At 65.3% G+C, this 54131-nt stretch carries 57 protein-coding genes (1 of these 57 running past the window's edge); 42 read left to right on the top strand and 15 right to left on the bottom strand.

What is annotated here, in order from left to right; all coding sequences use genetic code 11:
* Positions 1 to 470 precede the first annotated feature (470 nt).
* The 10 genes from AXA74_RS16875 (at position 471) to AXA74_RS16915 (ending at position 8954) form a co-directional block, all read left to right on the top strand.
* On the top strand, positions 471 to 1043 hold the full coding sequence (locus AXA74_RS16875; RefSeq protein ID WP_051593923.1) for a hypothetical protein: 573 nt from the start codon (positions 471 to 473) through the stop codon (positions 1041 to 1043).
* Positions 1044 to 1045: 2 nt separating this feature from the next.
* Entirely contained in the window at positions 1046 to 1789 is a 744-nt protein-coding gene (locus AXA74_RS16880; protein WP_032978376.1) for a phage minor tail protein L, read from the top strand.
* A complete protein-coding gene (locus tag AXA74_RS23965; protein WP_080700927.1) occupies positions 1789 to 2613 on the top strand; it encodes a C40 family peptidase in 825 nt (274 codons plus the stop codon). Before AXA74_RS16880 ends, AXA74_RS23965 begins: the two co-directional genes overlap by 1 nt.
* Positions 2601 to 3203, top strand: coding sequence for a tail assembly protein (locus AXA74_RS16890; RefSeq protein ID WP_032978371.1), 603 nt, complete (start codon positions 2601 to 2603; stop codon positions 3201 to 3203). The genes AXA74_RS23965 and AXA74_RS16890 overlap by 13 nt, the downstream gene beginning before the upstream one ends.
* A complete protein-coding gene (locus AXA74_RS16895; RefSeq protein ID WP_080700926.1) occupies positions 3200 to 6925 on the top strand; it encodes a host specificity protein J in 3726 nt (1241 codons plus the stop codon). Before AXA74_RS16890 ends, AXA74_RS16895 begins: the two co-directional genes overlap by 4 nt.
* Positions 6922 to 7299 (top strand): hypothetical protein, encoded by a 378-nt coding sequence (locus AXA74_RS24265; RefSeq protein ID WP_032978369.1) that lies wholly within the window; start codon positions 6922 to 6924, stop codon positions 7297 to 7299. Before AXA74_RS16895 ends, AXA74_RS24265 begins: the two co-directional genes overlap by 4 nt.
* A complete protein-coding gene (locus AXA74_RS16900) occupies positions 7277 to 7465 on the top strand; it encodes a hypothetical protein (RefSeq protein ID WP_060833232.1) in 189 nt (62 codons plus the stop codon). Before AXA74_RS24265 ends, AXA74_RS16900 begins: the two co-directional genes overlap by 23 nt.
* A 116-nt stretch (positions 7466 to 7581) precedes the next feature.
* On the top strand, positions 7582 to 7980 hold the full coding sequence (locus tag AXA74_RS16905) for a hypothetical protein (RefSeq protein ID WP_312026036.1): 399 nt from the start codon (positions 7582 to 7584) through the stop codon (positions 7978 to 7980).
* 3 nt (positions 7981 to 7983) lie between these two features.
* Entirely contained in the window at positions 7984 to 8388 is a 405-nt protein-coding gene (locus tag AXA74_RS16910) for a M15 family metallopeptidase (protein ID WP_032978359.1), read from the top strand.
* Between the two features lie 11 nt (positions 8389 to 8399).
* Positions 8400 to 8954, top strand: a complete 555-nt coding sequence (locus tag AXA74_RS16915; RefSeq protein ID WP_230588814.1) for a DUF2514 family protein — start codon at positions 8400 to 8402, stop codon at positions 8952 to 8954.
* On the opposite strand, the gene AXA74_RS16920 is transcribed toward AXA74_RS16915, so the two are convergent.
* Entirely contained in the window at positions 8951 to 9757 is an 807-nt protein-coding gene (locus AXA74_RS16920) for an AraC family transcriptional regulator (RefSeq protein ID WP_197723104.1), read from the bottom strand. The two genes, AXA74_RS16915 and AXA74_RS16920, sit on opposite strands and share 4 nt — an antisense overlap.
* A 306-nt stretch (positions 9758 to 10063) precedes the next feature.
* On the opposite strand from AXA74_RS16920, the gene AXA74_RS16925 reads away from it, so the two are divergent.
* Entirely contained in the window at positions 10064 to 11818 is a 1755-nt protein-coding gene (locus AXA74_RS16925; RefSeq protein WP_029578815.1) for a monovalent cation:proton antiporter-2 (CPA2) family protein, read from the top strand.
* A gap of 18 nt (positions 11819 to 11836) precedes the next feature.
* On the opposite strand, the gene AXA74_RS16930 is transcribed toward AXA74_RS16925, so the two are convergent.
* Positions 11837 to 12097, bottom strand: a complete 261-nt coding sequence (locus AXA74_RS16930) for a hypothetical protein (RefSeq protein ID WP_032964051.1) — start codon at positions 12095 to 12097, stop codon at positions 11837 to 11839.
* 218 nt (positions 12098 to 12315) lie between these two features.
* On the opposite strand from AXA74_RS16930, the gene AXA74_RS16935 reads away from it, so the two are divergent.
* Entirely contained in the window at positions 12316 to 12939 is a 624-nt protein-coding gene (locus AXA74_RS16935) for an HD-GYP domain-containing protein (protein ID WP_230588813.1), read from the top strand.
* On the opposite strand, the gene AXA74_RS16940 is transcribed toward AXA74_RS16935, so the two are convergent.
* From AXA74_RS16940 to AXA74_RS16955, 4 genes are all read right to left on the bottom strand, one after another.
* On the bottom strand, positions 12918 to 13394 hold the full coding sequence (locus AXA74_RS16940) for a PaaI family thioesterase (protein WP_032955339.1): 477 nt from the start codon (positions 13392 to 13394) through the stop codon (positions 12918 to 12920). The genes AXA74_RS16935 and AXA74_RS16940 overlap by 22 nt on opposite strands.
* 61 nt (positions 13395 to 13455) lie before the next feature.
* Positions 13456 to 14271 (bottom strand): prohibitin family protein, encoded by an 816-nt coding sequence (locus tag AXA74_RS16945; protein ID WP_223850570.1) that lies wholly within the window; start codon positions 14269 to 14271, stop codon positions 13456 to 13458.
* 476 nt (positions 14272 to 14747) lie between these two features.
* The gene (locus AXA74_RS16950) at positions 14748 to 15395 is read right to left on the bottom strand and encodes a LysE family translocator (protein WP_029578810.1); all 648 of its coding nucleotides are present in this window, start codon (positions 15393 to 15395) and stop codon (positions 14748 to 14750) included.
* Between the two features lie 48 nt (positions 15396 to 15443).
* Positions 15444 to 16676: an autotransporter outer membrane beta-barrel domain-containing protein gene (locus tag AXA74_RS16955; protein WP_032978351.1), complete on the bottom strand. Its 1233-nt coding sequence runs from the start codon at positions 16674 to 16676 to the stop codon at positions 15444 to 15446.
* 573 nt (positions 16677 to 17249) lie between these two features.
* Between AXA74_RS16955 and AXA74_RS16960 the strand changes: the two genes are divergently transcribed.
* The 8 genes from AXA74_RS16960 to AXA74_RS16995 all read left to right on the top strand — a co-directional run bounded on the left by AXA74_RS16960 (position 17250) and on the right by AXA74_RS16995 (position 26396).
* Complete coding sequence (locus AXA74_RS16960) at positions 17250 to 18869, top strand: methyl-accepting chemotaxis protein (RefSeq protein ID WP_060833233.1); 1620 nt, start codon at positions 17250 to 17252, stop codon at positions 18867 to 18869.
* A gap of 5 nt (positions 18870 to 18874) precedes the next feature.
* The gene (locus tag AXA74_RS16965) at positions 18875 to 19378 is read left to right on the top strand and encodes a chemotaxis protein CheW (protein WP_029578807.1); all 504 of its coding nucleotides are present in this window, start codon (positions 18875 to 18877) and stop codon (positions 19376 to 19378) included.
* The gene (locus tag AXA74_RS16970) at positions 19375 to 20619 is read left to right on the top strand and encodes a CheR family methyltransferase (RefSeq protein WP_032978348.1); all 1245 of its coding nucleotides are present in this window, start codon (positions 19375 to 19377) and stop codon (positions 20617 to 20619) included. The genes AXA74_RS16965 and AXA74_RS16970 overlap by 4 nt, the downstream gene beginning before the upstream one ends.
* Positions 20612 to 21238: a chemotaxis protein CheW gene (locus AXA74_RS16975; protein ID WP_029578805.1), complete on the top strand. Its 627-nt coding sequence runs from the start codon at positions 20612 to 20614 to the stop codon at positions 21236 to 21238. Before AXA74_RS16970 ends, AXA74_RS16975 begins: the two co-directional genes overlap by 8 nt.
* A complete protein-coding gene (locus tag AXA74_RS16980) occupies positions 21235 to 23463 on the top strand; it encodes a hybrid sensor histidine kinase/response regulator (RefSeq protein ID WP_032978345.1) in 2229 nt (742 codons plus the stop codon). The genes AXA74_RS16975 and AXA74_RS16980 overlap by 4 nt, the downstream gene beginning before the upstream one ends.
* Positions 23460 to 24491 (top strand): chemotaxis response regulator protein-glutamate methylesterase, encoded by a 1032-nt coding sequence (gene cheB / locus AXA74_RS16985; protein ID WP_032978342.1) that lies wholly within the window; start codon positions 23460 to 23462, stop codon positions 24489 to 24491. Before AXA74_RS16980 ends, cheB begins: the two co-directional genes overlap by 4 nt.
* A gap of 11 nt (positions 24492 to 24502) precedes the next feature.
* Positions 24503 to 25525: a diguanylate cyclase gene (locus AXA74_RS16990; protein ID WP_029578802.1), complete on the top strand. Its 1023-nt coding sequence runs from the start codon at positions 24503 to 24505 to the stop codon at positions 25523 to 25525.
* 163 nt (positions 25526 to 25688) lie between these two features.
* Complete coding sequence (locus AXA74_RS16995) at positions 25689 to 26396, top strand: flagellar brake protein (protein WP_029578801.1); 708 nt, start codon at positions 25689 to 25691, stop codon at positions 26394 to 26396.
* Positions 26397 to 26424: 28 nt separating this feature from the next.
* Here the strand turns inward: AXA74_RS16995 and AXA74_RS17000 are convergent, their stop codons facing one another.
* Both AXA74_RS17000 and AXA74_RS17005 read right to left on the bottom strand, forming a co-directional pair.
* Positions 26425 to 27969: an ABC transporter substrate-binding protein gene (locus AXA74_RS17000; RefSeq protein WP_032978339.1), complete on the bottom strand. Its 1545-nt coding sequence runs from the start codon at positions 27967 to 27969 to the stop codon at positions 26425 to 26427.
* A gap of 25 nt (positions 27970 to 27994) precedes the next feature.
* Positions 27995 to 29125 (bottom strand): C45 family autoproteolytic acyltransferase/hydolase, encoded by a 1131-nt coding sequence (locus AXA74_RS17005; protein WP_032978336.1) that lies wholly within the window; start codon positions 29123 to 29125, stop codon positions 27995 to 27997.
* A 237-nt stretch (positions 29126 to 29362) separates the two neighbouring features.
* On the opposite strand from AXA74_RS17005, the gene AXA74_RS17010 reads away from it, so the two are divergent.
* From AXA74_RS17010 to AXA74_RS17020, 3 genes are read left to right on the top strand one after another with little or no spacing between them, the layout of a single operon-like run.
* The gene (locus tag AXA74_RS17010; RefSeq protein ID WP_032978333.1) at positions 29363 to 30043 is read left to right on the top strand and encodes a FadR/GntR family transcriptional regulator; all 681 of its coding nucleotides are present in this window, start codon (positions 29363 to 29365) and stop codon (positions 30041 to 30043) included.
* Positions 30030 to 30767: an ABC transporter substrate-binding protein gene (locus AXA74_RS17015; protein ID WP_029578797.1), complete on the top strand. Its 738-nt coding sequence runs from the start codon at positions 30030 to 30032 to the stop codon at positions 30765 to 30767. Before AXA74_RS17010 ends, AXA74_RS17015 begins: the two co-directional genes overlap by 14 nt.
* On the top strand, positions 30767 to 31054 hold the full coding sequence (locus AXA74_RS17020) for a SelT/SelW/SelH family protein (protein WP_029578796.1): 288 nt from the start codon (positions 30767 to 30769) through the stop codon (positions 31052 to 31054). Before AXA74_RS17015 ends, AXA74_RS17020 begins: the two co-directional genes overlap by 1 nt.
* Before the next feature lie 12 nt (positions 31055 to 31066).
* On the opposite strand, the gene AXA74_RS23970 is transcribed toward AXA74_RS17020, so the two are convergent.
* The gene (locus tag AXA74_RS23970) at positions 31067 to 31663 is read right to left on the bottom strand and encodes a winged helix-turn-helix transcriptional regulator (protein WP_029578795.1); all 597 of its coding nucleotides are present in this window, start codon (positions 31661 to 31663) and stop codon (positions 31067 to 31069) included.
* Between the two features lie 72 nt (positions 31664 to 31735).
* On the opposite strand from AXA74_RS23970, the gene AXA74_RS17030 reads away from it, so the two are divergent.
* Positions 31736 to 32632 carry a LysR family transcriptional regulator gene (locus tag AXA74_RS17030; RefSeq protein WP_029578794.1) on the top strand — a complete coding sequence of 299 codons (897 nt, stop codon included), beginning with the start codon at positions 31736 to 31738 and terminating at the stop codon, positions 32630 to 32632.
* 7 nt (positions 32633 to 32639) lie between these two features.
* On the opposite strand, the gene AXA74_RS17035 is transcribed toward AXA74_RS17030, so the two are convergent.
* From AXA74_RS17035 to AXA74_RS17045, 3 genes are read right to left on the bottom strand one after another with little or no spacing between them, the layout of a single operon-like run.
* Positions 32640 to 33218 carry an amino acid synthesis family protein gene (locus tag AXA74_RS17035; RefSeq protein ID WP_029578793.1) on the bottom strand — a complete coding sequence of 193 codons (579 nt, stop codon included), beginning with the start codon at positions 33216 to 33218 and terminating at the stop codon, positions 32640 to 32642.
* Between the two features lie 21 nt (positions 33219 to 33239).
* A complete protein-coding gene (locus AXA74_RS17040) occupies positions 33240 to 34193 on the bottom strand; it encodes a Bug family tripartite tricarboxylate transporter substrate binding protein (protein ID WP_032955334.1) in 954 nt (317 codons plus the stop codon).
* Between the two features lie 36 nt (positions 34194 to 34229).
* Entirely contained in the window at positions 34230 to 35138 is a 909-nt protein-coding gene (locus AXA74_RS17045) for an NAD(P)-dependent oxidoreductase (RefSeq protein WP_032978331.1), read from the bottom strand.
* Between the two features lie 138 nt (positions 35139 to 35276).
* Between AXA74_RS17045 and AXA74_RS17050 the strand changes: the two genes are divergently transcribed.
* The 4 genes from AXA74_RS17050 to AXA74_RS17065 are packed head-to-tail and all read left to right on the top strand — an operon-like array spanning position 35277 to position 38724.
* The gene (locus AXA74_RS17050; protein WP_029578790.1) at positions 35277 to 36173 is read left to right on the top strand and encodes a LysR family transcriptional regulator; all 897 of its coding nucleotides are present in this window, start codon (positions 35277 to 35279) and stop codon (positions 36171 to 36173) included.
* Between the two features lie 39 nt (positions 36174 to 36212).
* Positions 36213 to 37154, top strand: a complete 942-nt coding sequence (locus AXA74_RS17055; protein ID WP_029578789.1) for a diacylglycerol/lipid kinase family protein — start codon at positions 36213 to 36215, stop codon at positions 37152 to 37154.
* Positions 37151 to 37981 (top strand): metallophosphoesterase family protein, encoded by an 831-nt coding sequence (locus tag AXA74_RS17060; protein WP_029578788.1) that lies wholly within the window; start codon positions 37151 to 37153, stop codon positions 37979 to 37981. The genes AXA74_RS17055 and AXA74_RS17060 overlap by 4 nt, the downstream gene beginning before the upstream one ends.
* Positions 37978 to 38724 carry a phosphatase PAP2 family protein gene (locus AXA74_RS17065; protein ID WP_029578787.1) on the top strand — a complete coding sequence of 249 codons (747 nt, stop codon included), beginning with the start codon at positions 37978 to 37980 and terminating at the stop codon, positions 38722 to 38724. The genes AXA74_RS17060 and AXA74_RS17065 overlap by 4 nt, the downstream gene beginning before the upstream one ends.
* On the opposite strand, the gene AXA74_RS17070 is transcribed toward AXA74_RS17065, so the two are convergent.
* The 3 genes from AXA74_RS17070 to AXA74_RS17080 are packed head-to-tail and all read right to left on the bottom strand — an operon-like array spanning position 38690 to position 40139.
* Positions 38690 to 39106 (bottom strand): NAD(P)-binding domain-containing protein, encoded by a 417-nt coding sequence (locus tag AXA74_RS17070; protein ID WP_126623596.1) that lies wholly within the window; start codon positions 39104 to 39106, stop codon positions 38690 to 38692. The two genes, AXA74_RS17065 and AXA74_RS17070, sit on opposite strands and share 35 nt — an antisense overlap.
* Positions 39103 to 39531: a PaaI family thioesterase gene (locus AXA74_RS17075; protein ID WP_029578785.1), complete on the bottom strand. Its 429-nt coding sequence runs from the start codon at positions 39529 to 39531 to the stop codon at positions 39103 to 39105. The genes AXA74_RS17070 and AXA74_RS17075 overlap by 4 nt, the downstream gene beginning before the upstream one ends.
* A complete protein-coding gene (locus tag AXA74_RS17080; protein ID WP_032978328.1) occupies positions 39531 to 40139 on the bottom strand; it encodes a TetR/AcrR family transcriptional regulator in 609 nt (202 codons plus the stop codon). Before AXA74_RS17080 ends, AXA74_RS17075 begins: the two co-directional genes overlap by 1 nt.
* 325 nt (positions 40140 to 40464) lie before the next feature.
* On the opposite strand from AXA74_RS17080, the gene AXA74_RS17085 reads away from it, so the two are divergent.
* From AXA74_RS17085 to AXA74_RS17150, 14 genes are all read left to right on the top strand, one after another.
* Positions 40465 to 41622, top strand: coding sequence for a porin (locus AXA74_RS17085; protein WP_029578783.1), 1158 nt, complete (start codon positions 40465 to 40467; stop codon positions 41620 to 41622).
* Positions 41623 to 41815: 193 nt separating this feature from the next.
* Complete coding sequence (locus AXA74_RS17090; protein ID WP_029578782.1) at positions 41816 to 42175, top strand: NADH-quinone oxidoreductase subunit A; 360 nt, start codon at positions 41816 to 41818, stop codon at positions 42173 to 42175.
* Between the two features lie 30 nt (positions 42176 to 42205).
* On the top strand, positions 42206 to 42682 hold the full coding sequence (locus AXA74_RS17095) for a NuoB/complex I 20 kDa subunit family protein (protein ID WP_005012021.1): 477 nt from the start codon (positions 42206 to 42208) through the stop codon (positions 42680 to 42682).
* A 70-nt stretch (positions 42683 to 42752) separates the two neighbouring features.
* Complete coding sequence (locus tag AXA74_RS17100; RefSeq protein ID WP_032955328.1) at positions 42753 to 43379, top strand: NADH-quinone oxidoreductase subunit C; 627 nt, start codon at positions 42753 to 42755, stop codon at positions 43377 to 43379.
* Positions 43380 to 43381: 2 nt separating this feature from the next.
* Positions 43382 to 44638 carry an NADH-quinone oxidoreductase subunit D gene (locus tag AXA74_RS17105; RefSeq protein ID WP_029578780.1) on the top strand — a complete coding sequence of 419 codons (1257 nt, stop codon included), beginning with the start codon at positions 43382 to 43384 and terminating at the stop codon, positions 44636 to 44638.
* Positions 44639 to 44679: 41 nt separating this feature from the next.
* Positions 44680 to 45174 (top strand): NADH-quinone oxidoreductase subunit NuoE, encoded by a 495-nt coding sequence (nuoE, locus tag AXA74_RS17110; RefSeq protein ID WP_029578779.1) that lies wholly within the window; start codon positions 44680 to 44682, stop codon positions 45172 to 45174.
* Positions 45171 to 46538 carry an NADH-quinone oxidoreductase subunit NuoF gene (gene nuoF / locus AXA74_RS17115; protein WP_029578778.1) on the top strand — a complete coding sequence of 456 codons (1368 nt, stop codon included), beginning with the start codon at positions 45171 to 45173 and terminating at the stop codon, positions 46536 to 46538. The genes nuoE and nuoF overlap by 4 nt, the downstream gene beginning before the upstream one ends.
* 15 nt (positions 46539 to 46553) lie before the next feature.
* The gene (nuoG, locus tag AXA74_RS17120; RefSeq protein ID WP_032963989.1) at positions 46554 to 48881 is read left to right on the top strand and encodes an NADH-quinone oxidoreductase subunit NuoG; all 2328 of its coding nucleotides are present in this window, start codon (positions 46554 to 46556) and stop codon (positions 48879 to 48881) included.
* Positions 48881 to 49954 (top strand): NADH-quinone oxidoreductase subunit NuoH, encoded by a 1074-nt coding sequence (gene nuoH, locus AXA74_RS17125; protein WP_029578776.1) that lies wholly within the window; start codon positions 48881 to 48883, stop codon positions 49952 to 49954. Before nuoG ends, nuoH begins: the two co-directional genes overlap by 1 nt.
* 21 nt (positions 49955 to 49975) lie before the next feature.
* Positions 49976 to 50464, top strand: a complete 489-nt coding sequence (nuoI, locus tag AXA74_RS17130; RefSeq protein WP_029578775.1) for an NADH-quinone oxidoreductase subunit NuoI — start codon at positions 49976 to 49978, stop codon at positions 50462 to 50464.
* A 17-nt stretch (positions 50465 to 50481) separates the two neighbouring features.
* A complete protein-coding gene (locus tag AXA74_RS17135) occupies positions 50482 to 51117 on the top strand; it encodes an NADH-quinone oxidoreductase subunit J (protein WP_029578774.1) in 636 nt (211 codons plus the stop codon).
* On the top strand, positions 51114 to 51422 hold the full coding sequence (gene nuoK / locus AXA74_RS17140; protein WP_029578773.1) for an NADH-quinone oxidoreductase subunit NuoK: 309 nt from the start codon (positions 51114 to 51116) through the stop codon (positions 51420 to 51422). The genes AXA74_RS17135 and nuoK overlap by 4 nt, the downstream gene beginning before the upstream one ends.
* A gap of 17 nt (positions 51423 to 51439) precedes the next feature.
* Complete coding sequence (gene nuoL, locus AXA74_RS17145) at positions 51440 to 53455, top strand: NADH-quinone oxidoreductase subunit L (RefSeq protein WP_029578772.1); 2016 nt, start codon at positions 51440 to 51442, stop codon at positions 53453 to 53455.
* Positions 53452 to 54131 carry the 5' portion of an NADH-quinone oxidoreductase subunit M gene (locus tag AXA74_RS17150; protein WP_060833234.1) on the top strand. 823 nt of this gene lie beyond the right edge of the window, so the window shows 680 of its 1503 coding nt (coding positions 1-680); its start codon is at positions 53452 to 53454; the stop codon falls past the right edge of the window. Before nuoL ends, AXA74_RS17150 begins: the two co-directional genes overlap by 4 nt.

Genomic DNA, 54131 nt, shown 5'->3' on the forward strand with positions numbered 1-54131 from the left:
GGCGGTGGCGGCGGGGGAGGCGCCGGGCAGTACCTGGCGCCGAAGCAGTTTAGCGTGACGCCGGGCGTAGCCCTCACCGCGACCATCGGGGCTGGGGGTGCCAACACCTCCAATGCCGGTGGCAATACCGCATTGGGAGGGCTTTTCCCGGCACTTACCGGTGGTACCGGAGGGCTGAACGCCACGAATGACTTTGGCGGCGGCGGCGGGATTCCCGGCGGTTCCCATGGCGTCTCTGGCTCAGTCAATGTCGTCACTGGTGGCGGGGGCACGGGGGCCGGAACTCGATTCGGGCCTGGTGGACGCGGAGGAGCCAGAAGCGGTGCTGTCGGCACGTCTGGCTATAGCGGCGATAGTCCCCCGAGCACGTCGTACGGTGCGGGCGGAGGCGGCGGCGGCGGCGGATACAACGGCGCGAACAGCTCTTCGGGCGGTGCCGGCGCGCCCGGCGTAATCATTGTGAGGTGGTAATGAGCGAAGCGATCAACCATATTGTGGTCGATGACGAGAGTAATGAAGTCGTTAACGTCATCCTACTGGAGCCGGAGATGGTGTTTGCCGTGCCGGGGCATAGTGTGACGCCGCAACCCGAAGGGGTGGGCATAGGCTGGCGGCGGGTGCCCGGAGAGACCGTCAGCTACGTCAAGTCCAACGAGCCGGTGGCGGACCTTGCCCAACTCAAGGCGATGCGCCGAATCTTGATCAATCAGTCCTTTGCTGCGCGCTACCAGGTCTTGACCGAGGGCTATCCGCAAGGGGAGAAGGAGACTTGGCCGGATCAGAAGAGTGAGGTTCTGGCCTGGGCCGCCGATCCGGCGGCGGCTACGCCTTATCTGGATGGCATCGCGGCGCAACGCCAGATGGATGTCCAGGAGTTCCGGCAGCGCACGCTTGCCAAAGTGCGGCTTTTCACGGCGGTCAGTCAAGTGCTGGTGGGTCGGCGTCAGCGCTATGAAGACCAGATCGACGCGGCGCAGTCAGCCGAAGCGCTGGATCTTATTGTCTGGGAGGACGATGAGCCGCCGGTTCACGGGGAGGCCTGACCATGGGCGTGACAGCCGATATACAAAAACTGGAGCCCGGGGTGCTGGTCCGGCTCTTCGAACTGGACTGCAGCCGGATCGGCGGGGATGTTCTGCATTTTCATGGCTATCCGCAGGCGGGGTCCTTGTTCTGGAAGGGCGTGGAATACCGTCCTTGGGCGATCGAGGCGCGCGACTTCGAGCGCACGGGCGATGCCCGCCAGCCGGCACCCACGTTGGCCGTGGGGAATATTGGCGAAACCGAGAGCGGGCAGCGCACGGGCGTCATTTCCTCGCTTTGCCTGGCCCTGGACGACCTGGTTGGCGCCACGCTGACCGTGCGGGAGACCCTGGGGCAATACCTGGACCCAGCCAATTTTGCCGGGGGCAACCCAAGCGCCGATCCCAGCCAGGAGTTGCCTACTGAGGTCTGGATCGTCGAACAGAAGACCTCCGAGACACCGGAGGTGGTCGAGTTCGAGTTGTCCAATGCCTTGAGTTTTGATGGTCGCAAGCTGCCAGGACGGCAGATCACTGCGAGTATCTGTCATTGGCTGTGGATAGGGGGCTATCGAGGACCGTATTGTGGTTATAGCCACAACGCCTATTTCGATGCGCAGAACACGCCGACCCGGGACCCGGCACTGGATCGTTGCCCGGGCCTGGTGAGCGCCTGCCAATTGCGCTTCGGGGCGCAACAGGGCGTGCTCCCCGTCGAGGCCGTGATCAACTTTGGCGGCGCGCCATCAGCAGACAGGATTCGATGATGCTAAAACGAACCGTGAAAGCCATCGCGGCCCAGGCCGTGGCGGAATACCCGCGTGAAGCTTGCGGGCTCATCGTCATGGTCGGCCGCTTGGAGCGTTATGTGCCCTGCCGCAATACCGCCCATGGCATAGATCATTTCAGCATGGCGCCGCAGGATTATGCGGCTGCCGAAGAAATGGGCCGTATCGTCGCCGTCGTCCACAGCCATCCGGACGCATCTGCCACGCCATCGGCGGCCGACCGAGTGGCTTGCGAGGCGTCCGGTTTGCCGTGGTTCATCGTCGCGGTCCGCAAGGACGAAGATGGAAAAGTGGTGGCCGGTGAGGTTCGCGGATTTCGTCCGGAAGGTTATCGGGCACCGCTGCTGGGCCGTCCTTTCGAGCACGGAGTGCTGGATTGCTATTCCATCATTCGCGATTGGTACGCGCGTGAGCGCGATATTCCTCTGCCAGATTTTGAGCGTCAGGACGGCTGGTGGAAGGGCGAGCAGGAGCTTTACCTTGCGCACTTTTCCGAAGCGGGATTCCGCGCGCTCGATGACGGCGAGCCCTTGGCTACGGGAGACGTCATCCTGATGCAGCATCACAGCGAGCGTACCAATCATGGCGGCGTTTTCCTGGGCAGCGAAGGCTTGGCGGAGGCGCCGTGTTTGCATCCCTTGCCGGACGCTATGTTGCACCATCTTTATGGCCGACCTTCCGAGCGAGTGGTGTATGGCGGTTATTGGCGAGAAATCACGCGGCTCAGGTTGCGCTATCAAAGCGATGAGCCATCGGGCCTTCGGGCCCATTCTTTTTTGGAAGCCGAGCAATGCAAGAGTTGAGAACAGTGCGCATCTACGGCAGGCTGGGTGCCAGGTTCGGGCGGGTGCACCGGCTTGCCGTCTCTTCCGTAGCGGAGGCGGCGGCGGCCTTGTGCGCGATTATTCCGGGCTTCGAGAGGGAGTTTCTTGGCGCGGCGGGGGGCGGCGCGCGCTACGCGTGCTTCATTGGACGGCGCAATGTCGGCGAACAGGAAATCCACGACCCCTCGGGATCGGGAGATATCCGGATCGCGCCGATCCTGGCGGGCGCCAAGCAGGGCGGTTTGTTCCAGGTGGTGTTGGGCGCGGCGCTTATCGCTGCGTCGTTTATTCCAGGAATGCAGGGGTTCACGATTACGGCGGGGCTTACGGCAAAATCCATGGCCCTGAGCATGGGTGTTTCGATGTTATTGGGAGGGGTGCTGCAGATGATTTCGCCCCAGCCTCGGGGCCTGTCGGCCAAGGACAACCAAGGCAATGGCGCCAGCTATAACTTCAACGGGCCCGTGAACACGGCGGCACAGGGCAATTGCTATCCCGTCCTTTACGGGGAGATGTTCGTCGGCAGTCAAGTGCTGTCGGCCGGCATTTTTTCGGAGGACAAGGCATGAACATGAGCACAATAGAACACACTGGGGCGCAAGCCCCTTTTTCTTTGGCGCCCGGTCTGGCGGGAGGCTTATGCCGCGGTGGCGTGCGCATCGTCGGTCATAAAGGCGGCAAAGGGGGAGGCAGTGCGCGGGCGCCGGTGGAGGTCCCAGATAACCTGCACAGCGTGGCCTATGCCAAGGTCTTGGACGCGGTATCCGAGGGGCCGATCTATGGGCCGTTGGGCGGCCTGTCCAATCTGCTGCAGCACGTGTATCTCGACGGCACGCCTGTCCAAAATGCCGACGGCAGCCTGAACTTCCAGGGAGTGATGGCGGATTTCCGTAGCGGCACTCAGGATCAGGACTATATTGCGGGATTTCCAGCTTCGGAGAATGTGATCGGCGTGGACGTGGAGCTGCGTTCCGACCAGCCCTTCGTGCGCCAAATCATGAATACGCAGCTATCGGCCCTGCGGGTGACTTTGCAGTTTGACGGCCTGTCCAAGGCGAACACCTCCAACGGCGACATCAACGGTTATCGCATTGAGTACGCGGTTGACATCCAGACGGACGACGGCGCTTTCGTGACAGTGCTCCAGGCCGCCGCCGACGGCAAGACGACTTCCAGCTATGCCCGTACTCACCGGATCGATCTGCCCAAGGCGAATAGTCATTGGAACGTCCGGATCCGGCGATTGACTCCCAATGCCAATAGCAGCACCATCGCCGATGCCACGCGCATCCAGTCGATGACCGAAGTCGTAGACGTCAAGTTGCGACATCCGATGACGGCCTTGGTTGGCATCCAAGTTGACGCCAGCCAGTTCCAGTCGGTGCCGCAGCGCGCCTATCACTTCAAGGGCCGTATCCTGGCAGTACCGGCCAATTACGATCCGGAGTCGGGCCTGTATTCGGGCACTTGGGATGGCGCTTTCAAGCAGGCCTATTCCAATAACCCGGCCTGGGTGTTTTACGACCTGGTCGCCAACGAGCGCTATGGCCTGGGAGCGTTCGTGCCGGCTGCCGGCCTGTCGATGCTGAAGTGGGCGCTCTATCCCATCGCGCGCTATTGCGACGAGCGGGTGCCCGATGGCCTGGGCGGCCAGGAACGGCGCTTCAGCTGCAACACCTATTTGCAAAGCCAGGCGGATGCCTACCGTGTCTTGGCCGACTTGGCCAGTATTTTTCGTGGCATGGTGTATGAATCCAGCGGCGCAGTCATGGCCGCGGCGGATATCCCCGCCGATCCCAGCTATACCTTCTCGGCAGCCAACATCATCGATGGCCGGGTCAGTTATACCGGCTCTCCGCTACGCAAGCGCCATACCCTGGCGCAGGTAAGCTGGAATGATCTCAGTGATATGGGGCGCGCCAAGGTCGAGGTGGTCAACGATCCGGAAGGCCAGGCACGGCTGGGTATCCGGCCCATCGAGCTGACGGCTTTCGGGTGTACTTCCCGCGCACAGGCCGTACGCGCGGGCAAATGGGCGCTGCTGACCTCGCAGCGCGAGACGCAGGCGGCGACCTGGCAAGTCGGCTTAGACCAGGCGTTGGTCGCGCCGGGCAAGGTGGTGCGCCTGGCCGATCCCAATCGCGCCGGGCGCCGTATCGGGGGGCGAGTCCGCAGTGCGACGGACACGGTGCTGACAGTGGATGTGGAACTGGGCGTGCGGCCGGGCGACCGGTTGGTGGTGAATCTCCCCAGCGGCGTGAGCGAATCGCGTGTCATCTCCGAGGCCGTGGGGCATTTCGTCACAATCGACAACACGACCTACACCGTCGATAGCACGGCCCTCACTGCCGATATGGTGGGGATGCCGGGCTCCACCTTGTCCATCACGGTAACGCAGCCGTTCTCCGAAAGCCCGGCGCCGGAGGCGATCTGGTCGGTGGAGTCCGAACAGTTGTCCACGCAGTTGATGCGCGTGATTTCCGTGGCGCGCAAGGATGGCATGACAGCGGAAATCGCGGCTGTGCAACATGAACCGGGCAAATTCGCGGCAGTCGACTACGGCACCAAGCTCGATCCTCTGCCCATCACAGTGATCCCGCCGTCGGTTCAACCGGCGCCCAGCCAATTGGCGTGGTCCTCCTATTCGGTCATCAACCAGGGCATCGCACAACACAACGCGGTCATCTCCTGGAAGCCGGCGGATGCGGCTATTGCCTATCAGGTGCAATGGCGGCGCGACAATTCGGATTGGATAGAAGCCGGGCGCAACGGCAGCTGCGAGTTGACGCTGGAGAATATCAGGGCGGGCAGCTATGTCGCGCGGGTCAGGGCAATCAATGCAGCGAATATTCCCTCCGTCTGGGCGACGTCCATGGAGACCCAGCTCGAGGGGGATCTGAGCGCACCGCCGGCTTTCAAGGTGTTTACGGCAAAAAGCCTGGTGTTTGGTATCCAGCTGGACTGGGGATTTCCGGAAGGGGCGGCGGTGATCGAGCATACCGAGCTGCGTTACGCCGAGACGCCCGACTTCAATGATGCGATCCTGCTGGGAACCTTCCCCTATCCCCAGAAATCGCACACCCTGATGGGCCTGGCCGCGGGCCGGCGGCTCTGGTTTTGGGCACGTCTGGTGGATAAGCTGGGTTTGCCCGGGCCCTGGTATCCGAACGGGCAGGGCGTGGCGGGCGCGGCCAGCAGCGACGCTAGCGAGATCCTCGGGTATCTCGAGGGCAAGATCGGGCGCGACGAGATGGCCCAGGGCCTTTTGGGAGAAATCGATGGCTTGAGCGGCAGTGTGGGCGCCTTGGACGCCAGACTGACCGAGGAGCATATCGCCAGGGTAAGCGAGGATGGGGCGCTCTCGGAGCGCATTGATACGGTGATCGCCTCGACCGAGGAAGCCGCCGCCGCGGTCCAGGAGACCAAGACGGCCTTCGCCGATGTGGATGGCAAACTCAAGGCGGAATGGCGGGTGCAGACGCAGGCGACCGTCAACGGCACCAAGTACGTAGCCGGCATGGCGGCCGGGGTCTACACCACGGAAAACGGGGATGTGCAGTCTTCCTGCTATTTCCTTGCCGACCGCTTTGCGCTCCTGACGCCGGGAAAGGACGGCAGCGAGCCTGATACGGTCGCCGTGCCTTTCGTCGTCGAGAATGGGCAGACCTTCATCAACCAGGCTTTCATCGGGCAGGCAAGCATCACCGATGCCCAGATCCAGAGCCTGAACGCTGCCAAGATCACGGCCGGCACGATGAGCGCCGACCGCATCGAGACAAACAGTTTGACTGCCAAGCTGGCCAATGTCGACACGGCCTATATCAAGACGGCCAACATCGGCGTTGGCAATGTCGACCGCTTGCGTATTGCAGCCGGCGCGGTGACGGGAGCGGTGAGCAGCGTGAATACCAACACGGCGTCGGCGACTTCCTATGACGTCTGGAATGACGTGATGACAATTCCGCTCGGTATCACAGAGAACACCAGCGGTATTCTGGGCTTGCGCCTGGACCAGTCCAAGCGTCTTGGAAGCGACGCCGTTGCCCGCTATCGGATCTTGCTCAACGGCAACGTGCTGGCCGTCGGCGATGGCAACGTCAAGGATACGGGCGTTTGGTACAACGTCATTTCGGGGCCCAACGGGACCTTGGCCATGTCTTACAACCCATTGCCGGCAGGTTCTTCTTTGAAAGTCCAGATTTCCTTGGCGACCTTCCCTGAGGGCGGGGGCTCGAACGCTGCCTATACCTACGCCAGGCTTTCCGTTGACATGATCACCTACTACCGATGACAGCAAATAGACATTACTTTCTGGCCGACGACAACGGCAAAGTGGTCGGTTCCTACTACGTTGACGAAGCGACCCATGCGGAGTTGCTCAGGTCGGGTCTGGCGCTTCGCGAAGGCCATGCCGACCTTGAGCGCCATTACGTGGTGGATGGCCGGCTGACCGAACGCCCGGCATTTCCTTGCGAGCTCGATGGCAAGCGCATCGTCAACCTTGTCGAATCCTGCGTCATATCAATAAATGGCGTGGACTATGACTGCGATGAAACCGAGGTGGAACTTGCATTCGCCTGGCCAGGGTATTACCACTTGCGGGTGATCCCACCTTGGCCCTATCTGATGAAGGAGTACACCATTGAAGAAAATTCTGCACCGTGACCCCTATGCGGCGGCACGTCGCGCAGCGTATCCCCCGATCGGCGACCAGCTTGATGCCATCATGAAGCTGGCCACTCAGCTCTGGGAGCAGGGTGTGCCTATGTCAGATGATGTGACGCAGTGGATATCTGCTTGCCAGAAGGTCAAGGACCATTACCCGAAGTGAACACCGTTCTGGTCTGCCCGCCTTGCGCGGGCTTTTTTTTATCCATGGGGGCCGCAATGCGAACCCGGGAAAGGAGCGTGTCCATGGAGCCGGGAACTACGGGAGCAGGGGGCTGGTTGGCCCTCAAGCTGGGGCTGGCCTTCGGGCTGCCGGCGGCATGCGCGGCCATTTTGGGCATGTTGATCATGCCGCCCAGATCGGCGCGGGAGTTTGTCACACGCACGGTCTGCACGGTGGTGAGTTCTTTTGTTTTTGGTCCGATGCTGGCGATTGCTGTGCTGTCCTGGCGGCCTACGCTGGCCGATGCCGCATTGTGGCTGGCGCAACGCAGCGGGTCAGGCGATGAGCCCTTGCTCTCGCTGTTCTATGTCCTTGGCCCGTGCATGCTTCTGGCCGGCTTGCCGGCTTGGTGGGTGTTGGGGGCCTACATGCGATGGATGGCTCGCATGCGCGAGCAAGGCGTCATGGCCTGGTTTGACGAATTGATCGGACGCAGGCGCGGCAAAGAGGAGTGAACGATGTTTCAGTTGACGGATCGGGATCGGTCCCGCCTGGCCGGCGTGCATCCGAACCTGGTGGCGGTGGTCGAAATGGCGGCGCGCCGCTATGAGCCGCGCTTCATGGTGGTCGAGGGGGTGCGCGCGCCCGAGCGGCAGCGCGAGCTGGTCGCCAAAGGCGCGAGCCAAACCCAAGACAGCCTGCATTTGCGCCAGCTTGACGGCTGGGGCCGAGCCGTGGACCTGGCGCCGCTGGTGGAAGGAAGTGTCCCCTGGAATGAATGGGGGCGGTTCGCCGCGCTCGCCAACGTCATGAAGGACGCTGCCGCCGAGTTGGGCGTACCAGTGGAGTGGGGCGGCGATTGGAGGACGCTCAGGGATGGGCCGCATTTCCAGATTCCACGCGATTGGAAGGGGAGGCGGTGATGGGGGTAACGATGGGAGTGATACAGGCCGTGGGAGGCTGGAAGGGCTATGCCGCGACCGCCCTATTGGCCGCGGTGACCGCGGGCGTGTTCGCATGGCGGATACAGGCTGCCCGCGCCGACCGCGCGCAGGCGCGTATAGCGGTGCAGCTGGCCCTGGCGGAAAGCCGCTACGCACAGGAGCGGGAAGCCCAGACACAGGCAGTGTTGAGCGCGGTCGAGGCCGCGCGCCAGGAGAGCGGGCGGCGTCTGGCCGCCGTGGAGAAAGAGCGTGAACATGCCCGGAAACAGGCTGCTGCTGCGGCCGCTGATGCTGCTGGCCTGCGTGCCGATCTTGAGCGCATGCGCGCCCGCGCCGACGCGCTGGTTGGAGCCGCAAGCGGCGCAGATCCCGCCCTTGCCGGGAGAGGCGCGCCAAGAGACGCTTCCGCCGATATGCTCGCCTACCTGCTCGGCAGGGTTGTCGATCGAGCTGCGGCGCTTGCAGGCGTTGCCGACCGTGCCCGTATCGCCGGATTGAGCTGTGAGCGCAGCTACGACGCCTTGGGGCCTGAAAAGAATCCCTAGGGCCGCGTGGCGAGGTATTTGCCCGGCGTGAAGCCGAAGGTCTGCCGGAAGGCGTTGATATAGGCGCTGACGCTTTCGAAGCCGACGTCCCAGGCGACCTGCTGGACGTCCCGTCCTTTGGCCAGGCCATCCAGTGAGTTGAGGATACGGGCGACCTGGCGGTACTTGGCGATGCTCATGCCGACGGCTTGCGTCCAATGGCGGCTCAGGCTGCGTGGGCTGAGGCCGGCCCAGAGCGCGAGCTCGGCACCGCTGCGCGGGTCAGCGGGGTTTTGCATCAGGACCCGGGCGATGGCGCGCAGGCGCCGGTCCTCGGGCAGCGGAAGCGAGAGCTTCTGCTGCGTGGCCGCATGGAGTTCGTCGAGCAAGACCTGGCTCATGCGCTGATAGGGCGCGGCATGCCAGTCCGCCGGGCCGCTTTCGGCCAGGCGTTCGACCAGGGGTTCGAGCAGCCGCGAGCAGGCCAGCAGGGCCGGCCCTTCGGGCAGGCCGGCGACCTGGTCGGGCCGGACGAAGACGGTCCAGCCTTTGACCGGGCCGGGGCCGACGATGGCGTGTTCGAAGCGGGGCGGTATCCAACCTACGCAGCGGGGCAGGCTGGCAAACAGCCCTTTGCCGGTCCTGACCGTCATCATGCCTTGCGAGAGGCAGTAGAGCTGGCCGGAGTCATGGCGGTGCTTCCGGGCACCGGCCTGGTCGAATTCATGCGAGAGGGAGAGCGCCAGCACACCAGGTGCCTGCGGCGAGTCCACCCATTGGCGCATGTCCGGGGCAGGCCCGGGGTCTTGACTGGGCGGCGGCATGGGCGCTTGCATCCTCCTATTGTCGGGATGATGGCATTGTGCAGCGCGGATTGCTGGCGCAGTTGGCTTATTTTGCCACGTGATAGTGATTATTCGCCACTATCGCTGCATGGATAGCGGATGCCCCCAGTGGCTGTTTCAAGACATTGGGGGTGGGCGCGCAATACCGATGTCGGCGCCATCGCCAACATGGAATCCCGGACGATCGCCGAGTTCGGCCTTGGCGGCCGGAGGGCTGTTGTATAACTCCAGAACGCTCTGGCCCTGGCGGTGGCGTCCGGGCAGCGGGGCATCGATGGAGTGACCATGGCGGCGGATATGGGTGGCAGTGGTTTGGTGCAGGTTCTGACCCTGTTGGGCGCCGCGGTGGTCGCGGTTCCGCTGTTTCGCAAGCTGGGCCTGGGGTCGGTGCTGGGGTATCTGGCCGCGGGCCTGGCCATCGGTCCCTTCGGCCTGGGGTTGATCCGGGATGACGGCACCTTGCTGCATGTTGCCGAACTGGGCGTGGTGATGTTCCTGTTCGTGATCGGGCTGGAAATGCGCCCTTCGCATCTGTGGGGGCTCAGGCGCCAGATATTCGGGCTGGGCAGCGCGCAGATCCTGGTTTGCGGTTTCCTGCTGACCGGCGTGGGCCTGGCCTTTGGTTTTTCGCTGCCGGTGTCTTTTGTGTCGGCCATGGGTTTCGTGCTGACGTCGACGGCCGTGGTGGTGCAGATCCTGGGCGAGCGCGGCGATATCGCCCAGCCGGGCGGGCAGAAGGTGGTGTCCGTGCTGTTGTTCGAGGATTTGATGATCGTGCCGCTTTTGCTGATCGTGGCGTTCCTGGCGCCGGCAGGGGCGGCGCCGCGCGAGGCCGGCGAGGTCTTGAAGGGCATAGGTATCGCCGCCGGCGCGCTGGCCGCGCTGATCGCGGCCGGCTTGTGGCTGCTCAATCCCTTGTTCCGCATCCTGGCTCGTGCCAAGGCGCGCGAGGTCATGACCGCGGCCGCCTTGCTGGTGGTGCTGGGGGCGGCGGTCCTGATGGAAAAAAGCCATCTATCCATGGCCATGGGCGCCTTCATGGCCGGTGTGTTGTTGTCGGAGTCCAGTTTTCGCCATCAGCTCGAGGCCGATATCGAGCCGTTTCGGGGGCTGTTGCTGGGGCTTTTCTTTTTGGCCGTGGGCTTGTCGCTGCGCCTGGACGTGGTCTTGGCCAACTGGCCGCTGATCTGCGCTGGCGTGGTCGCGATGATGGTGGTCAAAGGCCTGTGCATTTACGCGGTGGCGCGCGTCTTGCGTAGCTCGCGTGCCGAGGCCCTGGACCGCGCGATCCTCATGGCCCAGGGGGGCGAGTTCGCGTTTGTGCTGTATCAGGCCGCCAACCAGGGGCAGGTGATCAATGATCAGGTCAACGCCAATATGACGGCCATCATTGTGCTGTCCATGGTGTTGACGCCGCTGGTGGTGCTGGCTCATGCGCGCCTGGCGCGCAAGCCGCAACCCTCGCTGGAAGGCGTGGAGCCGGCGCGTGATCTCAAGGGCTGCGTGCTCATCGTGGGGTTCGGCCGCGTGGGGCAGATCGCCAGTCAGGGTCTGCTGGCCAGCGGCGCCGAGATTTCGCTCATCGACAATGATCCCGAGGTCATCCGCAACGCGGAAAAGTACGGCTTCAAGGTGTATTACGGCGATGGCGCAAGAAGTGATGTGTTGCGCGCGGCGGGCCTGGACCATATGCAGGTGGTGCTGGTCTGCGTCGACGACAAGGACGCCGCCACGCGCATTGTCGAAAACGTGCATGACATCAGCCCGCAGACCAAGGTGCTGGTGCGTGCCTGGGACCGCGAGCATGCCGTGGCGCTGGTCAAGCAGGACGCCGACTATGTGGTGCGCGAGACCTTCGAGTCGGCCATGCTGCTGGGCCGCGAGGCGGTGCGCGCGCTGGGCGCTTCGGATCTGGAGGCGGACGAGTACATGCAGGAGGTGCGCCGCCGCGATGCCGAGCGTTTTGCCCTGGAGACCACGGGCGGGATTTTTGCGGGGCGGGATCTGATACTCGGCAATATGGCCAGGAAACACCCCTGATGGCGCGCCGGGCCGGCGTCAGTACCGTGTGTGCCGCCCAAAAGGGACTTCGCCGGCATCGGGCGGGTTGAATTCGGGCGCCTCGCCATTGAGGTCGGCGACCTGGATCTGGGCCAGCCGGGTGGCTTCGGCGATGGCTGTCTGGGCGGCAGGGTAGTGTTGTTCGATGTCGATGCGCTGCTCGCCGCCGTCGGGTGCCAGCAAGATGTAGGCGATCCGCCAGTCGCCATCGTGTCCGGTCGGCCGTTCAACGCGGAAATCCCATTTGCTTGCGGTCATAGTGCCTCCTTGTCGACACAGTCATCTTATCCCGGGCGCCGCGGATTGGCTGTCATATTCTGCTACAATTTGCCGTTGTTGCAGTCGTCTGGTTTCTTCATGTCTGTTCCCCTGGCGGTATCCCCAAGCGAGTCTCGTCTCTTCCCCGGAGCGGGCGCCGTCCGCGGGATGGGCGGCTGATGCCCGCCGCGCCCGTCCAGGCGGGTGCCATGGGCCGCATGCAAGGCTTGATAAAGGCCTTGGCCCGCCGCGATCCCCACACGGCCGGCCATTCCCGCCGCACGGCAGGTATTGCGATGGTCCTGGGCGAGAGCGCCGGCCTGGATATGGCGCAAAGCTATGTGCTGGGCGCCGCGGCCCTGCTGCACGACATCGGCAAGCTGGCGGTGCCCATACGCATTCTCGAATCCCGTGGCCGGCTGGATCGCGTGGACTGGGCCCGCATGCAGGGGCACTCCGCCATGGGCGCGCGCATCGTTCGCGCCGCGGCCTTGCCATTGGGCGAGGAGATCGCGCGCGCGGTGCGTCATCATCACGAAAATGTCGATGGCAGCGGTTATCCCGATGGCCTGGCGGGCGAGGAGATCGCGCTGGCCGCGCGCATTATCAGCCTGGCCGATGCCTACGATGCGATTTCGTCGGCGCGTTCCTATCATGGCGAGCGCACGCATGCGCAGACCATGGGCATCCTGGCCGGCGAGGTCGGGCGCAAATGCGACCCGGCGCTTTTCGATCTGTTCATGCGCGAGGCGGAGCCCCGGCTGGCGGGGCGCAAGCCCTGGCCCGAGCGCGAGGTCGCGGCCCGCCGGGCCATCGCGCGTTATTGCGCCGCCGCGGCCTGATCCACGTCCGGTTTGCCGTGCATGCACATCAGGGTCTGCTGGCCCACGGCCACCAGCGTGCGCGCGTCGCCTTCGAGGCCAAAGACTTCCATCTGGCAGATGGTCAGGCTGCGGCCATGGCGCAAGACCCTGCCCACGGCTTCCAGGTGGTCACCGCGCGCCGGCGCCACGAGATTGATCTTGAACTCGATGGTCAGTACCGAGCTGTCCTCGGGGAACAGGGTGTAGCCGGCATAGCCGCCCGCCGTATCGGCAATGGCGCTGGTGGCGCCGGCGTGGAAATAGCCATGCTGCTGGGTGAGTTCGGGGCGAAACGGCATGCGTATCCTGACCATGCCATGGGCCACCTCGGCCAGCGTGGCGCCGAGGTGCCGCATCAGGCCTTGCCGTTCAAAACTCTGGCGGACGCGGGCTTGCTGCCCGGGTGTGAGTACAGGCGCGGTGGGCGCGGTCATGGCGGAGGTTCTCCGTGGCGTCAACAGGCCCCCAAGCTTAACCGCGCCGGCCGGCGGCGGCCTACTTGATACCGATAAAGGGCAGGGCGGCGCCCGGCACCTGGGTTTCAGGCAGTTTGCCGTCCCATTTTTCCACGGCGTTCAGATTGACCAGATTGGTGTTGGTCGCCAGGGCGCGCGCCTTGGCCTCGATCGCGGCGGCCTCGGCGTCGCCGCGCAGCTTGATGCCGTCGGCCTCCGCCTTGAACGCCGCCACGCGCGCCTTGGCGGCGGCCTCGGCCTGGACGACCTGGATTTCGGCCTGGATTTCGGCGGTCTGTTTCTGTTGCCGCGTGGTTTCGATCTGCACCTGGGCCAGCATGCGCTTTTCGATGCTGTCTTCATAGGCCTTGGAGAAACCGACTTCTTCGATCTGCACGCTGACCACGGTCACGGGCACCTCTTGCAGGGCGGCACGCATGGCGGCGTTGGCGTCCATCCCCATCTTCTCGCGCTGCTGGATGGCGCTGGCGGCGGTGTACTTGCCGAACACATTCTTGATCACGTCGTAAGTGCGGCGCTCGATGACGCGCTGCTCGAGATTGCCCAGCGTCTGGTATTCGGAGTACAGCTCCGAGACTTTTTCGGGCGGCACTTGATAGGTGATGGAGACGCGCAGGCTGGCAGGCTGCTGGTCATAGCTGTAGGCTTCGAGCGCGGCCGAGCCCTTGCCGCCGAAGGTAATGGTGTGGTCGCGCACCGAAATGGTGTGCACGGTGTCGATCACCGGCATCTTGAAGCCCAGGCCGGGCTCCGCGATGCTGACAATCTTGCCGTTGCGCAGCACCACGCCGCGTTCGCCCTGGTCCACCTGGAACCAGGAGCCGAAGGTGATCATCAGGATCACCACGAAAACCACGAGTGCCAGCACACTCCATTTGACCGCGCCGCGAGCTTGATCGGCGACGGCCTGGAGTTGTTCTTTGTTTGCCATCTTTACGGATCTCCTGCTATCGATTGCCGTTGCGTTCGGCGAAATAGGCTTTGATGCCCTTGACCAGAAAAAAAGCGACGACCGCCGCCCCGATCAGGATCAATACGGTGCGCATGGTTATCCCTCCCTTATATGGACGCGGCCGAATGATAGACGGCCAAGCGGCAGCGAAAAGATAGGATTTCTGGCTGGCACGCGCCAAGCCATGGCGGCATGGCCTGTTTTATGGCGGCGCGAGGCCGCGGCCTCGCCGGATGGGAGCGCTAAGTCGCTGTCAGGGAAGGATATTTTCCGGAACCGATAGGGTGTGCCGGTGCGAAAGAAGATGTCGCCACATGGTACATTTCGACAGATTCTTGGCGAGCGTCTCAGAGCCGCTCTTACCGTCCGGGCAGCGGATCCCGGTTGAGCAGCAACCAGCCGGCGATGCCCAGCATCGCCGCGCCCAGCAGGCCTTCCTGCAGGCGCAAAAACCAGGGGTTGCGCATCAGCCAGCCGCGGATGCGCGACGCGCCGTAGGCAAAGCAGGCACCGGTGCCCAGGCCCAGCATCTTGGACACCAAGGCCAGCAGCAGCATCTGCAGCCAGACCGGGCCGCGGGCCGGGTCGGTGAATTGCGGCAAAAACGCCACCAGAAAGAGAAATACCTTGGGATTGAGCAGGTTGGTGAACAACCCCTGCCAATACGCATCGCGCGCCGACCCTGCCTGCGTGCCCGCGGCCAGACCCGCCGCCGGCCGGGCGCAGCGCCGCAGGGCGCGCGCGCCCAGATAGACCAGATAGAGCGCGCCCAGGATCTTGACGGCCGAAAACAGCAGCGGCGAGTGCTGGAACAGGGCCGCCAGGCCCAGGACGACCAGCGGGATCTGCACAAAGCCCGCCGACCATGTGCCCAGCACGCTGAGCCAGGCAATCCGGAACCCCTGCGTCATGCCGCGCGTCAAGGTCAGGGCCATGTCCGGGCCGGGCGTCAGCTTGAGCGCGAGGTCGGCGGCCAGGAAGAGCAGAAGGGTCTGCAAGGTGGGCATGCTGGGCAGGGCGGAAAGCGGAAGACCGCAGTGTAGCCCGCGCCCGGCCTAGAAGGCATAGCCGAGGTCGAGGCCGACACGTTGGCTCCGCGCGCCGCTGGCCAACATGGCGTCGTAGGCGAGCCCCAGGCTGAGCGCCTCGCTGACCTGGGCCTGCAGGCTTACGCCGGTTTGCAGGCGGCCCCGCGGCAGGTCCCATTGGGCGCTGCGCGCCTGCGCCAGCGGCCGGCCCGTGAAACCGCCCCGGGCGCGATAGTCGCGCCGGTCGAGGTCGTGTTGCCAGGCCAGCCGGCCCACGGCGTGCATCGGCAGACCCGCCAGCGCGAAGCGGTATTGGGCCGTCAGTCCGGCCAGCAGCGTGGCGGTGGTGTCGCTGCTGCCTTTGGCGCGCAGGCCCCAGCCGCCGGCGCCCGCCTCGCGGAAGGCGCTGCGCTCGCCTTGGCCGAGGGCCACGCCGAGTTCCGGCGTCAGGGCCAGGCGGCTGGCGGGCTGCCATTGGCGACCCGCCGTCAGACGGGCCTGCCTCAGCCGCAACTCGGGGGCGGCGCCGATGCGATGCACTCCGCGGCCCAGGGAGAGATTGCGCGTGACTTCCTGGCGATCCCTGCCATAGCCCGCAACCAGATCGAGATAGCCGGTTTCTGTCTTGCCCAGGCGCGCACCCAGCAGGACACCATGTCCGCGTCCGCGGACGGTATCGAGCGTGGCCCGTTCATAGCTTTCGATGGCCTTGCTCCTCATACCGTAGACCGCAGCGCCCAGGGTCCAGTATTCCGAGACCGGCAGCACGCCGCCCAGCAGGCTTTCGAGGCGCGACTCGTGCAGTCCTTCGAAGGACTTGGGATGCCAATGGGTCTGGCGACGGCCGGCGTCGGTGAACAGCATGGGGCGGCCGGAGGACAGGGCCCGGCGCAAGGGATCCAGCGTCGCGGCGTGATCCAGGCTGGCCTGGGCGGCGGTGTTGGCGTAGATGGCGCCGGACAAGGTGTAGAGCGCGTGGGCCAGACGGCCGGCGCGCGCGGCGCGAGGCAGGGCCGCGGCCTCCTGGAGCATGGGGGCGTGACCTTGCATCAGGTCCTGCCAATTGCCACGCAGGGCGGCGCGCGCGTTGCGCTGTGCGTCCCGCACGGCGTCGGGGGCGCCGGCCAGGCCGGCGCCGGCCAGCATGGCCGGCGCTGGCGGCAGGCCGCCGAGGGCGGGAGCGGTGGGACGGCCGGACGAAGCCGAAGCGGAGGAGTTGGCGGCGATGAGCAGGGCCAGCCCTGCAGCGAAGGGTTTCATGGCGGTTGGCGAGCGAGGTGATTTCTTGTGGATCACCGCGCTATATCGAAATAAAGTGAAGTAACGAGATAGAATTCTTCTCGTTGGACACGGGTTTCGATCGCCCGGCCTCGTCTTATCAGACTGAATAACATCAAGTCCGAGCAGGCCGGCTGCGTGACGGGGTTTATCAAAGACTTTTCCTACAGACTTAATGGAATTGGCTTAGTCCAAAGACCATCATGAATGTCCGCGCTTTGCTTTTGAGCTGCCTGATCTTGTTGTTGGCCGGCTGTGCCGGCGGCTCGAACCCGTTCGCCCATCCCGGGCCGCCGCATCCGGGCGCGGCCAATCCCTACAGCAGCGGCGGGTTTCATGATCCCGGTCCGAACTATCCGGATACCGGTCGCTGACAGCCGGGCGTGGCCGCTTGCTGGCCGCCAGCGGTAGCTGCCGTAACGGGGACAGACTGTTGTTTTCAGGTGCGCTTTGACGAAAAAGCGGGCGTAGGATGGCGAAAGAGTTGGTAGCTTTATGTGTTAACTGGCGTGGTGCTGCAATAATTGCCCAAGCTAGGACACCTAGGGCCATCCGATGAAGAACTTCACGCTCCGCCAGCGTTTACTGGTCAGTTTTCTGGTCATTCTCGCCATCATGGGGCTGACCTCGGGCCTGGACTACAACCGCCTGCGGCACATCGAGGAGCAGGTCTCCATCATCAGCGCCGACGCGGTGCCGGGCATCTACTACAGCACTTCAATCCGCGCGGCCTGGTTCGGCGGCTTCGTCGGGCTGCAGGATACCTACGAGCACGAAGATCCCGAGCAGCGGCGCAACGGCTTGCAGTCGGTGCCGGAGAATGACCGCGCGCTGGATGAGTTCGTGCGGGCCTACGAGCAGACCATCATGCGGGAAGACGATCGGGAACTCTTCAAGGCTTTCCTGATTGACTATGCGGCCTACAAGACCCTGCGCGAGCGCGTGCTGACGGCGCAATCCATTGCCGAACCGGAGGAGGCGCGCCGCTTCATCCGTACCGAGCTGCGCCGCGCCTTCAATGCCGGCCGTGACGTGCTGGCGCGCATCGTGGCCGAGAACAAGGCGCAGGCCGACGCCTCGACCCGTGGCATCCAGCTCACCGTAGACAACGCGCAGAAGGGCATGCTCGTGTCGCTGGCGCTGGCCATTGTGGCCGCCATTATCTGCGGCTATTTGCTGATGCGCGCCATCGACAAGCCCATGCGCGAGATCGTCGCCACGCTGGCCGGCGTGGGCGGCGGCGACCTGACCGGACGCATGCGCCTGGCGCGGCGCGACGAGTTCAACGCCATCGAGACAGGCTTCAATGGCATGGTGGAGGAATTGGCCGGCCTGGTGGGTCGCACGCAGCGTTCGGCCGTGCAGGTCGCGACCTCGGTGACCGAGATCGCGGCCACGGCCAAGCAGCAGCAGGCCACGGCCTCGGAAGTGGCCGCCACGACCACCGAGATCGGCGCGACATCGCGCGAGATCGCGGCTACGTCGCGGGATCTGGTCCGCACCATGGACGAGGTTGCGGGCGCGGCCGATCAGACCGCCCAGCTGGCCGGTCGTGGCCAGATCGGGCTGGGCCGCATGGAAGACACCATGCGCAATGTGGTGGGCGCGGCCGGCTCGGTCAACGGCAAGCTCGCCGTGCTCAATGAAAAAGCCGGCAATATCAATCAGGTCGTGACCACGATCACCAAGGTCGCCGACCAAACCAATTTGTTATCGCTCAATGCCGCGATCGAGGCCGAAAAGGCCGGCGAGTATGGCCGGGGCTTTGTCGTGGTAGCGACCGAAATCCGGCGTCTGGCGGATCAGACGGCCGTGGCCACCCACGACATCGAGCAGATCGTGCGCGAGATCCAGTCGGCTGTTTCGGCGGGTGTCATGGGCATGGATAAATTCTCCGAGGAAGTGCGCCGGGGCATGGCCGATATGCAGGAGGTCGGCGAGCAGCTGTCGCAGATCATCCAGCAGGTGCAGACGCTGGCGCCCCGCGTGCAGATGGTCAACGAAGGGATGCAGGCCCAGGCGGTTGGCGCCGAACAGATCAACCAGGCGTTGCAGCAACTGGGCGATGCGGCCCAGCAGACGGTCGAGTCGCTGCGCCAGTCCGCGCAGGCGATTGACGATCTGACCGTCGTGGCCAATGACCTGCGCAGTGGCGTTTCCCGCTTCAAGGTGTAGCCGCCATGAACGGCCCGTCCGTTGAATCCTCTGCCCGGCACGGACGCGGGCGCCTGTATCTGGCGTTCCGTATCGACGGGGACCGGTACGCCCTGGATTGCGCGCAGGTGGTCGAAGTGCTGGGCCGTGTGCCATTGAAGCAGCTGCCGGGCACGCCCGACTGCGTAGCGGGCCTGCTGGACTATCGCGGCCATCCTGTGCCCGTGATCGACGTCAGCGCCGCGGCCGGCGCGGCGCCGGCGCCCCGCCTGACCAGTTCCAGGCTGGCCGTGGTGCACTATGCGCCCGACGGCCGGGAGACGCCTCATTTGCTTGGCTTGATACTGGCGGGGGCGACGGATACGCTATGGCTGGACCCCGACGGTTTCGAGCCGGCGGGATTGCGCCAGGACGGCGCGCCCTTTCTGGGACCTGTCATCCGCGATGGGCTCGGCCTGATCCAGCGCGCCGACGTCGGCCTCATGCTCGGGGAGGCGGTCCGGGCAATGCTTTACCCGGAGGCGTCATGAGCGGAGCCGATTTCAGCGGACTGCTGAAGCGCCGCATCGGCCTGGATTGTGCCTCCATTGGTCAGGCCGCGGTCTTGCGCGCCGTAAGACTGCGCATGCAAGCCATAGGCGAGAAGGACGAAGCAGGCTACTGGTCGTATCTGCAGGCCAGTGAAGAAGAGATCCGGCAGTTGATCGAAGCGGTGGTCGTGCCTGAGACCTGGTTCTTCCGTTATCCGGAATCATTATCGGCGCTGGCGCAATTGGCGCTGCGGCGTGGCGGCGAGCTGCGCCTGCTCAGCCTGCCTTGCTCGACCGGCGAAGAGCCATATTCCATCGCGATGGCCCTGCTCGACGCGGGCTTGCCGCCCTCGGCCTTCCGCATTGACGCGGTCGACGTGAGCGAGCGCGCCCTGGAGCAGGCGCGCATCGGCCGCTATGGGCGCAATGCCTTCCGCGGCGGCGAACAGGCCTTCCGCCAGCGTTATTTCAGCAGTGACGGCCAGCTGTCGCGAGCGGTGATGGACTGTGTGCGCTTTGTGCATGGCAATCTGTTCGACGCCGGGCTGCTGTCGGCGCTGCCGCCTTACGATTTTGTGTTTTGCCGCAATCTGCTGATCTATTTCGACAGCGCGACGCAGACCCGTGCGTTGGCGGTGCTGACCCGGCTGGTGCGGCGTGACGGCGCCATATTTGTCGGGCCGGCCGAAGCCAGCCTGCTGACCGCGCGCGGTCATCCGGCCTTGCCGCCCTCGCGGGCTTTCGCCTTCGCCGCGGCGCCAAGCCTTGCGCCGCCTGCCAGCGCCGCACCCCGGACGCGCCTTGCCCCACGCCCGGCGCCCAAGCCGCCCAAGCCGCCCACGCCGCCCACGCCGCCCACGCCGCCCACGCCGCCCACGCCCGTCCCGGCGCCGGCCCGGATTGCCTTTCCGCGGCTTGGCGCCGCGGCCGACGGCGAGTCCTTGCGCGAGGTGGCGGCCCTGGCCGACCAGGGCAGGCTGGAAGAGGCTTGGCAAGCCAGCGAGGCCCATCTGCATCGTCATGGGCCCAGCGCCCAGATCTGGTATCTGCGCGGGCTGGTCAAGGATGCGGCAGGGCAGGCCGGGCCGGCGCAGGAGGCTTATCGCAAAGCCCTCTATCTCGATCCGGCGCATCGCCAGGCCCTGTTGCAATTGGCCGCCCTGCTGCAGGCTGCGGGCAACCAGGAAGAGGCGCGCCGCCTGCGGGCGCGCGCCTCGCGCGGGGAGGCCCCGCATGGCTGAGACCCTGGACGATTGCTGGAACCGCATCGGCGTGCAGGGCGACCAATCCTGCGCGCGCCTGCCCCTGGCCGTCCATTGCCGCAATTGCGGGGTCTATGCCGCCGCCGCGAAGGCGGTGCTGGATCGCCTGCCGCCACAGGAGGTCGCGCTTGCGCCCGCGCCGGCGCGCACCGCCGCCGCCACGCTGATGGTGCTGGTGTTCCGCGTGGGGGCGGAGTGGCTGGCGCTTCCCAGCCGGTCGCTGGAGGAAGTGGCCGCGGTGGGGCCGGTGCATCGGCTGCCGCATCAACGCCATCCGGCCATCCTGGGCCTGACCAATATCCGCGGCACGCTGACGCTCTGCCTGTCCCTGGCGGCCTTGTTGGATCTGGCCGGCGAGCCGCGCAGTGCCCGGCCGCGCATGCTGATTTTCGGCAAGGGCGGGCGCCGTCTGGTGCTGCCCGTGGATGAGGTTTCCGGCATTTACGGTCTGGATGGCGCGACGCTGGAGCCGCTGCCCACCACCGTACAGTACGCGCCGGCGCGCTTTTCGCGCGGCCTGGCGCGTTGCGGCGGCCGCCTGGTTGGCGTGCTGGACGACACTACCCTGATGCAAGCCCTGGAGCGCTGCCTCGCATGAACCCGGAACAAATGCGCGATGCGTCGTTGCTGGAATTGTTCCAGATGGAGGCCCGCAGCCAGGTGCAGGTGCTCAACACCGGGCTGCTGGCGTTGGAGAAGGACCCCGCGGGCATGCACCATATCGAAGCTTGCATGCGCGCGGCCCACTCGCTCAAGGGGGCGGCGCGCATCGTCGACCTGGAGCCGGCCGTGCGCGTGGCCCACGCCATGGAAGATTGCCTCATGGCCGCGCAGCAGATGCGGCTGCGGCTCGGCCCGGCCGATATTGACGCCTTGTTGCAGGGGGCCGATCTGTTGCAGCGCGCCGCCCAGTCCGACGCCGCTTCCGAAGAGGAGATCGAGGCCTGGTCGCGCCGCCTGCAATGCAGCGGTGAGCCGGCGGCCGCGGCAGCACCCGCGACGGTTGCCGAGCCCGCCGTCATGCCCGTGCTCCAGCGGCGCCAGGCCGACCGGCCTGACATCCAGGCGCAGCAGGGCGAGCGGGTGCTGCGCGTGACCGCGGATACCTTGAATCAATTGCTGGGCCTGTCCAGCCAGAGCCTGGTCGAGTCTCACTGGATCGCCCCTTGGGGCAACGGGTTGCAGCGCCTGCGCCGCTTCCATGCGCAGGCCTTGCGCGGACTGGAGCGGGCCCGCGCGGCGCTGGAGGCCGGGCAGACCCCGGCGGACTTGCGCCGGGCGCTGGATGAGGTGGCGGGCGGACTGCGCCAGGTACAGGACGAGCTGGGCCAGCGCGCACAGGAAGTGGAGCACTTCGGTTGGCGTCTGGGGGATTTGAGCCAGCGGCTGTATGACACCGCGCTGGCCTGCCGGATGCGGCCGTTCGGCGACTGCGTGCAAGGCCTGCCGCGTGTGGCGCGCGACTTGGCGCGTTCGCTGGGCAAGCAGGCGCGCCTGGAGATCCTGGGCGAGGATACCCAGGTCGACCGCGATATCATCGACAAGCTGGACGCGCCCCTGATGCAGCTCGTGCGCAACGCCGTCGACCACGGCCTCGAAACGCCTCAGGTCCGTGCCGCCACGGGCAAGGCGCCGGAAGGCCGCGTCGTCCTGGGCGCCCGCCACGCCGGAGGCCGCCTGGTCATCGATGTGGCCGACGACGGCGCCGGCATCGATATCGAAAGCCTGCGCCAGCGCGTGATCGACCGTGGCCTGACCGATGGCCAGACCGCGGCGCGGCTGTCCGAGGCCGAGCTGCTGGAATTCCTTTTCCTGCCGGGGTTCTCGACCCGGGGCGAAGTGACCGAGATCTCCGGCCGCGGGGTCGGGCTGGACGTGGTGCAGAGCATGCTGCGTCAATTGCGCGGCAGCGTCCGGGTCCAGCAGCAGCCGGGACAGGGCACGCGCTTTTCGCTGGAGTTGCCGCTTTCGCTATCCGTCGTGCGCGGCCTGCTGGTGGAGGTCGGGGGGGACATTTACGCCTTTCCGCTGGGCGCGGTGTCGCGCGCCTTGAACGTGCCGCGGACGGAGATCGGCCAGTTGGAGGGACGGCAGTATTTCCGTTTCGAGGATCAGTCCATCGGCCTGGTGTCCGCGCGCCAGGTGCTGGGCCTGGGGGCCGAACCCGCGCCGGCCGAAACCTTGAGCGTCGTGGTGATCGGCGACCACGGCGCGCGCTATGGCGTGGCCGTGGACCGCTATGTGGGCGAGCGCACGCTGGTGGCCCAGCCGCTGGACCCGCGGCTGGGCAAGGTGCGCGACATATCGGCGGGCGCGCTGCTCGACGATGGCACGCCGCTGCTGATTCTGGATGTCGAGGACTTGCTGGCCTCGGTGCGCCAACGGGTCGAGGGCGGTGAAGTGCCGCGCATGGACGGCGCGGCGGCCAACGCCCCGGCCCGCGCCCGGCGCCGGGTGCTGGTGGTGGATGATTCATTGACGGTGCGCGAACTGGAGCGCAAGCTCTTGCTCAACCGTGGCTACGATGTCGCCGTGGCTGTCGACGGCATGGAAGGCTGGAATATGCTGCGCGGCGAAACCTTCGACCTGGTCATCACGGATGTCGATATGCCGCGCATGGATGGCATCGAATTGGTCACGCGCCTGAAGGCGGACGCCCGGCTGCGCGATACGCCGGTCATGGTGGTTTCCTATAAAGACCGCGAGGAGGACAGGCAGCGCGGGCTGGATGCCGGCGCCGACTACTACCTTGCCAAGAGCAGCTTTCACGACGACGCGCTGATGCAGGCGGTCGAAGACTTGATCGGGGAACCTGACAAGTGAGAATCGGTATCGTGAACGACATGCCCCTGGCCGTGGAGGCCTTGCGGCGATCGCTGGCCTACGAGGCCAGCCTGAGCGTGGCCTGGGTGGCGAGCGATGGGCTCCAGGCGGTGCGCCTGTGCGCGGCCGATACGCCTGATGTGGTGCTCATGGATTTGATGATGCCCGGTCTGGACGGCGTGCAGGCCACGCGCCGCATCATGGCCCAATCGCCTTGCGCCATCATCGTGGTGACCTCCGACGTCTTGCGCCACACGTCCATGGTGTTCGAGGCCATGGGGCATGGGGCGCTGGATGCGGTGGATACGCCCGTGCTGGGGCGCGGCGACCCGCGGGCTGCCGCCCGGCCCCTGCTGCGCAAGATCCGCAACATCGGCTGGCTGATCGGCAAGAAAACCGCGGCAACGGAGCGGGAGGTGCCCCCCGCGCCGGCCGAAGGCGAAATGCCGCTGGCGGTGATCGGCGCATCGGCCGGGGGGCCGCCCTCGCTGGCCGAGGTATTGAGGGCCTTGCCGGCCGATTTCCCGGCCGCGGTGGTGATCGTGCAGCACGTCGATGCCGTCTTCACGCCCGGCATGGCGGCCTGGCTCGACGAGCAGTCGCCCATGTCGGTGCGCCTGGCCGCCAGCGGCGAGCCGCCCATGCCGGGCACGGCATTGCTGGCCGGCTCGGACGATCATCTGGCCATGCGCGCCGATGGCACGCTTTTCTACACGGCCGATCCGCGCGAGAGCCTGTACCGCCCTTCGATCGATGTCTTTTTCCACAGTGTCGCCCGGCATTGGCGCGGCCGCGCGGCGGGCGTGCTGCTGACCGGCATGGGCCAGGACGGCGCGCGTGGCCTGAAAGCCCTGCGTGACCGCGGCTTCCTCACCCTTGCCCAGGATCGCGCGACCAGCGCGGTATACGGCATGCCCAAGGCCGCCGCCGCCATGGGTGCGGCCACCGAGATCCTGCCGTTGACCCAGATCGGGCCTCGCCTGCAGCAGGCCCTTGCTCCCGCCGCCTCCCGGCAATTACTCGACTAGGACCCAGAGCCATGCAAGCCCACCGTGCAGCAGACCTTCTTCCCGCGGGAATCGCGTTGCATCATGGCGCCATGGTGCTGCTGGTCGATGACCAGGTCATGGTCGGCGAGGCCATACGGCGGGCGCTGGCCTCCGAGCCGGACATCGAGTTCCACTATTGTTCGGACCCGGCCGAGGCCCTCAAGACCGCGGTGCAGATGCGGCCCACGGTCATCCTGCAGGATCTGGTGCTGCCCGGCGTGGATGGCCTGACCCTGGTGCAGGCATACCGGGCTCACCCGGTGACGAAGGACATCCCCATCATCGTCCTGTCCACACGCGAGGATCCGGTCGTCAAGAGCGCCGCATTTGCTTCCGGGGCCAATGACTACCTGGTCAAGCTGCCCGATGCGATCGAGCTGGTCGCGCGCCTGCGCTATCACTCCCGCTCGTATCTGGCGCTGGTCCAGCGCGACGAGGCTTACCAGGCTTTGCGGCAAAGCCAGCAGCAGTTGCTCGAAAGCAATATGGAGTTGCGCCGGCTCACCAATTCCGATGGCCTGACCGGCCTGGGCAACCGGCGCTACCTGGACGAGTACCTGGCCGCCGAGTGGGCGCGGGCGCACCGCGAGCAGCGTGAACTCAGCTTGCTGATGATCGACGTCGACCATTTCAAGCTGTTCAATGATCTTTACGGGCATATTGCCGGCGATGAAGCCTTGAAGCGGGTGGCCGGCACGATCTTTGCCTGCTGTGACCGCTCCAGCGACCTGGCGGCGCGTTTCGGCGGCGAGGAGTTTGCCATGGTGCTGCCCGGCAAGACGGCCGGCAGCGCCCGCCTGACGGCGGAGAAGCTGCGCCGCAATGTCGAGGCCTTGCAGATTCCCCATGCCGAAGGCGGCACCGGCCCGTGGCTGACGGTCAGCCTCGGCGTCTCGACCCTGGTGCCCGCATCCGACCGCCCTTATACCGATCTGATCGAGCAAGCCGACCGGGGCCTGTACGAGGCCAAGCGGCAGGGCCGCAACCGGGTGGTCCAGGCGCCAGACGGCTGAAACACCAGCCTGGGGACGGGCGGCTCGGCGATTTCGCCCCGGGCATGGCTTTTTTGGGGCCGGATACCTGCGCGAGAAAGTGTAATTTCTGGTAAATTGGCAAGTTAAATTGTCACACCTGAAGGGCAGACTCGCAGGGCTGGCCCGCCCTCGACACAAAGCTATGGACCACGAAGACTATCTGGTCACGGGACGTCTCGAAATCGTGCATCTGCTGCTGACCATCATGCAGCGGCAGTCACTGGTGTTCATGCATGTGCCGGGCCGCCCGATCAATAGCGTCACCTCCTTGCTGGCCGTGGACGCGGACCGCGGCGAGATACTGCTCGATGCGGCCCAGGAAAGCAGTGTCAACGAGCGCATCGCCGCGGGCGAGCGCGTTTCGTTCGAGACTTCGCTGGACAACATCCGCGTGTCGTTTTCGGGTAGCGAGATCGCGCCGGTGCAATTCGACGGCCGTCCGGCGCTGCGCATGCCGCTGCCTTCGGCGATCTCACGCATGCAGCGGCGCGATTCTTTCCGTATCGAAGTGCCGGTGCTCAAGCCCGCCACCTGGTCCATGGCCGGCCGCCGCCTGACGCTGCCTGTCAAGGACATCAGTTCGACCGGGCTGGCCTTGAACGATGTCGAGCAGCAGATGGATACGACGCCGGGCGCCGAATATGACGGCGTGCTCAGCCTGCCGGAGATCGGCGCCTTCGCCCTCACAGTGAGGGTGGTGCATCACGCCGACCAGGATGCCGGCAAGGGCAAGATACTGCGCCGTATCGGCTGTACCTTCGTGGACCTGGAGAACAGCATCCGCATTCGTATCCAGTCCTATGTCAATACGCTGCAACGCGCCATGATCGCGCGCCAGCGCGGCAATTGAGGGCGGCGGGCGCCGCCCTGTCCGCTCGTCAGTCTTTCTCGACTTCCCAGGCGCGCGGCTTTTTCACCGCCCAGGGCGTGTAGCCCTTCACATTGCTGCGGAAAGCCCCCACGTCCAGGCCGTTGTAGATCGGGATGGACGGGACATCGGCCAGGAAGAGCGTGTGCAGCTCATCGAACAGGCGCTGGCGCTCGGCACGATCCGTGGCCTGTGAAGCTTGCGCCACCAAGTCGACGGCCTTGGGATTGTCCCAGAGTTTGCGCGGCTGCTTGTCCTTGTCGCCGGTCAGCATCTCGTAGTTCAGCGCCGCATCCAGGCGAGCCGAATACGGGAAGGTCATCATCTGGTATTTGCCGGCGTTGTAGCGGTCCAATTGCGTGGCCCACTCCATGGTTTCCAGCTTGACCTTGATGCCCACGGCCTGCAGCATGGCCTGCACCAGCACCGCGGAGTTATATGACTGTGGATAGCGTTTGGTCGCCATCAGGCTGATTTCCTGGCCGCGATAGCCGGATTCGGCCACCAGCTTCTGCGCCAGCGCGGGGTCGTATTTCCAGCCTTGCTTCTGCACGGCGCCATAGTAGGGCGAGGCCAGCGGCACGACCGAGTTGTTGGCCTCGGCCAGCCCCTCGGTCACCGCGGCGGCGAGCTGGGGGTAGTCGATCGCGTGGGCAATGGCCTCGCGCAGCTTGAGGTTGGATAGCAGCGGATCGCGCGTCTGCATCAGCACGCCGGTCATGCTCATCACCGGCGCATACGCCACCTTGACCCCGGGTTCCTTCTTCAGCACCGGGACATCGTTGTACGACAGGTCTTCGATGACGTCGATGTCGCCGCGCAGCAATGCCGTCTTGGCGGTCGAGTCGTCCGGCACGATGACAAAGCGCACTTCATCGACCAGGGGGCGCTTGGAGCCGGTGTAGCCGTCGCGCTTGCCGCCCAGGTTGGCATACTCGGCAAAGCGCGTCAGGCTGACGTACTCCCCGCGTTTCCATTCGGCCAGCCGGAAAGGACCCGTGCCGATGGGCTTGTCCCAACTGCCGTCGGCCTTGACCGAAGCCTTGTTCAGGATGCCGGTGCCGCCGCAATCCGAGCGAGCCAGCGTGCCCAGGAACAGGCCATTGGGCTTGTCCAGGGTGAACACCACCGTGTGGGCGTCGGGCGCGGTCACGCTTTCGACTTTGGCCGGGCCCCGGCCATCGAACTCGCTCACGCAACGCCAGCCGGAATCCGGCCGCATGTAGTGCTGCCAGGTCCACAGCACGTCGGCCGAACTGAGGCGTTCGCCGTTGTGGAAAGTCACCCCTTCGCGCAGCTTGAAGGTATAGGTTTTTCCGTCGGCGCTGACATCCACCGATTTGGCCAGCAGCGGCCGGATCTCCGCGTCCTCGCCATAGGCCACCAGGCCCTCCACGATGTGGGGCACGACGGCATCGCTGTTGCTGTCCCGGTTGACGCCGGGTTCGGTGGAACGGATATCGGCGGTGAACGAGATGCGCAGGGGCTGGGCGGCCAGGACGGGGGCCGCGAGCGTGGCCAGCGTCAGCGCGGCGGCCAATCGGTGCAATGTCATATCGGGTCCGGAGTGAGAGGGGATGTCAGGCGAAGGCCGGCAGCACTTGCGGCTCGTCCTTCAGGCTGTAGCGGGTGAAAACGCGGTTCAGGGCCGGCAGCGGCGCGACTTCCATGACACCGGCGGCCGGCTCCATGATGACCATGGCCACCGTGGCCGAGATGTTGTCATGGCTGCCCGGGCGCGGCGGGCGGCACACCGAATAGGGCTTGGCAAAATCATCGAAGAAGGCACGCTTCATGTCCTCGCGGGTGATTTTTTCATTCTGGTTCAGCAGCTTGCGCACGCGCCAGTCGCGATAGGCGCTGTCGGGCGTGGAGCCGCGGCCCGTGTCGCGCAGCTTGCCCAGCGCGACATCGCTGACCCAATGGTTGGCGTGCACGATCAGACCGTCCGAGCCCGGGTAGATGGGGAAGGCCTCGTTGGTGGTGCATTCATAGTCGATGCCGAATCCCTGGGCCATGCCGATCATGATGTTGTTCGAACACGATTTTGCCGTGGTGGCCACCGCCTTGATCGCCAGGGCGAAATGCTCTTGCTCCAGCACCTTGCGGCGGATGAGTGACAGCGGCACGCCCAGCTGCGTGAAGTCGCGTTCGCTTTCCAGATAGTTGGCGGTGATGGAGATGCCCGCGCTGTTGAAGCCCGAGCGCGACAGTCCCCCGGCCTCGACGAAAGTCAAAAAGTCGGGGCCATTGTCGTTGCGCACGCGCAGCACGACCGAGGTTTCGGCGCACTCGGCGCGCCAATCCCAATTCTGGCCATGGATGAGATTGCCGCTGGCGGAACGCTCGGGCAGCACCAGGGCGCCGGTGCAGCCATCGAGTTCGGTAATTTTTTTCTTCTCCGCGCGTGCCTTGGCGACGACCTCGGTGCGCGCGTTGATCATGACGATGTCTTCGAAGGGCAGCTCGGCGCCGGCGGCGATGCCGCGCATTTCTTCGATGTAATGCGGCGCAAAGTGTTCGATTTCGGAAACAAAACCACCAATCAGCCGGCTGCGCGCCGGGCCGTCATAGCCCAGGTCGACCAGGGTCTGGCCATAGAGCGCGGCACTTTTTCGCACGCGCGCGGCGGCCTGCCGGCCATAGGCGCGGCCGCGTTCTTCCGGGGTGCCGGAGACGGAAATAAAGGGAAACTGCTCGATCTTTGCCATGAAGGAACGCCGAAGCGGAAACAAGAGGGGAACGGAAGCGAAAAAATATTAGCCTATTTTGGCGCCAATTTTTCCAAGGGTTTTCCTCAGTACCGCCCGGGCTTCAGTACCCTCATGAATTGTACTTTTATTGGTAAAAAGACATGATAGATTTTGTCTAGAACTGCTGAACTAATGCAAGGAAACCCAGCTATCCTATGAAAGGTGTCATTTCAAAGCCCGGCGGATGGGGGGTTATTGACGAATTCCAATGTCATCCTGGCGCGCTTGGTGCAATGGCTGGAGCAGAGCCGCCCGCCGGCGGGCACGCATTTGCCGGCCCAGCAGCTGGCCGATCTTCTCGGCGTGTCGCGGTCACCGGTCAGCCAGGCCCTGGCCGTTCTCGCCGAGCGCGGCTGGTTGCGCCGCCAGCCGCATCGCGGCTATTACGTCGATCATCTGCCGGATCCCGGCGTCGCCTTGTGGCACACCGCGCCGGCGGCGCGGGCCGGGAGCCTGCAGCAGCCCTTTCGCCTGCGCCTGGCCGTGGTGCCGGCGGCCATGCTGGAGCCGGGCTACCGCCTTGCGCCGGCCGTGATCCGGCGCCTGCGCGCCGCCGAGGCGAGGCTGCAAGCCGCCAGCAGCGCGGCGCGGGCGCAGCAGGAGCTGGACTTCCAGGAGGCCCTGACCGATGCGGCGGATAATCCTTACTTCACTGACACCATCCGGCGCCTGAACCGCGCCCATCGTCCGCGGGATATCGAGGACCCGCACTGGCGCGAGCGCAGCGAGCAACGCCTGGCGGTGCTGGACCTGCTGGAGCAGGGGCGCGGCGAAGCGGCCTCGCGCCTCATGGCCAGTCATTTACGCAGTACGCTTAGCAGCCTGGCCGATCAAGAGCCGGGTCGAGCAAGGAGAAAACAGGATGAAGCTGGATGACAAGATACGCGCGGCCTTTCTGCGCGAAGGCAAGCTGCGCGCATCGATCAACGTGGGCAACCCGATATTGGCGCGCCGGGACGAACAGGCCGGCGCGGCCGGCGTGTCGGTGGACCTGGCCCGCGAGTTCGCCAAGCGGCTGGAGGCCGAGCTGGATCTGGTGGTGTTTGCCTCGGCGGGCGAATCGGTCGAGGCCGTGGCTGCCGAAAAGGCCGATATCGGCTTTTTCGCCATCGATCCCAAGCGCGGTGAACAGATCGCCTTCACCCACCCCTATGTCATCATCGAAGGCGCCTACCTGGTGCGCGAAGACTCTCCCGTGGCTTCGCGCGAGGACGTCGATCGCGAAGGACTGACCGTGATGGTGGGCAAGGGCAGCGCCTATGATCTCTACCTGAGCCGCGAACTGCGCCATGCGAGCATCGCGCGCGCGCCGACCTCGCCGGCCGTGGTCGAGACCTTTCTCGCGCAAGGCGCCGACGTCGCGGCCGGCGTGCGCCAGCAGCTGCAAGCCGACGCCCGCCGCCTCGGCGGCCTGCGCATGTTGGAAGGGCATTTCATGCTGATCCGCCAAGCCATGGGCCTGCCCAAGTCGCGTGGCCAGGCGGCCCACGCCTATCTGGCTTCCTTTGTGGAACAGATGAAGGCGACCGGCTTCGTGGCCGCCGCCCTGCAACGCCACGGCATCGAAGGCGCGGCCGTGGCCGGGCCCGGGGACCGCTGATGCCCGCCCCCCGGTTGTGCATCCATTACTGCACGCAGTGCCAATGGCTGCTGCGGGCCGCCTGGATGGCCCAGGAGCTGCTGTCCACCTTCGGCACCGACCTGGCCGAGGTGGCCCTGGTGCCGGGCACGGGTGGAGTCTTTCGCATCGAGTATGAGGGTCAAACCTTGTGGGACCGCAAGGCCGACGGCGGTTTTCCTGACGCCAAGACCCTCAAGCAGCGCGTGCGCGACCGCCTGGACCCGGGCCGTGACCTGGGCCATATCGACAAACACGGCGCCTCCTGAGGGGCAGGGGCTTCACGTCCCCGCGAGGCAGTCCAGCAGGGTTCGCGCGGCGCGCGCATCCCCATCGATCTGCAAGGCGCCGGCTTCGCCGTCCAGGGCGGCCAGCAGATCGGCGCGCGAGCCGCGCAGGCTGAGCCGGGCCGCCGGCAAGGGGCCGCGCCGCGCTTGCAGGCCCTGGGCATCCCAGCGCAATTGATAGGCCTGGCCGTCGAGCACCAGTTCGGCCTGGCCGGCCTGGGCGGGCGGGCGAAAGCGCGCGCGCAGCGTCAGCATCATGGCGTCGGGGCCGGCCGCTGGCGTGCAGCCGCCCCATCGCTCCAGGGCCAGCAACAGGCCATCGAGGGCGCGCCCATGGTCGGTCAGCTCATACATCCAGGCCGCCGCCGGCGGCGGCAGGCGCAAGCGGCGCAGCACGCCGGCGGCTTCCAGTTCTGTCAGGCGCTGCGTCAGGACATTGGCGCTGATGCCTGGCAGGCCGCGCCGCAATTCGGTGAACCGCCGTGGCCCGGGCAGTAGCTCGCGCACCACGAGCAGGGCCCAGCGTTCGCCCACGGCGTCCAGGGCGCGGGCCGCTCCGCCATCGCTTTCGTATTTTCGCTTGCTCGTCATGAGGTCGTCGGGTGTGCCGGCAAGCGGTAATAATAAGGCGGTCCGCCCGCGGGGGCATCCTGACCGCCATCCATGACTCTCAAGCAACTCGAAGCCTTCTACTGGGCGGCGACCTGCGCCAGCTTCGCCGTGGCCGCGCAGCGGCTGCACCTTTCCGTGTCTTCGCTTTCCAAGCGCATTGCCGAATTGGAAGAGGATCTCGGGCAGGTGTTGTTCGACCGCAGCGGGCATCGCGCCGCGCTGACCGCCGCCGGCGACCGCCTGGTGCCGCAGGCGCGCGAGCTCCTGGGCGCGGCCGACCGCATCCGCGCTTCCATGGCCGTGCGCGACGCGCTGGCCGGACGCTGCCGCTTCGGCGTGGGAGAGCTGAGCGCGCTGACCTGGCTGCCCGCCCTGATCGGCCGCGTACGCCAGGATTACCCTTCCTTGGCGCTGGAGCCCTATGTCGATGTGGGCCAGGTGCTGGAACGCAAGGTGGCCGACGGCGAACTGGACTTCGCCGTCATCGCGGGCCGGTCTTCCCGTGCCGGAATCGCCTCGGTGCCCGTCGGCGAGGCGCGATTTGTCTGGGTGGGGGCGCCGCGCGCCGTCGGCCAGGCCACGCATGTCACGCCCGAGTTGTTGCACCAATGTCCCCTGGTGTCCCTGCCCGAGGGCGCGGGCACCAGCCGCCTGCTGCAAGCGTGGCAGGGCACGTTGGCCGAGGCCGAGCACCGCCTGCACTGCAATAACTGGGGCGCCATCGTGGGCATGCTGGTCGAGGGCACCGGCGTGGGGCTGCTGCCGGTGCACTGGGCCCAGGCGCTCGAACAAGAGGGCAGCCTGCGCATTCTCGCCAGCGATCCGGCGCCTGGCGCCTTGCCGTACGCCTTCCAGTACCGGCGCGATGACAGCCGGGTGCTGGTCGAAAAAATGCGCACCGAGGTCATGCGCGCGGTGGATTTTTCCGCGCGCTGCCGCCTGCCCTGATCCCGCCTCAGCGCTGGCCGTCGTGCACGGCGACGGCTTCCTTGGTCAGGCCGCCGAGGCGCGAATGCACGCGGCCGCCCGTGCCCATGACCAAGGCGAACAGGATTTCATCCGGTCGCGGCGCATCCTGGATGCCGATCTCGATGCTGTTGAAGTGGCTGCGCACGTAAGAGGCATGGATATAGTGCACCGGCACCATGAGGCGATAGCCGGCCGAGGCCACCGCCTTGACGGCCGGCACCATGGCCTTCGGTTCGCCCAGCACGGTGCGCATGGCCCAGCCGCCAGCCTCGTGCCAGACTGCGCCGTGCTCCATTTCGCCGTTGATCCCCACGATGGCGGCCTTGCTGTAGACCTCGATATGTTCCTTGCCCAGGGTGTCGACCAATTCGGTCGCCAGCAGGGTGCCCAGCGAGCGCAGTTCCGCCATGAAGGGCATGAGGTCCGGCTCGTAGCGGCCGGCGTAGGGATTGCGGATGACCGCGCAGGACGCGGCCAGCTTCAGCGGCTGGGCCGGGGGCGGGCCGTTTTCATGGTAGGTCGTCTCGACGATGAGGGTGCGCTTGCGGATGTCGATCAATGACATGGCTTGAGTCCTTGGAGTGGGTTACTGGGGCGGGATGCCGGCTTCTTTGACGATGCCGGACCATTTGTCGATTTCGCTGCGCACAAAGGCGCCGAATTCCGCCGGGCTTTGCGTCTTCACGCTCAGGCCCTGGCGCGCATAGGCCTCGCGCAGCGCGTCGGAAGCCAGGGCGGCGTCCAGCGCGCGCGCCAGTTTTCCGGTGATGTCCGGCGGCAATCCGGCCGGGCCCATCAGCCCGAACCACACGGTCAGGTCAAAGCCGGGCGCACCGCTTTCGTTCAGGGTGGGAATGTCCGGGGTGAGGGCAAAGCGCTCGGGCGTGCTCACGCCATAAACCTTGACCTTGCCGGCGCGCGCCTGCTGCAGGCCATTGGCCAGGTCGGTAAACGTCAGGTCCACGGTGCCGCCGATGACATCGGTCAAGGCCTGGGGGCCGCCGCGATAGGGTACGGGCGTGACTGTCATATTGCCCATGGCGGCCAGCTTGGCGCCAAACACCTGGGCGCTGCCGGAGCCATAGGCATAGGTCAGCTTGCCCGGGTGCTGGCGCCCGTAGGCGAATAGTTCGCCCACGTTGGCGCCCGCCACGCCATGGCCGCCCACCAGCAGATAAGGGGTCTCGGCCACCGCGCCGATGGGCGTGAGATCGCGCGCCGGATCATAGGGCAGGTCCTTGAAGAGGCTAACGCCGCTGGCGGCCGTCGAGACGCCGACCACGACCAGCGTATAGCCGTCGGGTTTGGCGCGGGCGACATCATTGGTGCCGATGATGCCATTGGCGCCGGGCTTGTTTTCCACGACCACCGGCTGGCCCAGCTGCGCCGACATGCCCTGGCCGAGGCTGCGCGCGACCACATCGGTGATGCTGCCAGGCGGGAAGGGCACCATCATGCGTATCGGCCTGTCCGGATAGGCGGCCGCGGCCGTCGTGGCCAGGCTCATGCCCAGCACGAGGGCGAGCAAGGTCTTGCTCATGGATTGTCTCCTTTGTCTTTGTCGTGATGTCGCGGATCAGGCGCCGGGACTGCCCTGCTCCAGATAGCGATGGATGGCGGTGTTGTCGCTGCCGGCCGGCAGATGCGCCAGGGCGGCCTTCCAGAGCCCGGCGCACAAGGACAGCTGGCGTGCCTCCATCCCCGTGAGCGCTTGCAGCGATTGCGCCGTGTCCAGGTCCTTGGCCATCAAGGCCAGCGCGAAGCCGCCGTTGTAGGTCTCGGGGATGATGAATTGCTTGAGCTTGGTCTCGGTGGCCACATTGCGGCCGCTCGACGCATTGAGCACGTCGGCCAGGATGTCCGGGTCCAGGTCCATGCGCCGGGCGATGGCCAGGGCCTCGGAGACGGCCAGCAGGCCGGCCGCGTAGACGTAGTTGTTCAGCGCCTTCATGGCATGGGCCGAGGCCACCGCGCCGGTGTGGATGATGGTCGCGCCCATGCATTGCAGGATGGGGCGGGCCCGTTCGAGGTCGGCCTCTTTCCCGCCCGCCATGATGGCCAATGTGCCATTGGCCGCCTTGGCCACCGCGCCGGAGACCGGAGCATCCAGCATGGCCAGCCCGCGGTCGGCGAGGGCCTGGGCCAGGCGCAGCGTCTCGGCCGGATTGGAGGAGCCCATGTCGATCAGCAGCGCGCCGGGGCGCAGCACCTCGGCCAGCCCGGCCTGGCCCGCCTCGCCCAGCACCACGGTATTGGTGATGGGGCTGTTCGGCAGCATGGTGATGACGGTATCGCAATCAGCCAGCGCCGCGAGGCTGGCGGCGCGCGCGAGCCGCGTATGCCAGGCCGGGTGTCCGGCCAGGCGCTCAAAGGGCGCTTCGGCGCTGTCATACGCCAGGATGGTCCAGCGCTCGTCCCGAGCCAGGTTTTCCAGCATGGGAAGGCCCATCATGCCCAAGCCGACAAAGCCCAGTTTCCGATTCATGCATCTTCCTTATCGAAATCCCCGGAGTCTTCCGGAAAGAAACAAAAATCCTAACCAGCCGGCAAGAAAGAAAGGTAATGCGAACTTGGATCCGGGTTATAACTTTTCATTATTGACTTACCCTAGGATGCACGGCCGATGCGGTTCAAACTCAGGCAGATGGAGGCGTTCCGGGCCGTCATGCTGACCGGCTCCATGAATGGCGCAGCGCGTCTGCTGTTTGTCTCCCAGCCCGCTGTCAGCCGGCTGATCAGCCATGCCGAGCAGACACTGGGCCTGCAACTGTTCGAGCGCGACAAGGGCAAGCTCACGCCCACGCCCGAGGCCCACCGGCTGTTCCAGGAAATCGGTCCGCTGTTCGACGAAGCCCTGCGCATCGACGAGCTGGCCCGCGACCTGGCCACGCGCCCCGAAGGCGCGCTCAATCTCTGCTCCAGCCCCAGCCTGGCCTTGAATTTCCTGCCGCCCGTCATCGCCCGCTATATCGGCGAGCACCCGGATGTGCGCGTGAAATACCACACCACCTTGCTGTCCGATATGGCGCACGAGCTGCTGGGGCGCAAGGTGGAGCTGGCCGTGTCCGTGCTGCCCATCGATCATCCCAATCTCGTGGTTGAGCCTTTCGCGTCGGGCAGGATGGTGTGCATCCTGCCGGCCGGCCATCCCCTGGCGGCCCAGGAAACGGTTGGCCTGCAGGAGCTGGCGCGCGAACGCCTGGTGCTCTACAACCGCAACATTCCGTTCGGCCAGCTGGTAGCGGCGGCCTTCCAGCGCGCCGGCATCGCCTGGCGGCCCGCCGTGGACATCGTGCGCGCCGAGCTGGCCTGCGCGCTGGTGGGCAACGGCGCGGGCGTGGGCATCGTCGATGAGTTCTCGGTGGGCGGCAAGGGCTGGCCGGGCATCGCGGTGCGGCCCTTGCGCGAACCCATTCCGCTGGCCCTGAGCCTGGTGCGCTCGCGTTTCGAGCGGCCCAGCCGCCATGTCCAGCGCTTTGTCCGCATGCTCAAGGCGCACGCCCAGCAGGTGTCCGGCTGACCTTGCCCGGCGATCCGCCCATGGGCTATCTTCGGGGCCATGAGTCCTCCCCCGACGGCCCTGGCTGGGCACGAAATCCTGCACATCATCATCAATACGGGCTCGGGCCGCGATGATGACGGGCAAACCATCATCCGGGACGCGCTGCAGGCGGCGGGCCGCCAGCATGTCATCCATCCGGTGCATGATGCGCGCCGCCTGGGCGGCATTGCGCGCGACGTGGTGGCGCGGGCGCGCGAGCAGGGCGGCGTGGTGGTGGCCGCCGGCGGCGATGGCACGCTCAATGCCGTGGCCGCCGCCGTGCTGGGCAGCGGCGTGCCCTTTGGGATCCTGCCCCAAGGCACGTTCAATTACTTTGGCCGCGCCTACGGCATTTCCCAGGATACGGCCCAGGCGGTCAAGGCCTTGCTGAGCGCCCGGCCGCGGGCAGTGCAGGTCGGCCTGGTGAACGGGCGGCTGTTCCTGGTCAACGCCAGCCTGGGGCTGTATCCGCAGCTGCTGCAGGACCGCGAGGCCTACAAGAACCGCTTCGGCCGCCGCCGCTGGGTGGCCTTGCTCTCGGGGCTGGTGACGCTGTGGCGGCACAGAAGCCAGCTTGACCTCACGCTGGAGTATGGCGGGCAGCGTCTGCGCACGCCCACGCTGGTGGTGGGCAACAATGCCTTGCAGCTGCGCCAGATCGGCATGGCCCAGGCCGATGCGCTGGACGAGGGCAAGCTGCTTGCCATGACGCTGCGCCCGGTCGGCACCTGGGCGCTTTACGGACTTTTGCTCAGGGGGCTGATGAGCCGCCTGGGCGAGGCCGAGCAGGTCAGCAGCTTCGCCTTCAAGCGGCTGACGGTCGGCCTGCGGCGCCGGCGTGTCAAGGTGGCCATGGATGGCGAGATCTGCTGGCTGGATACGCCCTTGCGTTTCGAGGTGTCTCCCGAGCCGCTCATGTTGCTGGTCCCGGCCGAAGAGCACCGCGTGGAGCCGGCATGACCCGGGTGCTGCATCTCTCCGATACACATTTCGGCACCGTGCCCGAGGAGGTCGAGCGCGCCTTGCAGGACCTGGTCCAGGCCTGCCGGCCCGATCTGGTGCTTCTGGGGGGCGATATCACCCAGCGCGCACGCCGGGGCCAGTTCGCCGCGGCGCGCCGTTTCGTCCAAAGCCTGCAGCGGCCCGTGCTGGCCGTGCCTGGCAATCACGATATTCCCCTGTTCAACCTGGCCGCGCGCCTGTTCAATCCCTATGGCAATTATCGCCAGGCGCTGGGGGTCAATCTCGAGCCGGTTTTCGAGGACGGGCGCGTATTGGCCATCGGGGTGAACAGCACGCGCCCCTCGCGGCGCAAGAACGGCCAGGTCACGCCGGCCCAGGTGCAGCGCGTGGCGCAACGCCTGCATGCCGCGCGCGATGCCCAGCTGCGCATCGTGCTGCTGCATCATCCGGTGCGCGCCGTCGAGGAGAGCGATACCGCCAACCTGCTGATCGGCCGCGAGTTCGCCGTGCCCGCCTGGGTGGACGCCGGCGCCGACCTCATCCTGGGCGGCCATATCCATCTACCCTATGTCGTGCCCCTGTCCGGCCGCCTGGGCCGGCAGGCCTGGTGCGTGCAGGCGGGCACGGCCCTGTCCTGGCGCGTGCGCGGCGGTATTCCCAATTCGGTCAATCTGATCGATCATGACGCTCCCGGGCAATGTGTGGTGCGCCGCTGGGATTTCGATGCCGCGCTCTCCCGTTTCCAGGAGGTCGCCGCGCATCCGCTGGCGCTTTCGCGCCAGGTGCTTCCTCTTACACAAGGCCTGACGGCCGGTTCGCAATGAATGAATTCGCAGTCTGGGCAGCCGTCCATCCCTATTATTGGTTTTGCGGGCTGCCGCTGCTGGCCGCCGGCCTGGCCTGGCTGTCCTGGCAGGCCCTGAGCGGCCAGGCGCCGGGACGCCGGCGCAGCGCCTTGTATGGCAGCTTTGCGCTGGGCATGGTGGTGCTGTTCCTGGCGCTGGCCGTGGCGGTCCGGCAGGACGGCAGTCTGGTTGCCTTCGATACCGCGCTGGCGCGGGGCCTCAGCCTGTCCATGTCCACTGAATTGCTGTGGCTGCTGTCATGGTTCACGCACCTGGGAGACCGCAGCTGGCTGACGGTGCTGGCCATGCTCATGGTGCTGGGTCTGCTCATGCGGCAGCGCTGGTGGCTGGCCGTGGGCGCGGCGGCGGCCACCGCCGGCGGCGGCATCCTCAACTGGACGCTCAAGCATGCATTCCAGCGCGTGCGGCCGGACTTCGGCCATGGCTTCAGCCATCCCACGGGCTTCAGTTTTCCGAGCGGCCACGCCTCGGCGTCCCTGGCCGTCTACGGGTTCGCCTGCTATCTGCTGCTGCGCCTGTTGCCGGAGCGCTCGCAAGGCCTGTGCGTGGCCGTGACGGCGGCCCTGGTGGCGGCCATCGGCGTGAGCCGCGTGCTCCTGCAGGTCCATTACCTGAGCGACGTGGTGGCCGGCTTTGCGGTCAGCGCCCTCTGGCTCGCGCTGTGCGTCACGCTGACCGAACGGATGCTGCGCCGGCGATGAGGGCGGCCAGTTCGCCAGTCGCCGGCTGGCGGTAATCCGCGCCGGCCTGCCGGACGGCATGGGCCAACAGCCGGCCCCATTCCCCCGGATGGGGGCAAAGATCAAGGACTTGCTTGCCCTTCAGCGGCGCGCCGACCGCGCCATCGCTATAGCGTTTGAGCACCCGGTCGATCTCGCGCGGGTCCGGCAGCGCCAGGATGATGTGCCGCGACTCCCGCAGCGCCTCGGCCGCGCTGCCGGCCAGCGTGGCTTGTCCGCGGAAGGCTTCGCCGCGCCCCGGGTCGCGGTCGTAGACCGTCACGTCCCAATCCCGCGCCAGCAACTGGCGCGCGGCGCGCGTGCCCGCCTCGCCCAGCCCGATGATGCTGACGGTGTCCATCATGGCGCGGGCACCGACCAGGTGCTGACAATATGGGCCAGGGGCTCGCCGCCGTGCTCGGCGCGCAATGTCACTTCGCCGGCGGTCAGGCGGCCCACCTTCAGCAGCCGGGCATCGGCCAGGACGGCGCCGGCCGGGGTCTTGCGCAGAAAATTGATGGTCAGGCTGGCGGTGACGGCGCGCGGCTGGCCGGTGGCGCCGACGACCGCGGCATACATGGCCACGTCGGCCAGGCCCATCAGCATGGGGCCGGCCACGATGCCGCCCAGGCGCTGGTGGCTGGGGCTGGGGGGCAGGCGCAGCAAGGCGGTGCCCGGCCCGATCGCCTCGATCTCGATGCCCAGCACCTGAGAGAAGGGGTGTTGCTCGGCCAGCAGTTGGCGGAACTCGGGCACGCTGACCCGCGCGCCCGTGGTCGGTATGTCCATCAGGATTGCTCCAAGACTTGGCAATAGTGCTCCAGCAGCGTTTCTGCGCGCTGGTGCAGGGATTTGACGCGGCGGGTGTGATGCAGCAGCAGCAAGCCCATCAAATACGTAAAGACGTTCATTTCTTCGATCTGGACCCGGGCGGCATCCCAGCCCTTGCTGGCGGCCAGGCCCGCGCCCAGCCGGTCCACGGCCTGGCGCAGCAGGGCGTTGAGCGCCTCATCCATCTCCTTTCCCAGCCCCCGGGGCTGCAGGCCTCTATACAGATAGAGGCCGAGCGAGAATTCGGTCTGGCGGTCGGCGTAGTAAGCGAAGAAGCCCTCGATGGCCGCCCGCGCGGCACGCGGCGCCGGCGCCTGGGCCAACTGCCCGTCCAGGTGGGCCAGCAGGCGCGTCAGCGAGGTCCGCAGCAGTTCACCGTAAATGGCTTCCTTGCCCTCGAACCAGGGGTAGATGGCGCCCGTGGTGCAGTCCGCCTCCTTGGCGATGGCCCGTATCGTGGTCTGCTCCAGCCCGTCGCGCGCGAAGACGCGCTCGGCCGCATCCAGGATGATCTGGCGCTTGAGCGCGGCCAGGCGGTCGGAGCGGGAGAGGGCGGAGTCGTTCATGGGCGCGTTTGGATATCAATGTTCTTGCTAAATAACATTGTTATTCAAACGCCGGGATTTGACTAGCCGGCCCGCGGGGTCCCGCGGCAGCGCCCATGGTGTGCTGGCTAAGGGTAAGCCCGGAGCCGGTCTTGCTAACGGGGACAGGATGTTGCATCAAGCCAACAGTGGCCCGGCCAAGCGCGTCTTTTCTGCGTCTCTTCGTAGCCAGCCCCATGGATTTTTGATGCAATAGCGTCAACTTCCCTTCGCGGAGTTAGGGGGGCGGCAGGCTGGTCGTGCGGCGTTGCTGCTCTTGTCACTCAAATCTACGGAGATTTCTTAAATGAAAAAGACTCTGCTCGCTGCCGCCCTGCTCGCTGGCTTCGCTGGCGTTGCCCAGGCAGAAACGTCGGTGACCCTGTACGGCATCATCGATACGGGTATCGGCTACAACAAGGTCAAGGGCCCCGGCTACGACGCGAGCCGCATCGGCATGATCAACGGCGTGCAGAACGGTTCCCGTTGGGGCCTGCGTGGCACGGAAGATCTGGGTGACGGCCTGCAAGCTGTTTTCCAACTGGAATCGGGCTTTGACTCCGGCAACGGCCAGTCGGCTCAAGGCAGCCGCCTGTTCGGCCGTCAAGCCACCATCGGTCTGCAAAGCAACAGCTGGGGCCGTCTGGACTTCGGTCGTCAAACCAACATCGCCTCGAAGTACTTCGGTTCGATCGATCCGTTCGGCGCTGGTTTCGGCCAAGCCAACATCGGTGTTGGCCTGAGCTCGACCAACACGGTCCGCTACGACAACATGGTCCTGTACCAAACCCCGTCGTTCAGCGGCTTCCAAGCTGGCGTGGGCTACTCGTTCTCGGCTGATGACACCAAGGACGGCCGTATCAGCCAGTCCACCGGCCTGCCGACCACCTCGCAAACCGGCTTTGCCACCGCTGACAACACCCGCGCCATCACCGCCGGTATCCGTTACGTCAACGGCCCGCTGCAAGTCGCTTTCTCGTACGACCAGCTGAACGCTTCGAACAAGCTGTCGCAAGCTGCCGTGGACGCCACCCCGCGCGCCTACGTGATCGGCGGTTCGTATGACTTCGAAGTGGTCAAGCTGGCGCTGGCCTACGGTCGCACGACCGACGGCTGGTTCGGCGGCCAAGGCCTGCCGACCGGCGTGGATCCGGTTGGTCTGGGCAGCAACATCTTTGCTGATGGCTTCAAGGCCAACTCCTACATGGTCGGCCTGTCGGCCCCCATCGGCGGCGCCAGCCAAGTGTTCGGTTCCTGGCAGATGGTTGACCCCAGCAACAGCAAGATCGGCGGCCCGAACGCCACCAACCGCGACGAGACCATGAACGTCTTCTCGCTGGGCTACACCTACGACCTGAGCAAGCGTACCAACCTGTACGCCTACGCTTCGTACGCCAAGAACTATGCCTTCGTGGACGACGTGAAGAGCACGGCTGTTGGTGTCGGTCTGCGTCACCGCTTCTAATTGCCTGCGGGGCTAGCCCCGCCTGCAATTACCAAGCACCCACAGGCGGGCCTTCGCTCCGCCTGTCAAAAAGCCACCCGAAAGGGTGGCTTTTTGCCTGATTGGAATACTCTATTCCAACAATAGAGTTCAGCCGGAAGTAACCGCGCAAATGCTACAATCTGAAGGTTTGCGCATTTGACGGACGCCCTGAATGAACCTGCAACAGTATTTTCCCGTCCTGCTGTTTATCGCCGTGGCCACGTTGATCGGCTTCGCGCTGATCACGGCTGGCTCTCTCCTGGGGCCGCGGCGTCCCTACGCCGAGAAGCTCTCCCCGTACGAGTGCGGTTTTGAAGCGTTTGAAGACGCCCGCATGAAGTTCGATGTGCGCTACTACCTGGTGGCCATCCTCTTCATCCTGTTTGATCTGGAAATCGCCTTTTTGTTCCCGTGGGCCATCGCCCATGGAACAGTCGGCCTCGTGGGCTTCTGGACGGTAATGGTCTTCCTGGCCGTGCTGACGGTCGGTTTCATCTATGAATGGAAGAAGGGCGCGCTGGATTGGGAGTGATGCACTCCGGGCACGCTAGCAGAGACGAATATGGCTATTGACGGCATTCTTAAGCAAGGTTTTATCACCACCAGCGCTGATAAGTTCATCAACTGGGCAAAAACCGGTTCGATGTGGCCCATGACCTTCGGTCTGGCCTGCTGCGCGGTGGAAATGATGCACGCGGGCGCGGCCCGCTATGACCTTGACCAATTCGGGATCATTTTCCGTCCCAGCCCGCGTCAGTCCGATCTGATGATCGTGGCCGGCACGCTGTGCAACAAGATGGGCCCGGCGCTGCGCAAGGTCTATGACCAGATGCCCGAGCCGCGCTGGGTGGTTTCCATGGGCTCCTGTGCCAACGGTGGCGGCTACTACCACTACTCCTACTCGGTAGTGCGTGGCTGCGACCGCATTGTGCCGGTTGACGTCTACGTCCCCGGATGCCCGCCCACGGCCGAGGCGCTGGTCTATGGTCTGCTGCAAATGCAGAACAAGATCCGCCTGACCAACACGATCGCGCGCTAAGCCACAGCGCGGCCCGCCAGTGGCGCGGCTCCGCGCGGCGTAGCAGTACCGGTTTACCTATGCGTAAAAGATGATGACCAGGCTCGAAACCCTGAAAAACAACCTGCAGGCCACGCTCGGCCAGGATATCGCCCTGATCGAGGATCTGGGCGAAGTGACGCTGGAAGTTCCGGCCGAACAATGGCTGACGGTGTGCAACAAGCTGCGCACCGACGCCGGCTTGCGGTTTGAAAGCTGTATCGATCTCTGTGGTATGGATTACCTGACCTGGGGCAACGGCAGCCGTGCCCAGCAGCTCGAAGAGCAGGGCGGCGCACAGCGCGGCCGCTATGCCGTCGTGATCCACCTGCTGTCGATCGAACACAACTGGCGCCTGCGCGTGCGCACCTTCGCCACCGACGATGAGTTCCCCATCGTGGCCTCGCTGATCGAATGCTGGCCCGGCGTGAACTGGTACGAGCGTGAAGCCTTCGACCTGTACGGCATCGTGTTCGAAGGGCATCCGGACCTGCGCCGCATCCTGACCGACTACGGCTTCATCGGCCATCCCTTCCGCAAGGACTTCCCCCTTTCGGGCACCGTGGAAATGCGCTACGACCCCGAGCAAAAGCGCGTCATTTACCAGCCGGTCACCATCGATCCGCGTGAGATCACTCCGCGTGTCGTGCGTGAGGATTCTTACGGCATGGGGCGTTAATCATGGCAGAAATCAAGAACTACACGCTCAACTTCGGTCCGCAACACCCGGCCGCGCACGGTGTGCTGCGCCTGGTGCTCGAGCTCGACGGCGAAGTGATCCAGCGCGCCGATCCGCACATCGGCCTGCTGCACCGCGCCACCGAAAAACTGGCCGAACACAAGACTTTCATCCAGGCGCTGCCCTACATGGATCGCCTGGACTACGTGTCCATGATGTGCAATGAGCACGCCTACGTCATGGCCATCGAGAAGATGCTGGGCATCGAGGCGCCGCTGCGCGCGCAATACATCCGCGTGATGTTCGATGAAATCACCCGCATCCTGAACCACCTGATGTCGCTGGGTTCGCACGCGCTGGACGTGGGCGCCATGGCGGTCTTCCTGTATGCCTTCCGCGAGCGCGAAGACCTGATGGATTGCTATGAAGCGGTCTCGGGCGCGCGCATGCACGCGGCCTACTACCGCCCGGGCGGTGTCTACCGCGACCTGCCGGACACCATGGCCCAGTACGGCGAGAGCAGCAAGTACCGCAGCGACAAGGAATTGCGCGCCATGAACGACGCGCGTTCGGGCTCGCTGCTGGACTTCATCGAGGATTTCACCAACCGCTTCCCGGCCTGTGTCGACGAGTACGAAACGCTGCTCACCGACAACCGCATCTGGAAGCAGCGTCTGGTGGGCATCGGCGTCGTCGATCCCGACCGCGCCAAGGCCCTGGGCTTCACCGGCCCGATGCTGCGTGGCTCGGGCGTGGCCTGGGACCTGCGCAAGACGCAGCCTTATGAAGTCTATGACCTGATCGACTTTGACGTGCCCGTCGGCGTGAACGGCGATTGCTACGACCGCTACCTGGTCCGCGTGGCCGAGCTGCGCGAGAGCAACCGCATCATCCGCCAGTGCGTGGAATGGCTGCGCAACAATCCCGGCCCGGTCATGATCGAGAACCACAAGGTCGCGCCGCCCAAGCGCGCCGCCATGAAGAGCAACATGGAGGAGCTGATCCACCATTTCAAGCTCTTCACCGAAGGTTTCCATGTTCCTCCGGGCGAAGCCTATGCCGCGGTGGAGCACCCCAAAGGCGAATTCGGCATCTATCTGGTGTCCGACGGCGCCAACAAGCCCTATCGCCTGAAGATTCGGGCGCCCGGTTTTGCCCACTTGCAGTCGTTGGATGAGATGTCGCGCGGTCACATGATTGCCGACGCCGTCACCATCATCGGCACACAGGACATCGTTTTCGGCGAAATCGACCGCTGATCCATCAGTCTAGAGCGCCCGCATAAATCCGGATTCAAACTATGCTGCTTTCCGCACAGGCCTACCAGAAGATCGACCGCGAACTCGCGAAGTTCCCGGCCGACCAAAGGCAGTCGGCCATCATGGCTTCGCTTGCCATCGCGCAAGAAGAGAAGGGCTGGTTGCCTGCCGAAATCATTGAAGACGTGGCCAAGTACATTGGCGTGCCGCCCATCGCGGTCCAGGAAGTCGCCACGTTCTACAACATGTTCGACGTCAAGCCCGTCGGCACCCACAAGATCGCCGTCTGCACCAACTTGCCCTGTGCCTTGCGCGACGGCGAAAAGGCCGCCGACTACCTCAAGCGCAAGCTGGGCGTGGACTTCCGCGAAACCACGGCCGACGGCAAGTTCACGCTCATCGAGGGCGAGTGCATGGGCGCTTGCGGCGATTCGCCGGTGCTCATCGTCAACAACAAGCATATGTGCGTGCGCATGTCGGAACAGAAGCTCGACGCCCTGATCGACGGCCTGAAGTCGCAAGGAGAGTCGGCATGAACGCGCCGGAATTGTTCAAGCAGCTAGGCACCGGCCTGACCGCCGATCCGGGCGCCGACCTGTCCACTTCCATGATTTTCCATGGCCGCCACCTGGGTCCGCAGATCCTGGACGGCCTGGACGGCACGAACTGGCGGCTGGCCGACTACGTCAAGCGCGGCGGCTACGAAGCCCTGCGCAAGATCCTGACGACCGGCATGAAGCCGGAAGACGTCATCGCCGAAGTGAAGGCCTCGGGCCTGCGCGGTCGCGGCGGCGCGGGCTTTCCCACCGGCCTGAAGTGGAGCTTCATGCCGCGCGCTTTCCCGGGCCAGAAATACCTGGTCTGCAATTCGGACGAGGGCGAGCCGGGCACGTTCAAGGACCGCGACATCCTGCGCTTCAATCCGCACATCGTGATCGAAGGCATGGCCATCGCCGCTTATGCGATGGGCATCAGCGTGGGCTACAACTACATCCACGGCGAGATCTTCGAAGTGTACGAGCGCTTCGAAGAAGCGCTCGAAGAGGCGCGCGCCGCCGGCTTCCTGGGTGACAAGCTGCTGGGTTCGGATTTCAGCTTCCAGCTGCATGCCTTCCACGGCTACGGCGCCTATATCTGCGGCGAAGAGACGGCGCTGCTCGAATCGCTGGAGGGCAAGAAAGGCCAGCCGCGCTTCAAGCCGCCTTTCCCCGCCAGTTTCGGCCTGTACGGCAAGCCCACCACCATCAACAACACCGAGACCTTCGCGGCGGTGCCCTGGATCATCCGCAACGGCGGCCAGGCCTACCTCGAGGTCGGCAAGCCCAACAACGGCGGCACCAAGATCTTCTCGATCACGGGCGACGTCGAGCGTCCGGGCAATTACGAGATTCCGATGGGCACGCCGTTTTCCAAGCTGCTGGAGCTTGCCGGCGGCATGCGCGGCGGCAAGAAGCTCAAGGCCGTGATCCCCGGCGGATCGAGCGCCCCGGTGCTGCCGGCCGACATCATGATGGAATGCACGATGGACTATGACTCCATCGCCAAGGCCGGCTCCATGCTGGGTTCGGGCGCCGTCATCGTCATGGACGAGACCCGCTGCATGGTGAAGTCGCTGCTGCGCTTGTCGTACTTCTATTTCGAGGAAAGCTGCGGCCAGTGCACGCCCTGCCGCGAAGGCACGGGCTGGCTCTATCGCATGGTGCATCGCATCGAGAACGGCCAGGGCCGTCCGGAAGACCTGGACATGCTCGACAGCGTGGCCGGCAACATCATGGGCCGCACCATCTGCGCCCTCGGTGACGCCGCCGCCATGCCGGTGCGCAGCTTCATCAAGCATTTTCGCGACGAATTCGCGCACCACATCGAGCACAAGTCTTGTGTGGTCCCGCAATATCTGTAGGTCTCAGGAACAGCAATGGTTGAACTAACCGTCGACGGCAATAAAGTCGAAGTGCCCGAAGGCAGCATGGTGATGCATGCGGCCCAGAAGATCGGGCTTTACGTGCCGCATTTCTGCTACCACAAGAAACTGTCCATCGCGGCCAACTGCCGCATGTGCCTGGTTGAAGTGGAAAAGGCGCCCAAGGCGCTGCCGGCCTGCGCCACCCCCGTGACCAACGGCATGGTGGTGCACACCTGCTCCGAGAAGGCCAAGGCCGCCCAGAAGTCGGTCATGGAGTTCCTCCTCATCAATCACCCGCTGGACTGCCCGATCTGCGACCAGGGCGGCGAATGCCAGCTGCAGGATCTGGCGGTGGGCTATGGCGGCTCGTCCTCGCGCTACCACGAGGAAAAGCGCGTGGTCTTCCACAAGGACCTGGGCCCGCTGGTCTCGGCCGAGGAAATGTCGCGCTGCATCCATTGCACGCGCTGCGTGCGTTTCGGCCAGGAAATCGGCGGCATGATGGAACTGGGCATGCTCAACCGTGGCGAGCATTCCGAGATCACCTCCTTCGTGGGCCGCTCGATCGAGTCCGAGCTGTCGGGCAATATGATCGACATCTGTCCGGTCGGCGCGCTGACGTCCAAGCCTTTCCGCTACAGCGCCCGGACCTGGGAACTGGCGCGCCGCCGCTCCGTCAGCCCGCATGACAGCGTGGGCGCAAACCTGGTGGTGCAGGTCAAGGGCGACCGCGTGCTGCGCGTGGTGCCCTTCGAGAACGAGGATGTCAACGAATGCTGGATCAGCGACCGTGACCGCTTCTCCTATGAGGGCCTGAATTCCGACGACCGCCTGGCCGCCCCGATGATCAAGGGCACCGACGGCAAGTGGCAGGAAGCCTCCTGGGCCGACGCCCTGCAGGCCGTGGCCCAAGGCTTGTCGCGCGTGCGCGAGAGCTTCGGCGCCGGCCAGATCGGCGCGCTGGCCACCGAATACGCCACCACCGAAGAATTCTCCCTGCTGGCGCGCCTGACGCGCGCCCTGGGTTCGGAAAACATCGATTTCCGCCTGCGCCAGACCGACGCCGGCTTCGACGCTGCCCTGTCGGGCGCGCCCTGGCTGGGCATGCCCCTGGCCGAGCTGGACAACCTGGACCGCGTCCTCGTGGTCGGTTCCTTCCTGCGCAAGGACCATCCCCTGATGGCCCAGCGCCTGCGCCAGGCCGTCAAGCGCGGCACGCAGGTGCTGCTGCTCGACAGCGCCGCCGATGATCCGCTGCTGCCGGTGACCGCCCGCCTGACGCTGGCGCCTTCGGAACTGGCCCGCGGCCTGGCCGAGGTGGCCGTGGCCCTGGCCCAGATCAAGCAGGCCGCCGTGCCGGCCGAGTTCGCCTCGGTCACGCCGGGCGAGGATGCCCAGCGCATCGCCGCCAGCCTGGCTTCGGGCAGCAACGCGGCCGTACTGATGGGCAATCTGGCGGTTTCCGCGCCCAATGCCTCGACGCTGGCTGCCAATGGCCGCGCCATCGCCGGCTTGTCGGGCGCCAAGTTCGGTTTCCTGACCGCCGGCGGCAACACGGTGGGCGGCTATCTGGCCGGCGCCGTGCCGGGCCGTGGTGGCAAGACCGCCGCCCAGATGCTGGCCGAGCCCCTGAAGGCCTATGTCGTGCTGCACGCCGAACCGGCGCTGGATGCCGACAACGGCCCGCAGGCCCTGGCCGCGCTGCGCGGCGCGCAATTCGCCGTGGCGCTGACCGCCTACCGTTCCTCGGCCGAGGAGTGGGCCGATGTCATGCTGCCCGTGGCGCCGTTCACCGAAACCTCGGGCACCTTTGTCAACGCCGCTGGCGTGGCGCAGAGCTTCAAGGGCACGGTGGCGCCGTATGGCCAGACCCGTCCCGCCTGGAAAGTACTGCGCGTGCTGGGCAATGTGCTGCATCTGGCGGGTTTCGAGGATGAGACCTCCGAAGCCGTGCGCGATGCCGCGCTGGCCGGTGGCGTCGAAGGCCGCCTGTCCAACGACATCAAGGCCGCCATCGGGCTGGGCCAGCCGGCCGGCGCGCTGGAGCGCCTGGCCGATGTGCCCATCTACCGCAGCGACGCCATCGTGCGCCGCTCCGAGCCCCTGCAGGCCCACGTCGCCTCGCGCGCGCCCAAGGCGCGCATGAACGGCCGCACGCTGGCCGCCCTGGGTCTGGAAGCGGGCGCCAAGGTGCGCGTGTCTTCCGCGCAAGGCTCGGTGGAACTCGAGGCCGCGCTGGACGAGGCCGTGGCCGACAACGCCGTGCGCGTTGCCGCCGCCTTTGCGCAAACTGCCGCCCTGGGCGGTGCCTTTGGTCAAATCAGCGTGGAGCGTGCCTGATGGAATGGCTCAATGTTCTTGAAAGCCAGGGTCAGGCATTGCTGGGTCCGACGGCTTGGTTGGTGATCTGGACGATCATCAAGATTGTCGGCATCGCGGTGCCCATCATCCTGTGCGTGGCCTATCTCACGTACTGGGAGCGCAAGATGATCGGCTGGATGCACGTGCGCCTTGGCCCCACCCGCGTGGGTTTCAAGGGGCTGCTGCAGCCTTTCGCCGACGTGTTCAAGCTGCTGACCAAGGAAGTGGTGGTCCCCTCGGAGGCCAACAAGGTCCTGTTCATCGTCGCGCCTGTCGTGACGCTGATGCCTGCCCTGGCGGCCTGGGCCGTGGTGCCTTTCGGTCCCGAGGCGGTGCTGGCCAACGTCAACGCCGGTCTGCTGTACATCATGGCCATCACCTCGGTCGGTGTGTACGGCGTGATCGTGGCCGGCTGGGCCTCGAACTCCAAGTACGCCTTCCTGGGCGCCTTGCGGGCATCGGCGCAGATGGTTTCCTATGAGTTGGCCATCGGTTTCGTGCTGGTGACGGTCTTGCTGGTTTCCGGCAGCCTGAATATGAACGAAATCGTCATGGGGCAGGGCCGCGGCTGGTTCGCCGACCATGGCCTGACCTTCCTGTCCTGGAACTGGCTGCCGCTGCTGCCGCTGTTCGTCATCTACGTGATCTCGGCCGTGGCGGAAACCAACCGCCACCCCTTTGACGTGGTCGAAGGCGAATCGGAAATCGTGGCCGGCCACATGGTCGAGTACTCGGGCATGGCCTTCGCCCTGTTCTTCCTGGGCGAATACGCCAACATGATCCTGCTGTCGGCGATGGCCTCGATCATGTTCCTTGGCGGGTGGATGTCGCCCATCGACATCGCGCCGCTGAACTGGATCCCGGGCTGGATCTGGCTGGGCATCAAGACGTTCATCGTGGTGTCGCTGTTCATCTGGTTCCGCGCGTCGTTCCCGCGTTACCGCTATGACCAGATCATGCGTTTGGGCTGGAAGATCTTCATCCCGCTGACCGGCGTGTGGCTGGTCGTCGTGGCGATCTGGATGCAGACGCCCTGGAATATTTGGCGCTAAGGCGCCGGATCGAGGCTGGATATGGAAGCGATCAAGGATTTTTTCGGCAGCCTGCTGCTGACCGAGCTGTTCAAGGGTATGCGCCTGACGGGCAAGTACTTTTTCAAGCGCAAGATGACCTTGCGCTACCCCATGGAGAAGACGCCGGCTTCGCCGCGTTTCCGTGGCCTGCACGCATTGCGCCGCTACCCCAACGGGGAAGAGCGCTGCATCGCCTGCAAACTCTGTGAAGCGGTCTGCCCGGCGCTGGCCATCACGATCGAGTCGGACCAGCGTGAGGACGGCACCCGCCGCACCACGCGCTACGACATCGACCTGACCAAGTGCATCTTCTGCGGTTTCTGTGAGGAAAGCTGCCCGGTGGACTCCATCGTGGAAACGCATATTCACGAGTACCACGGCGAAAAGCGCGGTGATCTGTATTTCACCAAAGACATGCTGCTCGCCGTTGGCGACCGCTACGAAGCCGAAATCGCCCAACGCCGGGCCGAAGACGCGCCTTACCGTTGATCGCCAGGGTCTGATCCATGACTTTTACTTCTGTCCTGTTCTACTTACTGGCTTTCGTCCTGGTGGTGGCCGCTTTCCGCGTCATCACCGCGCGTAGCCCCGTGACCGCCGTCCTGCACCTGATCCTGGCCTTCGCCAACGCGGCCATGCTTTGGATGCTGCTGGGCGCGGAATTCCTGGCGCTGTTGCTGGTGCTGGTCTACGTCGGCGCCGTGATGGTGCTCTTCCTCTTCGTCGTGATGATGCTTGATATCCGTATCGATCACCTGCGCAGCGGCCTGAAGACCTATCTGCCCCTGGGCCTGGTCATCGGCTTGGTCCTGGTGCTGGAGATGAGCTTCGTGCTGTTCACGACCTGGGGTGACGCCGGTCCGCAGGTGGCCATGGCGGGCGACTACAACAATGCGCGCGCCCTGGGCGAGGCCATGTACACGCAGTACGTCTTCGGTGTCGAAGTCGGCGCCGCGCTGCTGCTGGTGGGCATGGTGGCCGCCATCGCGCTCACCCTGCGCCGCCGCCGCGATGCCAAGTACAACGATCCGGTCGCCGCTGTGCGCGTGCAGGCCAAGGACCGCTTCCGCATGGTCAAGATGAAGGCCCAGAGCGAGCGCGCCCAAGGCAATGCCGCCGCCGAGCAAGGAGAAAAACAATGACCATTACCCTGGCCCATTATCTGATTCTCGGGGCGATCCTGTTCGCCATCGGCATCTTTGGCATTTTCCTGAACCGCCGCAACCTGATCATCCTGCTGATGTCCATCGAGCTGGTGCTCCTGGCCGTCAACATGAACTTCGTGGCGTTTTCGAGCTGGTTCGGCGATACGGCCGGCCAGGTGTTCGTGTTCTTCATCCTGACCGTGGCCGCCGCCGAGGCGGCGATCGGCCTGGCGATCCTGGTGCTGTTGTTCCGCAACCTGAACACGATCAACGTTGACGAACTCGATCGCCTGAAGGGCTGACGGGGTATTGGAAGAAAATGTCTAGCTCACCCAATCTCTATTTGCTTATCGCGCTGGCTCCGCTGGCCGGCGCGATCCTGGCCGGCCTGTTCGGCACGGGGTTCCTGGGCCGTCCGATCGGCCGCCGCGGCGCGCACTGCATCACCATCCTGTTCGTGGCGATTTCCGCCATCGGCTCGCTGGTGGTGCTGGGCGACGTGCTCAACGGCCATACCTTCGACGGCTCGGTCTACACCTGGACGCTGATCGGCAACACCAAGCTGGAAATCGGCTTCCTGATCGATCCGTTGTCGGCCATGATGATGGTCGTGGTGACTTCGGTCTCGCTGATGGTGCATATCTACACCATCGGCTACATGGCCGATGATCCCGGCTACCAGCGCTTTTTCGCCTACATCTCGCTGTTCACCTTCTCCATGCTGATGCTGGTGATGTCGAACAACATGGTGCAGCTGTTCTTCGGCTGGGAAGCCGTGGGCCTGGTCTCCTACCTGCTGATCGGCTTCTGGTACACCCGCCCGACGGCCATCTTCGCCAACATGAAGGCCTTCCTGATCAACCGTGTCGGCGACTTCGGCTTCGTGCTGGGCATCGGCCTGCTGTTCGCCTACGCCGGCACGATGCACTACGGTGAAGTCTTCGGTCAGGCCGACAAGCTGGCCGCCATGAAGCTGCCGGGCAGCGACTGGGCCCTGCTGACGGTGGCCTGCATCTGCCTGTTCATCGGCGCCATGGGCAAATCGGCCCAGGTTCCGCTGCACGCCTGGCTGCCCGATTCGATGGAAGGCCCGACGCCGATTTCGGCCCTGATCCACGCCGCCACCATGGTGACGGCGGGCATCTTCATGGTCGCGCGCTTCTCGCCGCTGTTCGAGCTGTCCGATGTGGCGCTGTCCTTCATCATCGTGATCGGCGCCATCGGCGCGCTGTTCCTGGGCATCCTCGGCATTATCCAGAACGACATCAAGCGCGTGGTGGCCTACTCCACGCTGTCGCAGCTGGGCTACATGACCGTGGCGCTCGGCGCCTCGGCCTATTCGGTGGCGATCTTCCACCTGATGACCCACGCCTTCTTCAAGGCGCTGCTCTTCCTCGGCGCGGGCTCGGTCATCATCGGCATGCACCATGACCAGGACATCCGCAACATGGGTGGCCTGCGCAAGTACATGCCCATCACCTGGATCACCTTCCTGCTGGGTACGCTGGCCCTGGTCGGCACGCCGTTCTTCTCGGGTTTCTATTCCAAGGAACACATCATCGAGGCCGCCGGCGCCGCCAACGTCTGGGGAGCGAGCTTTGCTTACTACGCCACCCTGATCGGCGTGTTCATCACCTCGCTGTACTCCTTCCGCGTCTACTTCCTGGTCTTCCATGGCAAGGAGCGCTTCCCGGCGCATGACGACCATGGCCACGGCCATGACGCCCACGGCCACGACGATCATCATCACGGCGGCAAGCCGCATGAGTCGCCCTGGGTCGTCACGCTGCCCCTGGTGCTGCTGGCCATTCCCTCGGTCGTCATCGGCGCCTGGGTGGTGGATCCCATGTTGTTCGGCAAGTTCTTCAATGGCGTGATCACGGTGCTGCCGCAGCACCCCGCCATGCATGAGCTCCACGAAGAGTGGCACGGCTGGGTCGCCTTCGGCCTGCATGCCTTCCAGACGCTGCCGTTCTGGCTTGTGGTCGCCGGCGCCGTCATCGCCTGGTACTGCTACCTGATCAATCCCAAGGTGCCGGCCCGCATCCAGGCCAGCCTCTCGGGCCTGAACAAGGTGCTGGAGAACAAGTATTACGTGGACTGGGTCAACGAGCAGATCATCGCCCGCGGCGCCCGCTGCCTGGGCCATGGGCTGTGGCAGACGGGTGACCGCGGCCTGATCGACGGCCTGCTGGTCAACGGCAGCGCCCGCGTCGTGGGCTGGGTGGCCGCGGTCAGCCGCCACCTCCAGTCCGGCTACATCTATCACTACGCATTCGCGATGATCATCGGCATCATGGCGCTGGTGACTTTCTTTGTGCTGATTCCCCAATGATGGCAAGCGAGATGGCATCCAACAATTTCCCCTGGCTTACGCTTGCGATCTTCGTTCCGATCGTATTCGGTCTGCTGGTGCTGGCGCTGGGCCGAGACGACCGTCCCTGCCTGACGCGGGGGCTGTCGCTGATCGGCGCGGTCGCTGGCTTCCTGGTCACCATTCCCCTGTACACCGGTTTTGACAAGACCAGTGCCGCGATGCAGTTTGTCGAGAAGGCCTCCTGGATCGAGTCCTTCAATGTCAACTACCATCTCGGCGTGGACGGCATCTCCGTCTGGTTCGTGCTGCTGACGGCCTTCATCACCATCATCGTGGTGGCGGCAGGCTGGGAGGTCATCACCAACCGCGTGTCGCAGTACATGGCCGCCTTCCTGATCCTGTCGGGCCTGATGGTGGGTGTGTTCGCGGCGCTGGACGGCCTGCTGTTCTACGTCTTCTTCGAAGCCACCCTGATTCCGATGTACATCATCGTGGGCGTCTGGGGCGGCCCGAACCGGGTGTACGCGGCCTTCAAGTTCTTCCTCTACACCCTGATGGGCTCGCTGCTGACCCTGGTGGCCTTCATCTACCTGTGGAATGCTTCGGGCGGCTCCTTCGACATCCTTACCTGGCAGCAGACCAAGCTGGGCTACACGCCGCAGATCCTGATCTTCGTGGCGCTGCTGGCCGCCTT

Source organism: Bordetella hinzii LMG 13501 (genome assembly GCF_001548475.1).
GTDB lineage: Bacteria > Pseudomonadota > Gammaproteobacteria > Burkholderiales > Burkholderiaceae_B > Bordetella > Bordetella hinzii.

Excerpts from the sequence above, each read along its gene's own strand:
- AXA74_RS16875 (WP_051593923.1), top strand. The coding sequence starts at position 471 with ATGAGCGAAGCGATCAACCATATTGTGGTCGATGACGAGAGTAATGAA.
- AXA74_RS16880 (WP_032978376.1), top strand. The coding sequence starts at position 1,046 with ATGGGCGTGACAGCCGATATACAAAAACTGGAGCCCGGGGTGCTGGTC.
- AXA74_RS23965 (WP_080700927.1), top strand. The coding sequence starts at position 1,789 with ATGCTAAAACGAACCGTGAAAGCCATCGCGGCCCAGGCCGTGGCGGAA.
- AXA74_RS16890 (WP_032978371.1), top strand. The coding sequence starts at position 2,601 with ATGCAAGAGTTGAGAACAGTGCGCATCTACGGCAGGCTGGGTGCCAGG.
- AXA74_RS16895 (WP_080700926.1), top strand. The coding sequence starts at position 3,200 with ATGAACATGAGCACAATAGAACACACTGGGGCGCAAGCCCCTTTTTCT.
- AXA74_RS24265 (WP_032978369.1), top strand. The coding sequence starts at position 6,922 with ATGACAGCAAATAGACATTACTTTCTGGCCGACGACAACGGCAAAGTG.
- AXA74_RS16910 (WP_032978359.1), top strand. The coding sequence starts at position 7,984 with ATGTTTCAGTTGACGGATCGGGATCGGTCCCGCCTGGCCGGCGTGCAT.
- AXA74_RS16915 (WP_230588814.1), top strand. The coding sequence starts at position 8,400 with ATGGGAGTGATACAGGCCGTGGGAGGCTGGAAGGGCTATGCCGCGACC.
- AXA74_RS16920 (WP_197723104.1), bottom strand. The coding sequence starts at position 9,757 with ATGCCGCCGCCCAGTCAAGACCCCGGGCCTGCCCCGGACATGCGCCAA.
- AXA74_RS16925 (WP_029578815.1), top strand. The coding sequence starts at position 10,064 with ATGGCGGCGGATATGGGTGGCAGTGGTTTGGTGCAGGTTCTGACCCTG.
- AXA74_RS16930 (WP_032964051.1), bottom strand. The coding sequence starts at position 12,097 with ATGACCGCAAGCAAATGGGATTTCCGCGTTGAACGGCCGACCGGACAC.
- AXA74_RS16935 (WP_230588813.1), top strand. The coding sequence starts at position 12,316 with ATGCAAGGCTTGATAAAGGCCTTGGCCCGCCGCGATCCCCACACGGCC.
- AXA74_RS16940 (WP_032955339.1), bottom strand. The coding sequence starts at position 13,394 with ATGACCGCGCCCACCGCGCCTGTACTCACACCCGGGCAGCAAGCCCGC.
- AXA74_RS16945 (WP_223850570.1), bottom strand. The coding sequence starts at position 14,271 with ATGATCACCTTCGGCTCCTGGTTCCAGGTGGACCAGGGCGAACGCGGC.
- AXA74_RS16950 (WP_029578810.1), bottom strand. The coding sequence starts at position 15,395 with ATGCCCACCTTGCAGACCCTTCTGCTCTTCCTGGCCGCCGACCTCGCG.
- AXA74_RS16955 (WP_032978351.1), bottom strand. The coding sequence starts at position 16,676 with ATGAAACCCTTCGCTGCAGGGCTGGCCCTGCTCATCGCCGCCAACTCC.
- AXA74_RS16960 (WP_060833233.1), top strand. The coding sequence starts at position 17,250 with ATGAAGAACTTCACGCTCCGCCAGCGTTTACTGGTCAGTTTTCTGGTC.
- AXA74_RS16965 (WP_029578807.1), top strand. The coding sequence starts at position 18,875 with ATGAACGGCCCGTCCGTTGAATCCTCTGCCCGGCACGGACGCGGGCGC.
- AXA74_RS16970 (WP_032978348.1), top strand. The coding sequence starts at position 19,375 with ATGAGCGGAGCCGATTTCAGCGGACTGCTGAAGCGCCGCATCGGCCTG.
- AXA74_RS16975 (WP_029578805.1), top strand. The coding sequence starts at position 20,612 with ATGGCTGAGACCCTGGACGATTGCTGGAACCGCATCGGCGTGCAGGGC.
- AXA74_RS16980 (WP_032978345.1), top strand. The coding sequence starts at position 21,235 with ATGAACCCGGAACAAATGCGCGATGCGTCGTTGCTGGAATTGTTCCAG.
- AXA74_RS16990 (WP_029578802.1), top strand. The coding sequence starts at position 24,503 with ATGCAAGCCCACCGTGCAGCAGACCTTCTTCCCGCGGGAATCGCGTTG.
- AXA74_RS16995 (WP_029578801.1), top strand. The coding sequence starts at position 25,689 with ATGGACCACGAAGACTATCTGGTCACGGGACGTCTCGAAATCGTGCAT.
- AXA74_RS17000 (WP_032978339.1), bottom strand. The coding sequence starts at position 27,969 with ATGACATTGCACCGATTGGCCGCCGCGCTGACGCTGGCCACGCTCGCG.
- AXA74_RS17005 (WP_032978336.1), bottom strand. The coding sequence starts at position 29,125 with ATGGCAAAGATCGAGCAGTTTCCCTTTATTTCCGTCTCCGGCACCCCG.
- AXA74_RS17015 (WP_029578797.1), top strand. The coding sequence starts at position 30,030 with ATGAAGCTGGATGACAAGATACGCGCGGCCTTTCTGCGCGAAGGCAAG.
- AXA74_RS17020 (WP_029578796.1), top strand. The coding sequence starts at position 30,767 with ATGCCCGCCCCCCGGTTGTGCATCCATTACTGCACGCAGTGCCAATGG.
- AXA74_RS23970 (WP_029578795.1), bottom strand. The coding sequence starts at position 31,663 with ATGACGAGCAAGCGAAAATACGAAAGCGATGGCGGAGCGGCCCGCGCC.
- AXA74_RS17030 (WP_029578794.1), top strand. The coding sequence starts at position 31,736 with ATGACTCTCAAGCAACTCGAAGCCTTCTACTGGGCGGCGACCTGCGCC.
- AXA74_RS17035 (WP_029578793.1), bottom strand. The coding sequence starts at position 33,218 with ATGTCATTGATCGACATCCGCAAGCGCACCCTCATCGTCGAGACGACC.
- AXA74_RS17040 (WP_032955334.1), bottom strand. The coding sequence starts at position 34,193 with ATGAGCAAGACCTTGCTCGCCCTCGTGCTGGGCATGAGCCTGGCCACG.
- AXA74_RS17045 (WP_032978331.1), bottom strand. The coding sequence starts at position 35,138 with ATGAATCGGAAACTGGGCTTTGTCGGCTTGGGCATGATGGGCCTTCCC.
- AXA74_RS17050 (WP_029578790.1), top strand. The coding sequence starts at position 35,277 with ATGCGGTTCAAACTCAGGCAGATGGAGGCGTTCCGGGCCGTCATGCTG.
- AXA74_RS17055 (WP_029578789.1), top strand. The coding sequence starts at position 36,213 with ATGAGTCCTCCCCCGACGGCCCTGGCTGGGCACGAAATCCTGCACATC.
- AXA74_RS17060 (WP_029578788.1), top strand. The coding sequence starts at position 37,151 with ATGACCCGGGTGCTGCATCTCTCCGATACACATTTCGGCACCGTGCCC.
- AXA74_RS17065 (WP_029578787.1), top strand. The coding sequence starts at position 37,978 with ATGAATGAATTCGCAGTCTGGGCAGCCGTCCATCCCTATTATTGGTTT.
- AXA74_RS17070 (WP_126623596.1), bottom strand. The coding sequence starts at position 39,106 with ATGATGGACACCGTCAGCATCATCGGGCTGGGCGAGGCGGGCACGCGC.
- AXA74_RS17075 (WP_029578785.1), bottom strand. The coding sequence starts at position 39,531 with ATGGACATACCGACCACGGGCGCGCGGGTCAGCGTGCCCGAGTTCCGC.
- AXA74_RS17080 (WP_032978328.1), bottom strand. The coding sequence starts at position 40,139 with ATGAACGACTCCGCCCTCTCCCGCTCCGACCGCCTGGCCGCGCTCAAG.
- AXA74_RS17085 (WP_029578783.1), top strand. The coding sequence starts at position 40,465 with ATGAAAAAGACTCTGCTCGCTGCCGCCCTGCTCGCTGGCTTCGCTGGC.
- AXA74_RS17090 (WP_029578782.1), top strand. The coding sequence starts at position 41,816 with ATGAACCTGCAACAGTATTTTCCCGTCCTGCTGTTTATCGCCGTGGCC.
- AXA74_RS17095 (WP_005012021.1), top strand. The coding sequence starts at position 42,206 with ATGGCTATTGACGGCATTCTTAAGCAAGGTTTTATCACCACCAGCGCT.
- AXA74_RS17100 (WP_032955328.1), top strand. The coding sequence starts at position 42,753 with ATGATGACCAGGCTCGAAACCCTGAAAAACAACCTGCAGGCCACGCTC.
- AXA74_RS17105 (WP_029578780.1), top strand. The coding sequence starts at position 43,382 with ATGGCAGAAATCAAGAACTACACGCTCAACTTCGGTCCGCAACACCCG.
- nuoE (WP_029578779.1), top strand. The coding sequence starts at position 44,680 with ATGCTGCTTTCCGCACAGGCCTACCAGAAGATCGACCGCGAACTCGCG.
- nuoF (WP_029578778.1), top strand. The coding sequence starts at position 45,171 with ATGAACGCGCCGGAATTGTTCAAGCAGCTAGGCACCGGCCTGACCGCC.
- nuoG (WP_032963989.1), top strand. The coding sequence starts at position 46,554 with ATGGTTGAACTAACCGTCGACGGCAATAAAGTCGAAGTGCCCGAAGGC.
- nuoH (WP_029578776.1), top strand. The coding sequence starts at position 48,881 with ATGGAATGGCTCAATGTTCTTGAAAGCCAGGGTCAGGCATTGCTGGGT.
- nuoI (WP_029578775.1), top strand. The coding sequence starts at position 49,976 with ATGGAAGCGATCAAGGATTTTTTCGGCAGCCTGCTGCTGACCGAGCTG.
- AXA74_RS17135 (WP_029578774.1), top strand. The coding sequence starts at position 50,482 with ATGACTTTTACTTCTGTCCTGTTCTACTTACTGGCTTTCGTCCTGGTG.
- nuoK (WP_029578773.1), top strand. The coding sequence starts at position 51,114 with ATGACCATTACCCTGGCCCATTATCTGATTCTCGGGGCGATCCTGTTC.
- nuoL (WP_029578772.1), top strand. The coding sequence starts at position 51,440 with ATGTCTAGCTCACCCAATCTCTATTTGCTTATCGCGCTGGCTCCGCTG.